Source organism: Ruminobacter amylophilus, assembly GCF_900115655.1.
Taxonomy (GTDB): domain Bacteria; phylum Pseudomonadota; class Gammaproteobacteria; order Enterobacterales; family Succinivibrionaceae; genus Ruminobacter; species Ruminobacter amylophilus.
Window position 1 is genome coordinate 1 of the sequence record NZ_FOXF01000005.1, and the last position, 57,671, is coordinate 57,671.

Annotated in this window: 64 protein-coding genes (1 of these 64 running past the window's edge); 7 read left to right on the forward strand and 57 right to left on the reverse strand. The window is 41.2% G+C overall.

Going from position 1 to position 57,671, the window contains the following annotated elements; all coding sequences use genetic code 11:
- Positions 1–53: 53 nt before the first annotated feature.
- Entirely contained in the window at positions 54–1,424 is a 1,371-nt protein-coding gene (rlmD, locus tag BMY80_RS02140; protein WP_093140554.1) for a 23S rRNA (uracil(1939)-C(5))-methyltransferase RlmD, read from the reverse strand.
- A gap of 405 nt (positions 1,425–1,829) precedes the next feature.
- Between rlmD and BMY80_RS02145 the strand changes: the two genes are divergently transcribed.
- Positions 1,830–5,033, forward strand: a complete 3,204-nt coding sequence (locus BMY80_RS02145) for an ATP-binding protein (protein ID WP_177178473.1) — start codon at positions 1,830–1,832, stop codon at positions 5,031–5,033.
- Between the two features lie 124 nt (positions 5,034–5,157).
- On the opposite strand, the gene recO is transcribed toward BMY80_RS02145, so the two are convergent.
- The 9 genes from recO to rpoE form a co-directional block, all read right to left on the reverse strand.
- A complete protein-coding gene (gene recO, locus BMY80_RS02150) occupies positions 5,158–5,919 on the reverse strand; it encodes a DNA repair protein RecO (RefSeq protein WP_177178474.1) in 762 nt (253 codons plus the stop codon).
- A 49-nt stretch (positions 5,920–5,968) separates the two neighbouring features.
- Entirely contained in the window at positions 5,969–6,904 is a 936-nt protein-coding gene (gene era / locus BMY80_RS02155) for a GTPase Era (RefSeq protein ID WP_245730021.1), read from the reverse strand.
- 4 nt (positions 6,905–6,908) lie between these two features.
- Entirely contained in the window at positions 6,909–7,625 is a 717-nt protein-coding gene (gene rnc / locus BMY80_RS02160) for a ribonuclease III (protein WP_051621930.1), read from the reverse strand.
- A gap of 1 nt (position 7,626) precedes the next feature.
- Entirely contained in the window at positions 7,627–8,508 is an 882-nt protein-coding gene (gene lepB / locus BMY80_RS02165) for a signal peptidase I (RefSeq protein ID WP_093140558.1), read from the reverse strand.
- A 12-nt stretch (positions 8,509–8,520) separates the two neighbouring features.
- Complete coding sequence (gene lepA / locus BMY80_RS02170) at positions 8,521–10,320, reverse strand: translation elongation factor 4 (RefSeq protein ID WP_093140560.1); 1,800 nt, start codon at positions 10,318–10,320, stop codon at positions 8,521–8,523.
- A 180-nt stretch (positions 10,321–10,500) separates the two neighbouring features.
- Positions 10,501–11,004 carry a SoxR reducing system RseC family protein gene (locus BMY80_RS02175; protein ID WP_093140562.1) on the reverse strand — a complete coding sequence of 168 codons (504 nt, stop codon included), beginning with the start codon at positions 11,002–11,004 and terminating at the stop codon, positions 10,501–10,503.
- Positions 11,004–12,032: a MucB/RseB C-terminal domain-containing protein gene (locus BMY80_RS02180; RefSeq protein WP_143066432.1), complete on the reverse strand. Its 1,029-nt coding sequence runs from the start codon at positions 12,030–12,032 to the stop codon at positions 11,004–11,006. Before BMY80_RS02180 ends, BMY80_RS02175 begins: the two co-directional genes overlap by 1 nt.
- Positions 12,033–12,035: 3 nt before the next feature.
- Positions 12,036–12,725 carry an RseA family anti-sigma factor gene (locus BMY80_RS02185; protein ID WP_093140566.1) on the reverse strand — a complete coding sequence of 230 codons (690 nt, stop codon included), beginning with the start codon at positions 12,723–12,725 and terminating at the stop codon, positions 12,036–12,038.
- Between the two features lie 9 nt (positions 12,726–12,734).
- Entirely contained in the window at positions 12,735–13,319 is a 585-nt protein-coding gene (gene rpoE, locus BMY80_RS02190; protein ID WP_093140568.1) for an RNA polymerase sigma factor RpoE, read from the reverse strand.
- Between the two features lie 418 nt (positions 13,320–13,737).
- Here rpoE and nadB point away from each other — a divergent pair, with 418 nt between their 5' ends.
- A complete protein-coding gene (nadB, locus tag BMY80_RS02195) occupies positions 13,738–15,363 on the forward strand; it encodes an L-aspartate oxidase (RefSeq protein ID WP_093140570.1) in 1,626 nt (541 codons plus the stop codon).
- A gap of 99 nt (positions 15,364–15,462) precedes the next feature.
- On the opposite strand, the gene BMY80_RS02200 is transcribed toward nadB, so the two are convergent.
- From BMY80_RS02200 to BMY80_RS02220, 5 genes are all read right to left on the reverse strand, one after another.
- The gene (locus BMY80_RS02200) at positions 15,463–16,221 is read right to left on the reverse strand and encodes an ABC transporter ATP-binding protein (protein ID WP_093140572.1); all 759 of its coding nucleotides are present in this window, start codon (positions 16,219–16,221) and stop codon (positions 15,463–15,465) included.
- A 5-nt stretch (positions 16,222–16,226) separates the two neighbouring features.
- Entirely contained in the window at positions 16,227–17,192 is a 966-nt protein-coding gene (locus tag BMY80_RS02205) for a FecCD family ABC transporter permease (RefSeq protein ID WP_093140575.1), read from the reverse strand.
- A gap of 112 nt (positions 17,193–17,304) precedes the next feature.
- Positions 17,305–17,487, reverse strand: a complete 183-nt coding sequence (locus BMY80_RS02210; protein ID WP_031579669.1) for a 4Fe-4S binding protein — start codon at positions 17,485–17,487, stop codon at positions 17,305–17,307.
- 182 nt (positions 17,488–17,669) lie between these two features.
- Positions 17,670–18,794, reverse strand: coding sequence for a PilT/PilU family type 4a pilus ATPase (locus BMY80_RS02215; RefSeq protein WP_093140577.1), 1,125 nt, complete (start codon positions 18,792–18,794; stop codon positions 17,670–17,672).
- A 14-nt stretch (positions 18,795–18,808) separates the two neighbouring features.
- On the reverse strand, positions 18,809–19,882 hold the full coding sequence (locus BMY80_RS02220; RefSeq protein WP_031579671.1) for a type IV pilus twitching motility protein PilT: 1,074 nt from the start codon (positions 19,880–19,882) through the stop codon (positions 18,809–18,811).
- A 105-nt stretch (positions 19,883–19,987) separates the two neighbouring features.
- Here BMY80_RS02220 and BMY80_RS02225 point away from each other — a divergent pair, with 105 nt between their 5' ends.
- Positions 19,988–20,704 (forward strand): YggS family pyridoxal phosphate-dependent enzyme, encoded by a 717-nt coding sequence (locus tag BMY80_RS02225; protein WP_093140578.1) that lies wholly within the window; start codon positions 19,988–19,990, stop codon positions 20,702–20,704.
- A 107-nt stretch (positions 20,705–20,811) separates the two neighbouring features.
- The gene (gene proC / locus BMY80_RS02230; protein WP_093140580.1) at positions 20,812–21,636 is read left to right on the forward strand and encodes a pyrroline-5-carboxylate reductase; all 825 of its coding nucleotides are present in this window, start codon (positions 20,812–20,814) and stop codon (positions 21,634–21,636) included.
- Positions 21,637–21,710: 74 nt separating this feature from the next.
- Here proC and BMY80_RS02235 read toward each other — a convergent pair whose 3' ends face one another.
- The 4 genes from BMY80_RS02235 to parC all read right to left on the reverse strand — a co-directional run bounded on the left by BMY80_RS02235 (position 21,711) and on the right by parC (position 25,782).
- A complete protein-coding gene (locus BMY80_RS02235) occupies positions 21,711–22,010 on the reverse strand; it encodes a DUF167 domain-containing protein (RefSeq protein ID WP_093140582.1) in 300 nt (99 codons plus the stop codon).
- Between the two features lie 10 nt (positions 22,011–22,020).
- Positions 22,021–22,596 (reverse strand): YggT family protein, encoded by a 576-nt coding sequence (locus BMY80_RS02240; protein ID WP_051621937.1) that lies wholly within the window; start codon positions 22,594–22,596, stop codon positions 22,021–22,023.
- 68 nt (positions 22,597–22,664) lie between these two features.
- Positions 22,665–23,453 (reverse strand): 1-acylglycerol-3-phosphate O-acyltransferase, encoded by a 789-nt coding sequence (locus BMY80_RS02245; RefSeq protein ID WP_093140584.1) that lies wholly within the window; start codon positions 23,451–23,453, stop codon positions 22,665–22,667.
- A gap of 22 nt (positions 23,454–23,475) precedes the next feature.
- Positions 23,476–25,782: a DNA topoisomerase IV subunit A gene (parC, locus tag BMY80_RS02250; protein WP_093140586.1), complete on the reverse strand. Its 2,307-nt coding sequence runs from the start codon at positions 25,780–25,782 to the stop codon at positions 23,476–23,478.
- 452 nt (positions 25,783–26,234) lie between these two features.
- On the opposite strand from parC, the gene BMY80_RS02255 reads away from it, so the two are divergent.
- Positions 26,235–26,879 carry a L,D-transpeptidase family protein gene (locus BMY80_RS02255; RefSeq protein ID WP_084155481.1) on the forward strand — a complete coding sequence of 215 codons (645 nt, stop codon included), beginning with the start codon at positions 26,235–26,237 and terminating at the stop codon, positions 26,877–26,879.
- 81 nt (positions 26,880–26,960) lie between these two features.
- On the opposite strand, the gene BMY80_RS02260 is transcribed toward BMY80_RS02255, so the two are convergent.
- The gene (locus BMY80_RS02260; protein ID WP_031579681.1) at positions 26,961–27,374 is read right to left on the reverse strand and encodes a DUF440 family protein; all 414 of its coding nucleotides are present in this window, start codon (positions 27,372–27,374) and stop codon (positions 26,961–26,963) included.
- A gap of 305 nt (positions 27,375–27,679) precedes the next feature.
- Here BMY80_RS02260 and BMY80_RS02265 point away from each other — a divergent pair, with 305 nt between their 5' ends.
- Positions 27,680–29,287 carry a hypothetical protein gene (locus tag BMY80_RS02265; RefSeq protein ID WP_031579682.1) on the forward strand — a complete coding sequence of 536 codons (1,608 nt, stop codon included), beginning with the start codon at positions 27,680–27,682 and terminating at the stop codon, positions 29,285–29,287.
- Between the two features lie 12 nt (positions 29,288–29,299).
- Positions 29,300–29,938, forward strand: coding sequence for a GTP cyclohydrolase II (gene ribA, locus BMY80_RS02270; RefSeq protein ID WP_093140588.1), 639 nt, complete (start codon positions 29,300–29,302; stop codon positions 29,936–29,938).
- Between the two features lie 104 nt (positions 29,939–30,042).
- Here ribA and BMY80_RS02275 read toward each other — a convergent pair whose 3' ends face one another.
- The 37 genes from BMY80_RS02275 to BMY80_RS02455 form a co-directional block, all read right to left on the reverse strand.
- On the reverse strand, positions 30,043–32,229 hold the full coding sequence (locus BMY80_RS02275) for an alpha-amylase (protein WP_093140590.1): 2,187 nt from the start codon (positions 32,227–32,229) through the stop codon (positions 30,043–30,045).
- Positions 32,230–32,390: 161 nt separating this feature from the next.
- Positions 32,391–33,455: a DNA-directed RNA polymerase subunit alpha gene (locus BMY80_RS02280; protein WP_093140592.1), complete on the reverse strand. Its 1,065-nt coding sequence runs from the start codon at positions 33,453–33,455 to the stop codon at positions 32,391–32,393.
- 164 nt (positions 33,456–33,619) lie between these two features.
- Positions 33,620–34,009 carry a 50S ribosomal protein L17 gene (rplQ, locus tag BMY80_RS02285; protein WP_031578276.1) on the reverse strand — a complete coding sequence of 130 codons (390 nt, stop codon included), beginning with the start codon at positions 34,007–34,009 and terminating at the stop codon, positions 33,620–33,622.
- A gap of 27 nt (positions 34,010–34,036) precedes the next feature.
- Entirely contained in the window at positions 34,037–35,044 is a 1,008-nt protein-coding gene (locus tag BMY80_RS02290) for a DNA-directed RNA polymerase subunit alpha (RefSeq protein ID WP_093140594.1), read from the reverse strand.
- A 23-nt stretch (positions 35,045–35,067) separates the two neighbouring features.
- Complete coding sequence (gene rpsD / locus BMY80_RS02295) at positions 35,068–35,691, reverse strand: 30S ribosomal protein S4 (RefSeq protein ID WP_031578274.1); 624 nt, start codon at positions 35,689–35,691, stop codon at positions 35,068–35,070.
- Between the two features lie 28 nt (positions 35,692–35,719).
- Positions 35,720–36,121, reverse strand: coding sequence for a 30S ribosomal protein S11 (gene rpsK / locus BMY80_RS02300; protein ID WP_031578273.1), 402 nt, complete (start codon positions 36,119–36,121; stop codon positions 35,720–35,722).
- A gap of 14 nt (positions 36,122–36,135) precedes the next feature.
- Positions 36,136–36,492 (reverse strand): 30S ribosomal protein S13, encoded by a 357-nt coding sequence (rpsM, locus tag BMY80_RS02305; protein ID WP_031578272.1) that lies wholly within the window; start codon positions 36,490–36,492, stop codon positions 36,136–36,138.
- A 153-nt stretch (positions 36,493–36,645) separates the two neighbouring features.
- On the reverse strand, positions 36,646–36,759 hold the full coding sequence (gene rpmJ / locus BMY80_RS02310) for a 50S ribosomal protein L36 (protein ID WP_010457377.1): 114 nt from the start codon (positions 36,757–36,759) through the stop codon (positions 36,646–36,648).
- A gap of 18 nt (positions 36,760–36,777) precedes the next feature.
- Positions 36,778–38,106, reverse strand: a complete 1,329-nt coding sequence (gene secY / locus BMY80_RS02315) for a preprotein translocase subunit SecY (protein WP_093140596.1) — start codon at positions 38,104–38,106, stop codon at positions 36,778–36,780.
- A 10-nt stretch (positions 38,107–38,116) separates the two neighbouring features.
- Positions 38,117–38,569 carry a 50S ribosomal protein L15 gene (rplO, locus tag BMY80_RS02320; protein WP_031578270.1) on the reverse strand — a complete coding sequence of 151 codons (453 nt, stop codon included), beginning with the start codon at positions 38,567–38,569 and terminating at the stop codon, positions 38,117–38,119.
- Between the two features lie 2 nt (positions 38,570–38,571).
- Positions 38,572–38,754, reverse strand: coding sequence for a 50S ribosomal protein L30 (rpmD, locus tag BMY80_RS02325; RefSeq protein WP_031578269.1), 183 nt, complete (start codon positions 38,752–38,754; stop codon positions 38,572–38,574).
- Positions 38,755–38,757: 3 nt separating this feature from the next.
- Positions 38,758–39,264 carry a 30S ribosomal protein S5 gene (rpsE, locus tag BMY80_RS02330; RefSeq protein WP_031578268.1) on the reverse strand — a complete coding sequence of 169 codons (507 nt, stop codon included), beginning with the start codon at positions 39,262–39,264 and terminating at the stop codon, positions 38,758–38,760.
- Positions 39,265–39,275: 11 nt separating this feature from the next.
- Entirely contained in the window at positions 39,276–39,626 is a 351-nt protein-coding gene (gene rplR / locus BMY80_RS02335; protein WP_031578267.1) for a 50S ribosomal protein L18, read from the reverse strand.
- A gap of 9 nt (positions 39,627–39,635) precedes the next feature.
- Positions 39,636–40,169 carry a 50S ribosomal protein L6 gene (gene rplF, locus BMY80_RS02340; RefSeq protein ID WP_031578266.1) on the reverse strand — a complete coding sequence of 178 codons (534 nt, stop codon included), beginning with the start codon at positions 40,167–40,169 and terminating at the stop codon, positions 39,636–39,638.
- Between the two features lie 11 nt (positions 40,170–40,180).
- Positions 40,181–40,573 carry a 30S ribosomal protein S8 gene (gene rpsH / locus BMY80_RS02345; protein WP_031578265.1) on the reverse strand — a complete coding sequence of 131 codons (393 nt, stop codon included), beginning with the start codon at positions 40,571–40,573 and terminating at the stop codon, positions 40,181–40,183.
- Positions 40,574–40,590: 17 nt separating this feature from the next.
- Complete coding sequence (gene rpsN, locus BMY80_RS02350; protein ID WP_031578264.1) at positions 40,591–40,896, reverse strand: 30S ribosomal protein S14; 306 nt, start codon at positions 40,894–40,896, stop codon at positions 40,591–40,593.
- Positions 40,897–40,907: 11 nt separating this feature from the next.
- Complete coding sequence (rplE, locus tag BMY80_RS02355; RefSeq protein WP_031578263.1) at positions 40,908–41,447, reverse strand: 50S ribosomal protein L5; 540 nt, start codon at positions 41,445–41,447, stop codon at positions 40,908–40,910.
- Positions 41,448–41,459: 12 nt separating this feature from the next.
- Entirely contained in the window at positions 41,460–41,777 is a 318-nt protein-coding gene (gene rplX, locus BMY80_RS02360; protein WP_093140598.1) for a 50S ribosomal protein L24, read from the reverse strand.
- Between the two features lie 14 nt (positions 41,778–41,791).
- Positions 41,792–42,160: a 50S ribosomal protein L14 gene (rplN, locus tag BMY80_RS02365; protein WP_031578261.1), complete on the reverse strand. Its 369-nt coding sequence runs from the start codon at positions 42,158–42,160 to the stop codon at positions 41,792–41,794.
- 263 nt (positions 42,161–42,423) lie between these two features.
- Positions 42,424–42,672, reverse strand: coding sequence for a 30S ribosomal protein S17 (gene rpsQ, locus BMY80_RS02370; RefSeq protein WP_031578259.1), 249 nt, complete (start codon positions 42,670–42,672; stop codon positions 42,424–42,426).
- Positions 42,672–42,875 carry a 50S ribosomal protein L29 gene (rpmC, locus tag BMY80_RS02375; protein ID WP_031578258.1) on the reverse strand — a complete coding sequence of 68 codons (204 nt, stop codon included), beginning with the start codon at positions 42,873–42,875 and terminating at the stop codon, positions 42,672–42,674. The genes rpsQ and rpmC overlap by 1 nt, the downstream gene beginning before the upstream one ends.
- Positions 42,875–43,288: a 50S ribosomal protein L16 gene (rplP, locus tag BMY80_RS02380; protein WP_031578257.1), complete on the reverse strand. Its 414-nt coding sequence runs from the start codon at positions 43,286–43,288 to the stop codon at positions 42,875–42,877. Before rplP ends, rpmC begins: the two co-directional genes overlap by 1 nt.
- Positions 43,289–43,299: 11 nt before the next feature.
- Positions 43,300–44,019, reverse strand: a complete 720-nt coding sequence (rpsC, locus tag BMY80_RS02385) for a 30S ribosomal protein S3 (RefSeq protein ID WP_031578256.1) — start codon at positions 44,017–44,019, stop codon at positions 43,300–43,302.
- Positions 44,020–44,029: 10 nt separating this feature from the next.
- Complete coding sequence (rplV, locus tag BMY80_RS02390; RefSeq protein ID WP_031578255.1) at positions 44,030–44,365, reverse strand: 50S ribosomal protein L22; 336 nt, start codon at positions 44,363–44,365, stop codon at positions 44,030–44,032.
- 11 nt (positions 44,366–44,376) lie between these two features.
- Positions 44,377–44,649: a 30S ribosomal protein S19 gene (gene rpsS, locus BMY80_RS02395; RefSeq protein WP_031578254.1), complete on the reverse strand. Its 273-nt coding sequence runs from the start codon at positions 44,647–44,649 to the stop codon at positions 44,377–44,379.
- 21 nt (positions 44,650–44,670) lie between these two features.
- Positions 44,671–45,492, reverse strand: coding sequence for a 50S ribosomal protein L2 (gene rplB / locus BMY80_RS02400; protein ID WP_093140601.1), 822 nt, complete (start codon positions 45,490–45,492; stop codon positions 44,671–44,673).
- Between the two features lie 11 nt (positions 45,493–45,503).
- The gene (rplW, locus tag BMY80_RS02405; protein ID WP_342741906.1) at positions 45,504–45,806 is read right to left on the reverse strand and encodes a 50S ribosomal protein L23; all 303 of its coding nucleotides are present in this window, start codon (positions 45,804–45,806) and stop codon (positions 45,504–45,506) included.
- Positions 45,806–46,414: a 50S ribosomal protein L4 gene (gene rplD, locus BMY80_RS02410; protein ID WP_031578251.1), complete on the reverse strand. Its 609-nt coding sequence runs from the start codon at positions 46,412–46,414 to the stop codon at positions 45,806–45,808. Before rplD ends, rplW begins: the two co-directional genes overlap by 1 nt.
- Positions 46,415–46,428: 14 nt before the next feature.
- Complete coding sequence (gene rplC, locus BMY80_RS02415; RefSeq protein ID WP_093140603.1) at positions 46,429–47,067, reverse strand: 50S ribosomal protein L3; 639 nt, start codon at positions 47,065–47,067, stop codon at positions 46,429–46,431.
- 14 nt (positions 47,068–47,081) lie between these two features.
- Positions 47,082–47,393 carry a 30S ribosomal protein S10 gene (rpsJ, locus tag BMY80_RS02420; protein WP_031578249.1) on the reverse strand — a complete coding sequence of 104 codons (312 nt, stop codon included), beginning with the start codon at positions 47,391–47,393 and terminating at the stop codon, positions 47,082–47,084.
- Between the two features lie 277 nt (positions 47,394–47,670).
- Entirely contained in the window at positions 47,671–49,050 is a 1,380-nt protein-coding gene (gene argH, locus BMY80_RS02425; RefSeq protein ID WP_093140606.1) for an argininosuccinate lyase, read from the reverse strand.
- Positions 49,051–49,243: 193 nt separating this feature from the next.
- On the reverse strand, positions 49,244–50,455 hold the full coding sequence (locus tag BMY80_RS02430; RefSeq protein ID WP_031578247.1) for an argininosuccinate synthase: 1,212 nt from the start codon (positions 50,453–50,455) through the stop codon (positions 49,244–49,246).
- A gap of 7 nt (positions 50,456–50,462) precedes the next feature.
- Positions 50,463–51,374 carry an ornithine carbamoyltransferase gene (locus BMY80_RS02435; protein WP_031578246.1) on the reverse strand — a complete coding sequence of 304 codons (912 nt, stop codon included), beginning with the start codon at positions 51,372–51,374 and terminating at the stop codon, positions 50,463–50,465.
- Positions 51,375–51,390: 16 nt separating this feature from the next.
- Positions 51,391–52,173, reverse strand: a complete 783-nt coding sequence (gene argB, locus BMY80_RS02440) for an acetylglutamate kinase (RefSeq protein WP_031578245.1) — start codon at positions 52,171–52,173, stop codon at positions 51,391–51,393.
- Positions 52,174–52,187: 14 nt separating this feature from the next.
- A complete protein-coding gene (gene argC, locus BMY80_RS02445; protein ID WP_031578244.1) occupies positions 52,188–53,192 on the reverse strand; it encodes an N-acetyl-gamma-glutamyl-phosphate reductase in 1,005 nt (334 codons plus the stop codon).
- 265 nt (positions 53,193–53,457) lie between these two features.
- The gene (argE, locus tag BMY80_RS02450) at positions 53,458–54,597 is read right to left on the reverse strand and encodes an acetylornithine deacetylase (protein WP_093140608.1); all 1,140 of its coding nucleotides are present in this window, start codon (positions 54,595–54,597) and stop codon (positions 53,458–53,460) included.
- 164 nt (positions 54,598–54,761) lie between these two features.
- Positions 54,762–57,671, reverse strand: partial view of a PKD domain-containing protein gene (locus tag BMY80_RS02455; RefSeq protein ID WP_093140611.1) — the final stretch only. 2,970 nt of this gene lie beyond the right edge of the window; the window shows 2,910 of its 5,880 coding nt (coding positions 2,971–5,880); its start codon lies off the right edge, out of view — the gene reads right to left on this strand; it ends in the stop codon at positions 54,762–54,764.

Here is a 57,671-nt window from a genome sequence, read left to right on the forward strand (position 1 = left end):
CACTGTGTAAATTTTAATCGATATCGCCGAAACCGCATGAATACTGGGTTTCTTTAGGCTTTATCACGTGACAGCAGTACAACCGTCTCGACGTGTTCTGTTTTTGGGAACATGTCAAAGACACTCCACTTAATGATTTTATAACCATTTGCCAAAGCCACACGAATATCTCGAGTCATTGTAAGAGGATTACAGGAAACATAAACCACCGTGTCAGGCTTCTTTTTCATTAAATAACCAACAACTTTCTCTGCACCTGAACGCCCCGGATCAAGAAGTACTTTGTTAAATACACTCTTTGCCCACAGTGTTTTTTCAAAGTCATCAGTAAGGTCATGAACAAAAAACTCTGCATTGTGAATATCATTATATTCGGCATTAAGCTGTGCTTCCTTAACCATATTCCACACACCTTCAATGCCATAAACATGTTCACATCTGGAAGCAACAGGCAGAGTAAAATTACCCAGTCCGCAGAAAAGGTCAAGCAGTCTGTCCTTATCATTCAAATCTAAATAATCCATTACTCTGGCAACCATCAGTTTATTTATTTCATCATTCACCTGAATAAAATCACCAGGCACAAAATAGATTTTTTTGCCATCAATGGTATAATACAGGCCTTTTTCACCATTCAGAACATCTTCATTAAGCAGATCAAGCTCTTCCCAATCTTCCAGATCTTCCTTTCCCTTTTCATGACGGGTCTGAATATAAACGGCAACCCCATGTTCATTACCGAAATTAAACAGAGTTTTAAGATCTGAAGCTTCCAGATTGTTAATGCATCTGAAAAGAACTGCTACGATATTGTCAGCCTTTACAAGTTCAACATGTCCAATAAGCTTGAAATTTGAAATCTGATTGATTATCTTACGAATCGAAGGAATCAGCTCGGATAATTCAGGATGCAGCACACAGCATGAATCTATCTCAACAAGATTCTTGCCTTTTTCTTCTCTAAACCCGATATGAATCTCTTTTCTGTCCCCTGTTACTGACAGTCTTGATGTACGTCTGTAGAAAAACTCCGCTCCGGAAACCACCTCACATGGTACCCCCGGATCAATTCCGAGATTCTTTTTCATCAGACGAAGTACACCATCAGCTTTAAACTTCTTTTCAAGTTCAACCGATATATGCTGAAGAGAACAGCCACCGCAACCTGAAAACTGACACTTTGGGGAAATTCTCTGTTCACTTCTTTTTTTTACACTGATAAGCTCAGCTTCACCAATGTTGTTCTTTTTCACAGAAACAGCTCTTACCACGACCTCTTCTCCCGGAAGAGCCCCAGGAACAAACCATGTCACTCCGTTACCGTCTCTTGCCACCCCACGTCCGGAGATATCCGCATCAATTATATTTAAGGCAAAATGCTTGGCTGAAACTTCTTTTTTCTGAGGTTTAAAAAACTTAACCATACCCAACTCTATCTATAATGTTTAACAATGAACGGCAACTGAAAATTTATTCACAATCTCAAACAGACACTTTGTAACACAAAATGCCTTGAGGTACTGTAATCTTTAAGCTTTATCTCTGGCACACAGCGGCTTCACTTCCGCTGCAATTAATATCTGCCCGGCTTAATCCCATGGAGAAGCAGTAGTTAAATTTCTAATCTGAGACATATTTGGGCTTAAAAGATCGCCCATATTATAGTTTAGAATCTTTAAAGTTGCTAAAATAAGAAACTGGTGAATATTATATACTTTTTCGATTCTTTTATCATTAACGAGTAAGAGGCTCAAATGAATCGGCATGGTCTGCGCACAAGAATTTTAATATACTCAATTCTGCCTTTACTGATTGTCGGCTTAGCCACGATGACATATTTTCTGTTCAGTAACTATACCAGGCTAAATAACAAGCTTATTGATCACGGACAGGAAATTCTCAGTCCCCTGGCAACCAGTCTAAGTTACGCCATGTCTCAGAGCGATGAAATTCTGGCTCAGGGACTGATTAATGAATTTCATCGTCAAAATTCTCGCGATATTCTGGCCATATCCGTTTTCGATCATGACAACAACATGCTTGTCACTTCAAGTTCCGCTCCGGAAATCAATCAGTTCCGCCTTGATCCTCTGAAAAATCAGTACATTTACGAATCTGCAAGCGTTGAATATACTGAAAGCGGCATCATTATGCGTATGCCGATATATACTTACAATGAAGCCGATATGCTCAAGCTGTTCATTGACAAAACCAAGTCTCCTTACGAAGGAGAGGAAGAGCAGCTCAGTTTCACGAACAGCAAGATTAACTACCCCCGTCCGATTGCAGGTTATGTATGCATCTACCTTATCACCCAGCAGACTGTTATCGACATGTACTCCAGCGCAACCGTAGCTCTTGTTGTTCTCGGCCTCGGAATAATTTTCAGTCTCTTATTCGGAATTAATCTGAACAGAATCATAGTCGACCCTATTAACAGACTGACTACGACCATTTATGAAATACGTGAAGGTAATGTTAATACCAAGGTTAACGGAATCATGTACGGCGAACTCGAACGACTCCGTACATACATCAATTCCATGGCTGACAGCATGTCTGAATACCATAACCAGATGCAGTACAGTGTTGACGAAGCCACCAATGACTTAAGACAGACTCTGGACCTGCTTGATGAACAGAACAAGGAACTTGACTCAGCTCTTAATCAGGCTAATGAAGCATCCAAAATCAAATCAGAATTCCTTGCCAACATGTCGCATGAGTTGCGTACCCCTCTTAACGGTATTATAGGGTTCGCGCAGCAGCTTTATAAGACGCCTCTCAGAAACAACCAGTCAGAATACCTGCAGACCATTGAAAGAAGTGCCAAGAACCTGCTGTCAATTGTTAACAATATTCTGGACTTTTCCAAACTGGAAGCCGGCAAACTCAGTTTTGAGGAAATACCTTTCTCCCTGCGTAAAGCCTGTAACGAAACTGTTAATCTGCTGACTCCGACAGTTTACCAGAAAGGTATCGAGCTTACCGTTAACATAGATCCTGATGTTCATGACTATGTTATCGGCGACCCTATCCGCGTAGGTCAGATTTTAACCAACCTTCTCGGTAACGCCATTAAGTTTACCAAAAATGGTAACGTAGCTTTGAAAATTTCCAAAATGGAAAGTTCCAGTGTTCCTATCACAAAAATCAATCTTGCAATATCCGTTCAGGATACAGGTATCGGTATTGATCCAGAAAAGCAGAGTACACTTTTCAAACCGTTTACACAGGCAGATTCTTCGATTTCCCGTCGCTACGGCGGTACCGGTCTGGGACTTATCATTACCAGTCACCTGATTGAACAGATGGGCGGTAAAATCTCTCTTACCTCCGAACCTGGACAGGGTACAACCTTCAATTTCAATATCATACTTAACAAGGGAATATCACCGGTTCTCAACATCAAGACACCTGAACAGAGAGCCCTAATTCACAACAGAGTAGTAGTAATTGAAAACAACACCTGGGTACGAGACTCTATCAAGAGCATTCTTCAGGAACTTGAAATGGATGTATTTGCCGTCTCAACAACCGGTGCAATTAATGCTCTGGCCTCAGCAGACAGTCCTGATTACATAGTTGTGGGCCAGCCAAGTAATTTCGAATTCAACAGAATGCTCACAACCTTCAACTCTCTCGATTTGTCCAAAGTCAAGAAGGTTATCGTTGCCGTAAACACTATGGATGAAAAGGTTCACAGAGAGCTTCTCGATATGTCACCAAAGGTTTCTGTTCTTGTTAAACCTGTTACAACAGAAAAGATTCTCCAGAATCTGATTATGTCAGAACAGGAAAATATTAACCGAACAGAACATCCTGACATGACAAAAGTACAGACCTCAACCGCAGAAAGTACTGACGTCTCACATAAGGGAAAAAATACTCAGACTGCCGAATCAGACACAACTGATGAAACCGTCAACACCAATCTGATTCCGGCTTCCGTACTCGCCGTAGATGATAATCCTATAAACCTTTCTCTTATCAAAGCTCTGTTAAAGGATCTGGTTACGGACGTATACACAGCTTCAGACGGACATGATGCCATCGAACAGTGTCTGCATACTGAATTTGATCTGATATTCATGGATATACAGATGCCTATAATGGATGGCGTTACTGCCATGAAGACAATCAAGAAAGGCGTAAACAACAAAAATACTCCTATAGTTGCCGTAACAGCTCTGGTAGTAAAGGAAGAGCAGGAACGATTCATTCGCGAAGGCATGGCAGACTACCTGTCAAAACCTCTTGATGAAGAACTGCTGAAAAAAATGGTTCATAAATTCTGTAAAGCCGCACCTGCAGTTGCCGGGCCAAAACCTAACTCTAAGGCATCAGAAGAAGAGCAGGCAGGAAATCAGCAGCATAAGAGCAAAAAGATTAAGCTGGTTAAGAACGAAACTAAGCAGAGCAGTTCCGAAGTAAAGGATAATCAGAATTCCAAAACTATTGAGTCTAAAACGGGGAAATCTGATATCACTGATACTAAAGTAAAATCTGCAACTGTTGCACCGCAGATAAAGCCTGTTCCACTAACCGGAAAGAAAAATACCGGGACCGCAACTGTAGGCATAAAGAATCCAAATGCCGCCAAGCTCCCTATTAAGAATCAGACTGGATCTGCACAGAATAAACAGGCAGACAAAACTGTTCAGCAGAATAATCAATCCATCCCCGTGATACAGAGTAACGCCCTTTGGACAGTCTCTGAAGCACTGACCAGAGCCGCGAACAAAAAAGAACTGGCTATAGAAATGCTTCAGGGATTCCTTGACAGTATTCCAAAGTTTGAAAAGGACTATCAGTCACTTAAAAACGGCGAGGGGTCTGTTCTGGCACCGGTAATTCATAAATTTGCCGGTGGAGCAGTATACTGCGGCATGCCAAAGGTGAAAGAACTGTGCAACACCATTGAGCTAGCCCTTAAGCGGGGGGATACGATTGATGATATCGAACCGGAACTTCTTGAACTTGAAGATTTTATTGACAATATAAAGAAAAACGGCCAAAAATGGCTACAGTAGCTCAAAGAAGCAAAAGTTCCGTCAAAGAAATAAATCACTGCGTATGATACAGCTAAAGCCCTCGATTATTTACCATAACCGAGGGCTTGCCGTATAACATTACAAATAAAGACAGAACCTTTATCTACTTTCCATAATGATGACTGTCAGTGGACTCAAGATAATCGATGTAAAGCTTACGACTCATAATCTCTCTGCCGTTAAGTAAATACTGAATATTCTTGCGACATATTCTTTTGGCAGCCTTTAGTGAAGACGAAGTAAAATGTCTTTCCAGTATTTCAAGCAGATCACTTCCCCTATATACATCCTCGATATTTATATTTGAGCTGATCATCTCCTGACTTACCGGAACAAAACCATGATGCATTCTGTAGAAATACCATGTATGAGGTCTGATTAATTGTTCACTGTCAGCCTCATGGTAGAAATCAACGCCTACACCAAGTTCTTCAAGCAGAGTAAGCTCAAAATTTCTGAGAGTCATCTCGACACGACGTTCATCCAGCATATTATCCAGAGCTTCAACATACGCCGAGAACACCCCCGTGCTGTCGTCTTCAATACGATACAGGAAATATACCAGTTCATTGACGTACAGAGCAGAAAACAGTGTCGGTGGCAGATATGTTATCTGCTTGCCTGCCGGACTGCAGTCAACCAGTGTCTTCAGACCGTTGTTCAAGCCTCTCAATGTTACTTTCAGAGGAGTAAACAGCTGAAGCATTGACTTTAAATTACTCTTAAGATTTCTGGCCCCTTTGGCCACAAACGAAATGCGCCCCATATCCATGCTTAACGCATCGATAATGAGAGAGCTCTCCTTATAGGGAACAGCTCTTATCACAAAGCATACAGTCTCACGACCACGATTACTTGTATACAATTTATCTATCCGTGCTTTCCGGCTTGAGAAACCTTAAATCGCTATGGATTTATTCCATGAAATCCATATATCCAAGAGATCTCAGAGCTCTTTCATCATCAGCCCAGCCGGATTTAACCTTGACCCACATCTGCAGGAATACCTTTGATTCCAGCATGTTTTCAAGATCCTTTCTGGCTTCAGTACCGATAGTCTTCAGTTTTTCACCACCTGCACCAATAATCATTTTCTTCTGGCCTTCTCGCTCAACAAGAATGAGTGCATTGATTTTAACAGTACCGTTTGGCTGAATCTTATAATCTTCAATTTCAACAGTCACGCTGTATGGAAGCTCATCACCGGTATAACGCATCAGCTTCTCACGGATGATTTCGGCAGCCATAAAACGACTTGATCTGTCAGTTATATAATCGTCAGGGAAACAGAATTCACAGGCAGGCAGTGATTCTCTTGCCAGTTCCTTTAAAGTTTCCACATTTGTTCCCTGTTTTGCTGAAACAGGAATCACATCCTTAAAATTAAGTCTTCCTGAAAGCTTTTCCATTACAGGAAGCAGTTCATTCTTATTCTGAACGGCATCAATCTTATTTATAACAAGCACTGTCGGAATGTTAACCTGCTTGATTTTTTCAAGAACCATTTCGTCATCCTGGTTCCAGCGGGCACAGTCAACTACAAAAAAGATCAGTTCCACGTCACCAATAGAGCTTTCAGCTGCTCTGTTCATTAAACGGTTGATCGCTCTCTTTTCTTCTTTGTGTAATCCCGGAGTATCAACATAAATGGTCTGATATAAACCTTCTGTGTCTATTCCGACAATACGATGTCTGGTTGTCTGAGGTTTTCTTGAAGTAATACTTACCTTCTGTCCCAGTATCTTGTTAAGCAGCGTAGACTTACCTACATTTGGTCTGCCTACAATAGCCACAAAACCGCAATGAGTGTCTGATGAAACAACTTCATCCAAATCAAAATCAGAATTCAAAGGATTACCTCTTAGTATTTTTTGAATAAATTACCTGTAAAGCTTTTGAGGCAGCATTCTGCTCGGCTTTACGACGGCTTGTACCATATCCGATATACGCTTCATTAGGATTGTTTTCAAAAGTCAGCCTTACCGTAAAGCTCTGGTCATGATCCTCACCGCTTATTTCAGTCACTGTATAAATAGGCAAAGGCTGATGTCTTGCCTGCAGGAATTCCTGCAGCTGTGTCTTTGGATCTTTCTGATCATTTCCCGGATGAATAACCTTCAGACGTCCTTCAAACCAGGTAAGGATTAACGCTCTTATTACTTCAATGTTGCGACCGCAGTCAAGATATATGGAAGCAATAATGGATTCTACAGCATCAGCCAGTACTGAATCACGACGATAACCGCCGCTTTTCAGCTCTCCTGGGCCCATAATCAGGTAATCACTTAACTTGAACTCACGGGCTATTTCCGCCAGAGTTGATTCCTTGACAAGAGTGGAGCGCATTCTGGTTAAATCACCTTCCTGCACATTCGGAAACTGTTCGAACAGTTTATCCGCAATCACGAAACCCAAAATTGAATCACCGAGAAACTCAACTCTTTCATTATGTATCAGACCGGCACTTCTATGTGTCAGAGCATTTTCCAAAAAACCAAGTTCCCTGTATTCATAACCCAGTGATTTTTCAAGTCTAAAATATCTTTCCTTAAGATCTTTTGTACTAGCCAATTTATTCCAGGCCTCCCAATCTATCGATTCTTATACCGGCATCCATGGTTCCGCTGAACCAGATGCCAACAGCCCTGCCAACAAGATTCTTATCAGGCACAAATCCCCAGAAGCGGCTGTCACGGGAATTTTCACGGTTGTCACCCATAGCGAAATAATGTCCTTCAGGTACAACCCATTCACCATATGGTCTGTTTCCCTGAACAAAAAACATTTCCGGAGGTCTGGATGTTTTATCGTGCATGATTTTATGCTCATAACCAAGAAGATTTTCGGTACCGGTCATACCATATTCACTCAGATGCTCAGGATTTCTTTTATTCCACACCTGAAGACTGTCAGGATCCTGAACATAAGTAATATGCTTATATTCAGACTCTCCGTTCGGCTTAATAAAAAGTTCACCGCCTTTAAACATGATTGCATCACCGGGAAGACCGATTATACGTTTAATATAATCAATCTCAGGCTTTTCGGGATATTTAAAAACAACAATGTCACCTCTTTTCGGAGATGAAGTATTAATCCAGACATTATTGGTTATCGGATTACGCAGACCGTATCTGAATTTTTCGACAATCACGAAATCACCGCGAAGAAGCGTAGGCATCATTGATGCGGAAGGAATTCTGAACGGTTCATAGGCAAAAGACCGAACAACCAGCACAACAAAAAGCACCGGGAAACAGCTTGCAATGGAACTAAGCAGGCCATCTGAATTCATAATAGCCTCTTTTTCCTTACGGGTTAACGGAATACTGTGAGAAATTTCCGCCTGTTTCAAAGCAACTTTACGCTTTGGTTTGAAAATAAGCAGGTCCAGGAACCAGAATACCGCCGTAAGACCTGTTGCTACATATAAAATAAGAGTAATAGTATTCACTCTTGAAACCCCTTATTCACTGCCGACCTGCAACACTGCGAGGAAGGCTTCCTGAGGAACCTGAACTTTACCCAAGGCTTTCATTCTCTTCTTACCTTCTTTCTGTTTTTCAAGAAGTTTGCGCTTTCTGGTAATATCACCGCCATAGCACTTTGCAAGCACGTCCTTACGTAAAGCCTTAACCGTACTTCTGGCCACAATCTGACTGCCGATTGCCGCCTGAATGGCTATATCAAACATTTGGCGCGGTATCAGTTCCTTCATTTTTTCCACCAAGAGTCTGCCCTTGCTTACGGCATTGTCCTTGTGAGTAATGATTGCCAGAGCATCTACCCTTTCCTGACTGATAAGAATATCAAGTCTAACCATCTTGGCTGGCTGGAATCTCTTGAAACTGTAATCCAGAGAAGCATAACCGCGGGAAGTTGACTTTAATCTGTCGAAGAAATCAAGCACTACTTCAGCCATTGGAATCTCATAGGTTAACGCAACCTGATTTCCATGATAAACCATGTTGGTCTGAATACCGCGTTTTTCCTGACAGAGCTGCATTACATTCCCTATGTACTCATTTGGAGTAAGAATGTTACATTCAGCTATAGGTTCTCTGATTTCAGCTATGTTACTTACAGGAGGAAGAGCGGCAGGAGAGTCTATTTTGATCACCTCTCCATTGGTAAGTTCTATTTCATATACTACTGTCGGAGCAGTGGTTATAAGATCCAGATTATATTCTCTTTCCAGTCTTTCCTGAATGATTTCCATGTGAAGCATTCCGAGAAACCCGCAACGGAAACCGAAACCGAGAGCTGTTGAGTTTTCAGGCTCAAAGAAAAGAGAAGCATCATTCAGGGAAAGTTTATCCAGAGCTTCTCTGAATGCATCATAATCATCTGTTGAAATAGGGAACATGCCAGCATAAACCTGAGGCTTTACCTTCTTAAACCCCGGTAACGGCTCAAGCGCACCGTCCTTGGCATTTGTCAGGGTATCACCTACAGGCGCACCATGAATGGTCTTAATACCGCATACTACCCAGCCGACCTCACCGCAGCAAAGTTCAGTACGATCTTCGAGCTTTGGAGTAAACACACCAAGTCTGTCAACCCCCCATGAAACTCCGGTACTCATGACCTTTATCTTATCACCCTTCTTCAGATGCCCGTTCTTGATACGGACAAGAGAAACAACACCGAGATAATCATCAAACCATGAGTCGATAATAAGTGCCTCAAGCTTTCCATCAGGATCTCCGTCAGGAGCCGGAATCTTCTCAACAATCTGTTCAAGAATTTCATCAACACCGACACCTGTCTTTGCAGAACATCTTACGGCATCGGAAGAATCAATACCGACGATGTCTTCAATTTCCGCTGCCACACGATCAGGATCCGCGGCTGGCAAATCAATTTTATTCAGTACAGGCAGTACTTCCAGATTAAGATCTATTGCCTGATAGCAGTTAGCCAGTGTCTGAGCTTCCACACCCTGTCCTGCATCAACAACCAGAAGAGCACCTTCACATGCTGCAAGAGAACGAGACACTTCATAGGAAAAGTCCACATGGCCGGGAGTATCAATAAAATTCAGCTCGTATACTTCTCCGTTTTTGGCCTTATAATTCAGTGTTACGGAACGTGCCTTGATGGTAATACCTCTTTCACGTTCAATATCCATGGAGTCCAGAACCTGTTCCTGCATTTCTCTTTCTGTCAATCCGCCGCAAAGCTGAATAAGGCGATCTGACAAGGTGGACTTACCATGATCAATATGAGCAATAATTGAAAAGTTTCTAATATTATTCTTTATCATTCTTCGTTAGGGAGCCTGTAATCTCTACCAAATTAATCCGCGTCTGTCAGCTCCTGTCTTTATTGAGAAAACCGAATAAATCACAGATAATAAATCCAACAACATGTCAGAAAATCGTTTATTACTTAACGCCGGAGCTGAAATTATTATTTTATAGTTAAATCAATACAGCATTATACTCTAATTTTTTACTTTTGTTGTGTTCTTGCATTCCGGTTTAACAGGCAGCACTCCGAGCATTCTCGGATTCCAGATTGTTCTCTTCAGAATTTTGGCAAGAATCATTGCCACAGAAAAACCAAAGCCCAGCCCCGCAACTGCCCCCAGCGCGGCAAATACGTCAGCCTGAGCATTTCCCGAGGTGAAACTGAAAGTCAGCCCCGCACAGGCAATCATGAAGAACAACGGCACGGCATAGGAAATAAACGAACTCAGCAGAAGAGATTTTGCAGGAACCCCAACTCTGACTACCTGTCTTATCTCTGCATTACAGGTATTTTTCAAAGTAAAAACCATTGTTTTCTGTTCTGAAGAAAAAATCTCTGGAGCACAGTCATCCGTTTTTTCTGAACAGCTTCCGCAAAGACCGTTAACTCCGTATTCGCAAACCACTGTGTTATTGGCCTCATTTTTGGAAACAACAACGGCAAGACGTTCAAGATATGCGTTTTTTGTATTTGTCATTATTTTTTGATTTCACTGTATGATTTGGCAATTTTATCTTCCGTATCCATCAGTATATCCCCCACGACCACAATCTCATATGGAGGAGCTTTGTATCTGAGAAGATTTGTCGTTCCCTGTTTAACCACAGGAAAATCACTGCCTTCAAGAGCCTGTATCCGGTATACGGAAAAATCGGTTATTCCGTCTGTAAACAAAAGATGTTCAACATCTGTTTCCGATCCCGGCATTGAGTATTTTTCACTCTGAACCATTTCAAATCCGCTCGGTATATAAGCAGGTTCCCAGTTCAAACTGTTCTTATGTTCAGAATCTTTATCCGTTACGGCAACACCATCTTCTATCGCGGTTCCTGACTGTTCAAAAGACTGAGCTGATTCCTTTAGATACGCTTCATTGATATTCTGAATAATTCTGTTCGGACTTTCAGTATATATGAAATGAGTTGCCAGGTATGATTCCATCAGAGAACCGTCAAGAGGATTAACAACATCTATCTGAAGCAGAATATTGGTTATTTCATCAACATACAGCACATAACCATACCGGTCATTCTTTTTAGGAGACAGACGAACCATAAAGACATCCCTTCCGGCAATTCTGTTTCTGCCGGTAACTACCGGAACATAATTCTTAAGAATTCTGTCTGTGGAAACAGTATTGAATCTGCCTAACAAAAAAGGGTGTTTACCGTTATTTATGATTTCCGGCTGACTTCCAGCTCTGAAATAAGCCATTATTCCCTCAGCCGAGAAATACCCCATTGGCATTCCGTTAAGATATAGCCAGTGACTGTACTGGCGACCGTCTATAACGCCATGGGAAAAAGAAACAGGCTCGGAAGCTGCCATGGTCTGTTTTACAAAATACAGTTCAAAATTAGAGCTTCTGAAAGCCTGCTGCATCTCGTTTAAACGACGTTCGGCATTCAGATTCTGGTTAAATCTGTCATCTGCCCATAAATCAGAAAAAGGCAATACCGCCAAAGACAGTACTGCCATGAATAATCTTGCTTTTTTAAATCTCACCTGTTATCTGTCCTGAACTATATTTCTTCTGGCAGAGTCGTGATCATTAAGGAGCGCTTCTATGGTGTTCATTTCTTCAAGCTTCTTAGTCTTGTATTTTTCCACCTGTTCGCTGTTCTTACTGTCAGCACTCACCAATACGTTGTTCGCTTCAACCCCGTTCATAGGCTGTTCATTAGTCCCTATATCCAATTTCAGATTCTGCTCACCGGAAACCACGGTATTGCTTACAGGTTCAATACTCATACCGGAATTGAACACGGAATCATCGTTAAAATCCGAATTGTGAACGAAAGGCATTCTCTGTACGCCGAAAACACATACACAGGCTACCGCTGCAGCTACTGCAATCCTGCCAAGAGAACTCCAGAAGTCATTGGTCATGCCGCTGCTATGCTGAGCTTCAGGCAATTCGTCATTAACCGCCTCGCCGACGACCTGCTTGTCATCATGAGGTCTGATGCTGATATACTGAGGTTCCGCATTGAGCTTTTCGGACATACGGGAACTGAATTCATCCATATTAATGCCATTAGGCAATTCATCTCTGACTGCAGCTCTCTGACGGGTATAATCCTCCCATTTGGACATACACTCTTCATCAGACATCAGCTCAAGGAGTTGTTCGTCAGATAAAGACTCTCCATCAAGATACGCAGAAAGTAATTCGAATTTGTTTTCCATAACGCTCATAAGAATACCTCAGCCGTTAACTTCAGCTTTTTCAGAAAGATATTTATCAATTATTTCTCTGGCTCTGAAAATTCGGGATCTCACTGTTCCCACAGGGCAATTCATGACAACCGCAATATCTTCATAGGACATTTCTTCTATTTCCCTCAGACATATAGCCTGCCTGAGATCATCAGAAAGAGAATCCAGCGCTTTCTTTATAAGACGCTTTGCGTCCTCACCTTCCATGATGTTTTCAGGATTTGCAATGTCATGCAGTCTTTCAGAACCATCATAAGATTCTATTTCAGGCATATCCACATCAACCGATTTCACTTTATTTGCGCTGCTTGTAACATAATTCATGGCTGTATTAACCGTTATTCTGTACAACCAGGTATAAAAGGCGCTTTCTCCCCTGAAATCAGCCAATGCCCTGTAGGTCTTTATGAAGGCCTCCTGGGCGATATCCTGTGCATCATCGGGATTAGATACATATCTCTGGGCTATACCAATCACCTTATACTGGTATTTTTTTACAAGCATATCGAATGCCTGCTTCTTTCCCTGCTGTACCAATCTTACAAGCTGCAGATCAGCTTCTTGTTCACTCATTTAAACAGTTATTCCTGTAACTACTCCCTATCATGCACATAATGTAAGACAGAGGTATTTCTCAAAAGTTCATATGCTGTTTACACCAATGGCAAACAACAGTATTAATTGCGTTCGGGATCCCATTTTAACATACAAATATCCGTTTTTTTAAATATTATCCTTACCTTAACTTCGAAAGATAAATCTATAATATTCGACCTTTCAGTCTTCGGGTTCCGTACTGCTTCCGAATATATTTAATCAAACTGCCGACACATGTCCAACTGGTGTAAATCCAAAATAAATATCCTTCCATTGTGTGATAAAATATGATTCGTCAGTTAACAATACGTAATGTACATACCTTGGATTCCTGACTTTTTATCCTTTCAGCGTAATAAAGTCAGATGAACCCGGGCTGAGAGAAGATACAAATATGAGTAATAACGTGGAACATAATTGTGACGTCCTGGTTATAGGCAGCGGCGCTGCAGGTCTTTCTTTGGCACTTTGTCTGGCATCCAAAGCCAAGGTCATAGTATTATCAAAATCCGGTTTAAGCGCCGGCTCAACTAACTACGCCCAGGGCGGTATTGCCGGTGTATTCAACACTGCTGATGACAACGATTCAGTTGAAGAACATATTGAAGACACCAAAATTGCGGGAGGTGGACTCTGTGATCCTGAAGCTGTGGAATTCACTCTTCGCAACGCGCACGACAGCATAGCCTGGCTGATTGAACAGGGGGTACCGTTCGATCAGAAGGAAGAAGCGGTTTCCGATGAACAATCCCCATATCACCTTCACCGTGAAGGCGGACATTCACACCGCAGAATTTTCCATGCAGCAGACCACACAGGTCATACCATTCAGGAAACTCTGAACAACAGAGTTCTGGAACACCCTAACATCACTCTGCTTGATCATCACAATGCAATTGACCTTATTACCACAAGAAAACTCGAACTCGCAGGTAACCGCGTTGTTGGTGCTTATGTTTTCAATACTGAAACCAGCAAGGTTGAAACCGTAAAGGCGAAGTTTGTAGCACTCTGCACAGGAGGAGCTTCAAAGGTATATCAGTATACATGCAACCCTGAAGTAAGCTCCGGTGACGGCATTGCAATCGCCTGGCGCGCCGGATGTCGCGTGGCAAACATGGAATTCAATCAGTTCCACCCTACCACACTCTATAACCAGAAGGACAGAAACTTCCTTCTGACAGAAGCTCTCAGGGGAGAAGGAGCCTTATTAAAAAGACCTAACGGCACCAGATTCATGCCTGATTACGATGAAAGAGCTGAACTGGCTCCACGTGATATAGTAGCCAGAGCGATCGACCATGAAATGAAAAAGCTTGGTGTTGAATGCATGTATCTTGACATCAGCCACAAGACACCTGATTTCATCCGTAAACATTTCCCTACCATCTATGAAAGATGCCTTAAGGCAGGAATTGACATGATCAAGGAACCAATACCTATCGTTCCTGCAGCTCATTTTACCTGCGGTGGCGTAATGGTTGACCGTCGCGGCAGAACTGATATTGAATGTCTTTATGCTGTTGGAGAGGTTTCTTATACAGGTCTTCATGGAGCAAACAGACTCGCCTCAAACTCCCTGCTTGAATGCGTAGTCTATGGTCAGGCAGCAGCCAAGGACATTTTGGGAAGACTGCCTCTTGCAATCGATCCTCCTGCAATACCTGCATGGGATGAAAGCCAGGTTACCGATGCGGATGAAGAAGTTATCATCCAGCATAACTGGCATGAACTCCGTCTGACAATGTGGGACTACGTTGGCATCGTAAGAACCGATAAACGTCTTGAACGAGCAATGCACAGAATTAAACTGCTCAAGGATGAAGTAAATGAATTCTATTCAAACTTCCGAGTTTCCAGCAATCTGCTAGAATTACGCAATCTTCTTCAAGTTGCCGAACTTATTGTCCGTTGCGCCATGAAGAGAAAAGATTCGGTAGGTCTGCACTATAACGTGGATCATCCTAACAAGCCTGAAGTTTATAAACCTACTATTCTGTCACCTTACACCAATGAGTAAGAATACAGAGAAAAAGTTTTTTCCAAACAGGTAACAAGTTAAAAATTACCGGATATTAATCCGGTAATTTTTTTGTTATTTTTAATTATGGAATGGCAATCAGATATTTTCCCCAAGAGTAAGCCCCTTGCCAGAGTCACTGCTGATAAACTTCAATGGCACTCCGTAAATCCCGCTCAGAAACTCCTCCGTCACATTCCTTACTTTCTCATGATGAAATCTTCCATCCTGGGAAACAGCCAGTACCTCATCATCTCCCCTTATGGAAAACAAAAAATCAGGTGAATGAGTAATTACTGCTACTCCCTTACCTTTCTCCACCGCCATTTTTTTTATAAAATTGTAATAATCCCTTTTCCTCTTTAAATCCAGACTGGCATCAACCTCATCAAGCATTATAAATTCAGAATTCTGCATTACTGCTCTAGCCAGATTAACCATTGCCAGTTCTCCGCCGCTCAGCTGGGTAATCATTCTATCAGCCAAATGACCTATACCGCATTCATCAAGTATGTTAAGAGCATCAGTATATTGGGATTTTACTGATACAAAAGGGTTCACTGAATTTACTGCCCCCATTGACACAACCTCCAGGACAGGAAGAGGCAGGGAAACATTAAAGAACTGAGGGACAAAAGCAAAAATTCTGCTAACCTCCCTTCGTGACAGTTTGAAAAAATCCCGGCCATCAGCCAAAACATGCCCATCACGCAATGGAAGAAGACCTATTACAGTTTTTAACAGGGTGGTTTTTCCGCATCCGTTACTCCCTAGAATCACGTATATTCGGCCGGAATGCATGGTAAAATCAGCCCTGACATTATTTAAAGTAAGAATGTTTTCAACAGCTATATTCATTAGAATCACGCCTCCCACTTTATATTTTTGGCCATAATCACCAAAAATAAAGGCGCACCGATAATTCCTATGAGAATACCGATGGGAATTTCCACTTCAGTAATTGTTCTTGATAAAAGATCAGCCAGCAGTACAAAGTCAGCCCCCATAAGAGCACTGAAAGGTAACAGTGTACGATGATCTCCACCAACCCACATTCTTGCCAGATTGGGAATAATCAGAGATACCCACCCTATTATTCCGGCTATTGCCACGGTTGTGCATGCAGCCATAGACGCAAGCAGGAGTACGAAAACAAAAAGAATTCTGGTATTAATTCCCTGAATCTCAAGAATATCTACCGGAAGAACAAGCAGATTGAGTCTGGATGCAAAAACAAACAGCATAACAATGGCAGGTATTCCAAAAATTCCCTGAAGCATCAGATCATGATACCCTAAACCATTGAGCGATCCCATGAGAAAACTGGTTACTCCCAGAAGAGTCCCCTCATCCGGCATAAAATAATGCAGGATATTAATAAATGATACAATCATGGATGACAGCAGAATACCAGTTAAAATCAATACAAGCTGATTGAATTTTCCTCTTCTGTTTATCAGCCAGGCAAGCATTACACAGATTACGGTAACGACTCCTCCTGAGAATAATGCTCCCACAGGAAGCCAGATACCGGTAACACCGCATATAAGTAAAAGAAGAGTTCCCATTGCAGCTCCGCTGGATGCCCCCAGTAAATCAGGAGATACCAGAGGGTTCTGAAATACAGCCTGAAAAGCAACTCCCGAGACGGAAAGCATGCATCCAATCAGAACGGCATTGAGAACTCTTGGAAGTCTGATATCCCAGAACACTTCCTGTAATTCACTGTTGTTCCACACATCAACAATGGTCAAATCACTGCCACCGAAATTCAGAGACAGAATAAATACAACGATGAAAACAATAATTAGAGAGAAATACTTGTACATTTGGTAACCGGTAAATAAACATCATACCTCTATCATATTACATATTCAGAAACAAAAAAAATGTCGCACAGTGAATATGCGACATTTTTATAAGGGAAGATGAACTTACTGATTATTCGTCTACTTCTTCAATTGCTTCAAACGGGCACTCAGCCTGACAGGCCCCGCATTCAGCACAGAGCTCAAAATCAATAACACAGGTTTCACTGTTTTCATCTTCGTGAATCGCACCGCATGGACATACCTCCACACAGCTCTGACAATCTGTACACTTTTCAGCGTCAATCTTAAACATTGTTCTTCTCCTACCAAATCAATTTATTATTATTTATTATCCAGTTTCTAGCATGTCCAAATATATTTATTTACTGTGAAAAAATCAAGTAAATATACATTTTTAGTTACAGATACAACGGAGGCACCCATTATAAACGGATGCCTCTCTTATTTCACTGTATGTATCAGTAAATCCGACTACTATTCAAATACAATATTTGACATTTCGTCAGAGCCCTTAACACCTTCAGCCAATTTAATCATCAGACGAACTTCGTTTTCTGAATCGGCGAAGTGGAGAGCATTATGATAACTGATAACACCCTGCTGATAGAGTTCAAACAGACTCTTATCGAAGGTAGTCATACCTTCATCAGGAGACTTGAGCATGATTTCCTTCAGCTTGTAAAGTTCATTCTTCTGCAGACAGTCGGAAACTGTAGGAGTATTAACCAGAATATCGAATGCAGCACGACGACCCCCGGTGGTAGTTTCAATAAGCTGCTGGGCGATAATAGCCTTCAGGTTTACTGAAAGGTCGAACAGCATCTGACGCTGATTGTTTTCAGGAACAAGGTGCATAATACGGTCAATAGCCTGGTTTGCGTTGTTAGCGTGGAGTGTTGCCAATACCAAATGACCGGTTTCTGCAAAGCTCAATGCGAATTCCATGGTTTCCCTTGAACGAATTTCACCGATCAGAATTACGTCAGGTGCCTGACGCAGTGCTGATTTAAGTGCAGCATCAAAGCTTATGGTATCTGTACCTACTTCACGCTGAGTAATCAGAGAACGCTGATGGTGGTGAACATATTCGATAGGGTCTTCGATAGTAAGAATGTGACCGTCAGAATTCATGTTACGGTGACCAATCATTGCAGCCTGGGTTGTTGACTTACCTGCACCGGTAGCACCCACGAACAGTAACAGACCACGGTCTTCCATTACCCACTTGGTGAATGATGGAGGAAGATGAAGTTCTTCGGTTGTCGGAATTCTTTCAACGATTCGACGGAATACCACACCTGGATTATTAAGCTGCCAGAAACAGCTTACACGGTAACGACCGAGTTCAGGACGATATATAGCGAAGTTTGCTTCCCTTTCGTTAACATACTGTTCCTGTAAGTCAGGACGTTCAATCAGAGTTTCCTGCACAAATTCAAGTACCTGATCATAAGTCAGCTTGCCAGGTTCAATAGGTGTAAGGTGACCGTCAAGCTTAACTGCAGGTTCAAGGTCAACTGTTAAGAAAAGGTCAGAAGCCTTGTTTTCATTCATGAACTGTAGATATCTGTCTATTTTTAAAGGTTGATTATGTGCCATTATTCTTACCTCAATTAACCAACAATGGAATTTGGATCCTTAGCCTTTGATCTTGCTTCCGCAACGCTGATGATACCTCTGGAAACAAGAGACTTAAGGTCGGCATCCAAAGTCTTCATACCATGCTGAGCACCGGTCTGAATCATGGAGTACATCTGAGCAATCTTATCTTCACGAATCAGGTTTCTGATTGAAGGAATACCAATCATAATTTCATGAGCAGCTACTCGGCCGCCACCGTTCTTCTTCATCAGAGTCTGTGAAATTACGGCTCTGAGAGATTCTGACAGCATTGAACGCACCATATCCTTTTCTGCACCAGGGAACACGTCGATGATACGGTCGATGGTCTTTGCTGCGGAGTTTGTGTGCAGGGTACCGAATACAAGGTGACCGGTTTCTGCGGCAGTCAGTGCCAAACGAATGGTTTCAAGGTCTCGCAATTCACCTACCAGAATGATATCAGGGTCTTCACGGAGTGCTGAACGCAACGCATTACTGAATGACTGGGTATCACGGTGAACTTCACGCTGGTTTACCAGACAGTTCTTGTTCTGATGAACGAATTCGATAGGATCTTCGATAGTAAGAATATGGCTGTGCTGAGTTTCGTTTACATAGTCCACCATCGCAGCCAGAGTTGTTGACTTACCAGAACCTGTAGGACCGGTTACGAGAACCAGACCTCTCGGATAACTGGCGATCTTCTTAAATACGTCAGGGCAATGAAGTTCTTCAAGAGTAAGAACCTTTGAAGGAATGGTACGGAATACTACAGCCATACCGCGGTTCTGATTGAATACATTCACACGGAAACGTGCCAATCCTTTTACTTCAAAAGAGAAGTCACATTCCAAAGTCTCTTCGAACTCCTTACGCTGAAAGTCATTCATAATATCGTATACAAGGTTATGAATGGTTGACACATCTAATGGAGGCATATCTGTAACTTCAAGTGTTGCGTTATCAGTAACCTTAAGCTTACGCATGTCGCCATCAACACGAATCATTGGCGGCACACCGGCAGACAGATGTAAATCTGATGCATTATTCTTTACACCATAATGCAATAAATCTAAAATATCCATGTGAAATCTCTCTTCTGAAGACTTTGTGCTATGCAAATGCAATATAATTTAATATTAATAATCTAATTTATTAATACAATGTTAACATCTGAGTATAAAACTATTATGAGTACAATACAAGAAAACCTTATCAATGTACAAGATTTAATTCTCAAATTTGCGAACCTGACTCACCGAAAAGCAAAAGATATTCAACTACTTGCAGTAAGCAAAACAAAACCGGTAGATCAAATAATTGAAGCCTACAATGCAGGACAGAGAGCATTCGGGGAATCGTATGCCAAGGAAGCAGAGTTGAAAATCAACGAAATCAGGTCATTGGGCTACTCAGACATTGTTTGGCATTTCATTGGTCCGATACAGTCAAACAAGACCAAAATTATAGCAGAGAATTTTGATGTTGTCGAAAGTTTAGACCGCCTGAAAATTGCAAAAAGATTGAGCGAACAGAGACCGAAAGAACTTTCTCCGTTAAAAGTTCTCATTCAGGTCAACATCAGCTGCGAACCTCAGAAATCAGGATGTGACTTTGAAGAAATAGATGAAATTGCGGAATACGTCAGATCCACTGACAACCTGAAACTTATCGGACTCATGGGAGTTGCCGAAAACACCACCGAGACTGACGAAATCACCGCACAGTTTAAAAAACTGCAGAAGAAATTCAACGAAATGAAAGCTCTGGATCAGAACATTGACGTTCTGTCTATGGGAATGACAGGAGATATGGAAGAAGCCATAGCATGCGGAAGTACTGAAATCCGCATTGGAACGGCAATTTTTGGAGCCAGGGAATATCATAATTCACCTGCGGGTGCCTAACCCCAGAAACTCCGAAAGGATGGTAATCATTTCATCATATTTATGTATAAAGAATTATGTTATTCAACTATTTACCGATAGAACAATCTATCTAAGGAATATACAAAATGCAGCACCAGAACATCACATTTATTGGTGGCGGTAATATGGGTAAAAGTCTGATTAAGGGAATCCTTAATGCAGGTTATCCGAAGGAAAAAGTAACTGTTTCTACTCCTTTTGCAGAAGAAATTAATACCCTGAAGCAGACTTTCGGCATAAACGGTTTAACCGACAATGTGGAAGCGGTTAAAAATGCCGAAATAGTTGTTATGGCTGTTAAACCTCAGATGATGCATGATGTACTCACACAGTTTGCTTCATCAGGCATTGACTTCAGCAAAAAGCTGCTGATATCAATTATGGCCGGCGTAACCACCGGACGTATTGCTGAACTTGTTCCGGGCTTAACCCGTATTGTTCGCGTTATGCCGAACACTCCTGCCCTCATTGGCCTTGGCATGGCCGGTCTTTTCCCTGCAGCCGGCGCATCTGAAGCAGATAAAAAATTTGCAGAAGATCTTTTGGGATGCTGTGGCAAAACAGTATGGGTTGACTCAGAAGAAGGTATCGACAATATTACATCCCTTTCAGGAAGCGCTCCTGCATACTTCTTCCTTTTCCTTGAATGCATGGCGAACAAGGCAGCAGAATACGGTTTTTCAGAAAAAGACGCAAGATCCATGCTGGAACAGGTTATTCTTGGTTCTGCACAGATGGTTATCAACAATCAGGACAAATCCATTGCCCAATTAAGAGAGGCCGTAACATCAAAGGGCGGTACTACTTACGAAGCCTTGAAGGTATTCAATGAAAGCAATCTGAATGACATTGTTTCCAGAGCTCTTGATGCCTGCAAAAAGAGAGCTGAAGAGATGTCAAAGCAGTTCTAATCCTAAATAGTATAAAAAAAGCATTCGGCTTCTTTTATCTTCCGAATGCTTTTCCATATTCCTTCTGTCAGAAACTACTCTGATTTATCCACATAAACCTTTAATAAAGCAGGGACATTTCTGAAATCCTTGATTTCAATTGTTTTATGTTTACTCGTTTCACCTTTCAGGATAGATACATTGCTTTTTGCGGTTTTAAACTCACCTGCAAGGAATTTGCAGACATAGGCGTTGGCTTTTCCATCAACGGGAGGCGCAGTCACCGCTACCTTTACAGTATCCCCCAGAATTCCAACAATTGAATCTCTGCTGGATTTGGGCACAACGGTAACGTTAATTATTATTCTTCCGTCTTTTACAACAAGAGGCTCCACTTACCAGCTCCTATTTTGCCAAACCTATAACGAAAAACAAAAATCTCGGCATTATCGTACTATCAATGAACTGCAGAAGTAAAAACACAACCAGAAAAGACAGTGAAATATACCCTATACTTGGAATGTATTTATCAAAAAATCCCGTAACAGGCTTTAACAGAGTCAGAAGGTAAATATTGATTCCTCTTGCTGAAGGAATCCAGCTGAGAACAGCCGTAACAATCAGCAGAATAAGCAATATTTCTATAACTGTCCATACAACAAATACAATGTTTATTGCAAACAGTACAGCAAAATCCTTTAATGAAACGGAGGAAAATCCGTCCTGAACTCCCTGCAAAGAAAATAAAGTGAAAATTATAAAGGGAATCAAAACCATGTTCAGCAGGGCAGCAACATTGATATTATCGAAACAGAGATTCCGGAACACCTTTAAAAATGGAGCTGTAACCTTATAGACAAACTGGCTTACCGGATGATAAAAATCACACCTTGCATACTGCATAAGAAAACGTAGAAAAAAAATCATTCCTGGAATATACATCAGAAATTGAACAGGAAAGTTGAACAGTAGAGTAAGCATAATTTTCCTTATAAATTTCACCTGTCATGTATGATATCATGACAGGTCTTGCGTACATTCACGAAAGCTTATTTATTTTCTGAAGACTCGGCTTCATTTTCTTTTTCAGCTGCTATACTTTCCGGCTCATCGGAAACATCACGCTTAAAGCCATTTTCCCTGTCCATTTCAGCAATACTCGCACTGATGGATTCACGAAGCTGACGGGTAGCCATTTTAAGGCCTTTTCTATCAAGATTATCAACAGATACCGGAGGTAAGGCACTTACTATTACAGTACCGTTATCCCATCTGTTTAAATCTATCTTATAAGAAGAAATCGCGAAAGGAAGAATCTTTATTCCTGCCTGATTAGCAATATTCACAGCCCCATTTTTAAACGGCTGAACGCCCTTCCCCTTTGATCTGTGACCTTCAGGGAAAATCCAGATCGATTTTTTCTTTCTTTTAATGATATCAACAATCTTCAGAATTTCATTACCTGCCTTTGAGGACTTGTCTCTTTCAATAAAGATATTACCTGTAAGGAAAAACAGCAGTCCGAAAATAGGAGCCCACATCAAGCTCTTCTTACCTATACAGGCTGTTCCTGGCTGAGGAATATCAGCCATTACAATAATATCCCAGTTATACTGATGATTGCCTACCAGAACAGCAGGCATGTTTTCTCTTATAGCCTTAGGATCTATTCTGCTATCTACCTTGATACCAATTGCCCATCTTCCGCATCTTAACATCTGAGTCAGGCAGTAGATATTTCCCTTATGAAACGGTCTGAATATACATACCGTCAGACCGAAAATCAGCCATAAAAGTGCAAGTATAATTAGCAAAATAACACGAAATACTAATATCATCTTTTTTTCCTGTATTTAAAAATTAAAATTCCTTTTCGGTATCCTGTGTTTTCTCAGGCTCACTCTCGACCTCTGTTTTAGACTGCACCTTCTCAATGTAACTTACTTTCTGCAGTCCTCTTGGAAGAGTAATACCTCTGCGACCTCGAGTATTCTGATACGTATCTATTTCAGATGGAGTAACCGTCAAATGACGTTTGCCAGCATATATAACAGCAGAGTCATTTGGCGTCAGTACTGTATAGTCGACTACGTACTCTTCCCTGTTCTGAGCTCTGTCTGTAGGAATGTTTATCATTCTGTTACCCTTACCTTTAGACAGTCGAGGAAGTTCACTAACCTTAAACACGAGCATTTTGCCGATATTTGACACGATGAGACATAATGAATTTTCAAGGTTGTCTATGCGCACCGGCTTGAGTACTTTTGCATTTTCGGTAAGATTGATAAAACTCTTGCCATTCATGGTATAGCTGAGCATATCAGCAAATGTGCAGACAAAACCATACCCCGCATCAGTTCCTATCAGATAATAATCGTCTTCAGCTGAACTTATTACAGTTTCCACAATTTCCCCAGCCTCAAGGCCCAATTTACTTGTCAGCGGTTCCCCCTGACCTCTGGCTGAAGGCATTGAACTGACATCAAGAGTGTAGGCCTTTCCCTTACTAGACAGAAAAACAGCCGGCATATTGGATTTGCAGAATACGGAATCCAAATATTCATCCCCCTGTTTGTATGACAGAGTTTCCGGATTTTCCAAATACCCTTTTGCTGCCCTTACCCATCCCATCTTAGACAGAACAACTGTTACAGGTTCTGCCGGAGTCAGGTCTCTCTCAGATATAACCTGAGCGACTTCTCTCTCCACTATTGGACTTCTGCGCTCGTCACCATATTCAGCTGCCGTGGCTTTCAATTCCTTCTTAACCAGATTTTTGAATTTGGTTGGTGAATCCAGCAGTGCGTTAAGTTCACTCTTCTGCTTTTCAAGATCATTCTTTTCAGAAGTTAATGCCATTTCTGAAATACGGGCAAGCTGACGGAGTTTGGTTTCAAGAATATATTCAGCCTGCTGATCTGAGAGTTTGAATTTTTCCATCAGTACCTGCTTAGGCTTTTCTTCTTCTCTGACGATACGAATTACTTCGTCAAGATTTAAGAAAGCTATAAACAACCCGTCAATCAGATGAAGTCTTGCATTTATCTTATCCAACTTTGTTGTTATACGGCGCTTTACGGTATCGCAACGGAATTTAAGCCATTCAGTTAAAATCTGAGGAAGAGATTTCACCACCGGATTACCATCAAGTCCAAGAATATTTATGTTAATGGCATAGGTTTTTTCCAAATCCAGTTTCGGCAAGGCAAAAAGATGAGACATCATCTTATCCACATCCACCCTGTTGGACTTTGGAACCAGAACAATTCTGCAGGTATCTGATGTTTCATCACGTATATTGCTGAGCATAGGAAGCTTTTTGGCATTCATCAGTTCAGCAATTTTCAAAACAATCTCAGCCCCTCTCGTCTGATAAGGGAGTGCAGTAATGATTATTTCCCCTTTTTCAACCTTGTAAACGGCACGCATTCTGATCGTGCCTTTACCTGTTTCGTATAGCTTTTTGATTTCTGCGGGAGTGGAGATTATTTCTGCTTCAGTAGGATAGTCAGGTCCCTTTATAAACTGCATAAGATCGTCCACTGTTGCCTTAGGATTTTCCAGCATGTGGACGCATGCGTTAGCCACCTCTACTGCATTATGAGGAGGTATATTGGTGGCCATACCGACAGCTATGCCGGACGTACCATTAAGCAGAATATGAGGAAGTCTGGCAGGCAGATATTTAGGCTCCTGAATTGAGCCATCAAAATTAGGTACATATTCCGTGCAGCCGGAACCTAATTCGGACAGCAGAACTTCGGAAAATTTTGAAAGTCTTGATTCAGTATAACGCATGGCGGCAAAGGAATTCGGAGTATCCGGATGTCCCCAGTTTCCCTGTCCGTCAACCAGTGGATATCTGTATGAAAAGTCCTGAGCCATAAGAACCATCGCGCCATAACATGAAGAATCTCCGTGCGGATGGTATTTACCCATAACATCACCCACTGTTCTGGCAGATTTCATAAATTTTGATGTGGCACTGAGTCCTAAACGATTCATAGCATAAATGATACGTCTCTGAACCGGCTTTAAGCCGTCGGTTATATGAGGCAATGCACGATCCCTGATGACAGCCATGGCATAATTCAGATATGCTGATTCAGTAAAATTTTCCAGCGGGAGCAGTTCTACTCCCTCGTAACTCATTTTTTTCTCATCCATATCATATAATCCCTTTTGAACCACACTTCATTACAGGCTTTACAACAAGTCGTGTTTCCAGCCATAAAACCATTTAAACAGTCATCAGTTACTTCAGTAATTAAGGCAAAACCTCATCACACATCCTGTATGTCGCAAAGACAAAAACAATCAGACACCTTTCTATTACAATCATGGTAACGACTGTAATCTTCCATTAACCGGAATTACTTTACTGACTGAACATATACTATGAAACGGCCCATCCAATATCTTAACGGCAGTTTTCTGCATAATTATCGGTAAACTTGCATATTATACTCTAAGAAGAGCGATTATTCTCTATTAACAGATACACCTTATTACAGAACCAATCCCTTATAAATTCATAAAATTTCATTAAAAACAGAGAAAAAAAGACTATAATTAGGCACCGGATTCAATGCTAAACAGTCAGCCAGATAATGATAAAAATGAAAGCCTTAAAATTTTACTGTAGCACTATAGCTTTTTTGATTATTTTTTTCTCAAATCATAACGCTCAGGCAGAAAATGTGGAAACTGCAGGAACAAACCTTCCATTCTCTGTTTTTATTGAAGCCATTCTTGAAGCACCGGAATATGACGAACGAACCGACTACACCAAGCTTAAAACCACAAAAATACCTTATTCACAATTTATATTCCATGGGGATTCAGTGGATAAGGTTGTAGTGAAAAAGTCAAAATATCGCCTTTTTTTGTATCGTAAAGGCAAAATCATAAAAACCTATTTTATTGCTTTAGGAGAAAATCCTAAAGGACACAAACACTTTGAAGGAGACAAGAAAACTCCCGAGGGTACGTATATTCTTGACTACGTGAATCAAAACTCAAGATTTCATAAATCATTCCATATTTCATATCCCAATAAAAATGATATCCAGTATGCAAAATCATTCGGTAAAAAACCTGGCGGAATGATAATGGTTCACGGTCAGCCATACATTAAAGACAATCCTACTCCTGGGCTCCAGGCATCAAACTGGACAAACGGATGTATCGCATTGCTCAATGATGACATGGATGAATTTCTTGAACTGGTCTCCCCTGGAACAGTCATCGAAATACAGCCATAGAATAACTGTTAGCATGTCATAAGCATAACTGCCATAAATTCAACCACGGCTTCGTGAAAAACAAAGCCGTTTTAAATTTTTCTATACCAGCATTTCAGCATAACCTTCAGGATTCCACTTTAGACAGGCAAATTTCTGCTCATCATCGGTATTGTTGATTTTCAGAAGAACTACGGCAAAAACATGCTCAATTTCGTTTTCATTCTCCGCAGGTCTGGCAATGTATACCTCAGCGTAATTATACGCTTCTAGTTCATCATTCAAAATATCCTCAAGAGTATCATCCATATCGCTCCAACTGTACATTGGAGGTCTGATAATTCCCTGATATATTGAGTCATTCTCAACTGCCTGATTAAATTCATTGATATCCTTTTCAGTAATATTGCCATTTTCCAGATCAATCTGAATGGACTCCTGAATAATATTAAAAGCCTCAGACACAAGTCTATCAACCGTAACGTCATCTAATTCATATACTTCATTGTTTTCCATACAAAACCTTAATTTAAAAGGGCTATCCTTTTCATTGACAACTAAAAAAAGAGGGGGCGGTATAACTCTGATGTCCAGCAGGTATACCGATCATCCAAACTCATTCAATATCGAGCATTAGTCGAAATAATGACTATATTGTGATAAAATTGTACGTTATCCACGGACAAATAAATTATTAACTATATAAATTTGAAAAACAACTGCAGATTGAGGTCTGTTACATGATAACAAGCCAAAATGCATAGTCTTTTGGCTGTGTATAATAAAAATTTAACTCAAAAGGCTTACACGGATAAAATAAAATGCAAAAGAAAGTAATCAATTTCCTGTTAATCGTTATACTATCTTCATATTTTCTTTTTTTCTCACATATCCTTGTTCTCGACGGACCGACATCAGCTATCAGTTTTGGCAATTCAAACAACCTCATCACTCTAGCATTTGTTTCCGGAATCATTGCTTTAGGATTTTGGAGTGTCTCTGCCAGGAAGGAAATTACCATCAATTCATCATATAAAACACTGTCATTAATCAGTATTTTATTTATAATTCCTGCTGTCTATCATTTTATAACAAATAGCAATGACACGTTCGCCCCTGTCATTGGAGCCTTATTTTTCTCTCTTACATTCTTCGCTTTTTATCAGCTATATAAAATTGTCGAACTGAAAAAATTACTTCTTATACTGATACCTGTAGGTGCCATCATTGAAATGCTGCTTACGCATTTTAATGCAGATATATGCGATTCAGTCTCCATAGTTGCAAATCATCAGACAAGCATAATTTGGGGAATCACCGCACTTCTGTTCATTACAGCCTCTGACTACGAAACTCCAAAATTAAAGAACCTTAGCACCATTCTTTCAGTTTTTCTGGCCGCACTTGTTATTCTTGAACTCGCAATCTGCAAATCATTAGTTATTATATGCACCACTGTTATTGTTACTCTAATATCAGGAATCTGTGCGTTAAAAAGCAAAAATAATACATTTGCGGGTTTTATCCTTCTGCTTACCACCCTATTGTCAGGCTTCATAGCATTTTCAACATATGATCTCTATGGATCATACAACCTTTCCTCATACTCCACGGATATTTACGCAAAAGTTATCCGTCCAAACCTTCTTATCGGAACCGGTTATGAAACTGCCAATAGTACTATTCTGCACTACATTGTGAATAATGACGTCGACGTACCATTTGAAAACGATATAAGCTCAATGACAAGAATTGTCATCGAAGCCGGCATCATAGGAGTCTTGGGCATTATCTCAGCATTTCTTTTTCTGTATCACGTTTATTTCAAATACTCAAAGAAAAATGCTTATACAATCAGTAATTTCTGTACCATAGTTCCAATAATAGTACTTAATACTCAAACGAACATATTTGATAATTCTTTTATCATTCTGTTTCTTCTGGCTTCCTACTGTTGGGCATTTGATTCTAATTACGAAGAAAGAACAATGTTCTATCAGACAAAATCAAATTTCCTCGTTGGTCAGCTGGCAATAATTATCCCCTCACTCAGCATAACATTTGTCACAACAGGTATAATCTCACTTCCATATATTAATAAAGATATCAACAATTCTGAGATCACTAATGAGCACAGAACTCTGCTTTTGTTCAATCATATGGTTAGACAGACAGAATATACAGAATTCAACATGGTTAAAACGGCTGAAAACGTTTATGACCTGAGAATTCCTGCCTTATTTCAGGAAAGTATTGAGAACCTCAGAGATAGAGAACGTTACAGTATCACCCCTGAACTTTATGGTATATTATCAAAATTGGAGAAAATTTATTCAACAAATCCTAATTTAACAGATGAAAACAGATCTGAATTGTTGGAACAAAGTAAACTCCACAGTAAAATTCAAACATTTTTAGAACACAAATAAAAAGAAGTACTCATGACTGAAGACAACAAATCCATTAAGGAACAGACCGGATATCATATTACCGATGTAACTGAAAGTGCCAAATTGCCTACACCTTTTGGTATTTTCAACATAATTGCATTTAAAGATGAACAGAACAAGGAACACGCAGCTGTATATATGGGAGATATAACAACTGACGCCCCTGTATTGGCACGTATTCACTCAGAATGCCTTACCGGTGACACCATGTTCAGTTTAAAATGCGACTGTGGTTTTCAGCTGGAAGCCGCAATGAAACAGATCGCAAAAGAAAAAAGAGGTGTTCTGTTATACGTTAGACAGGAAGGACGAGGTATCGGACTGTTCAATAAAATAAAAGCCTATCATTTACAGGATAATGGGATGGATACTGTAGATGCCAATCTTCATTTAGGCTTCCCCGCTGATGCAAGGCACTACGAAATTTGTGCAGAAATGTTTAACTATCTGAAAGTTAAGTCAATTAAACTAATGACTAATAATCCACTTAAAGTTGCCGAAATGAAGAAATACAACATTAACGTTGTTGAACGCGTGGCAATAGAAGTAGGACGCAATAAATATAATGAAAACTATTTGGATACTAAAGAAGAGCGTATGGGGCACTGGCTGACTCACGGCAATCATTAAATATAAAACCAGCTCATAGATCTCATAGTATAAAATACCCAATAAAAAATCTCCTGTTCATTACCTGAACAGGAGATTTTAATTATCTGAACAAATACCTGACGTTAGTCTTTTCTACCAGCAGATACTATTACAACCTTATCACTTCCAGTATTTCTCATGAAAGTATATGGAGACTTGGAAAGTGTAGTATGCTTACCGCTGGCAACAGCAGGATGCTTCAAACGGAAATTACCAAGAATTGACCAGTGATTTACCAGATCCTTGTACTCAGGCTTATCAAGGTCACCCCAGTTCATATCAGAACGCAAAGCCTGATCGATATAACCGCCATCCTTCATCAGATCTCTACCGGATTCGTCGCCATAATAGAGCTGAACCTGGCCAGGAAGCATCATGAAGCTGTTTGCAGCACGCTTCTGTAATGCAAAATCCTTATAATCGCCAAAGAAAAGCTTGGTATCATGAGATGAAATATAAGACATAGCATTGAAGCTAGGATCACTGCTAATCATTCTTGCATATTTTGAATAAACGTCATCAGCTGTCTTCATACACTGTGAATAAGACATTGATTCTCTCTGATAGTCAAAGTTGATAATACTTGAGAAGCCGTTGTCATACCAGAGGTCCTTTGCAACACCGTGATCCCACACTTCGCCAACCATGAAGAATGGTAAATCATCAAGCTTCTTTGATGGATTTTCAGCTTTCCATTCCTTTAAAGCCTTTACGGCAGATTCATTTAACTTCTTCCATGCAATCGGATCAACATGTTTTACAGTATCACATCTAAAACCGTCAATACCGAACTTTCTTACGTAATAAGTATGCCAACTTACCAGATAATCTACTATGGTTGCATTTGGCAAATCAACTGCCTTGGTATCTTTTTTATGCTTTAAGAAATAAGGCAGAGAAACAGCTTTGTTGCTTTCCGTCAGGAAATCAGGAAGACCGCCTACAGCCATATCAGCGTCACCGACACCTGGTTCAGGATATCCAGGCAAACCTGCACGAACCCAATCAGGCCCCCACCACTTCTTCCAATCCTTGGTCTTGGTGTTTATAAATGCGTTGATACTGCTCCAGGTACCATACATGCCAACAGGTTTGAAATCTGAATAATCTTTTGGCAACTCATCTTTTTTGTTCACAAGTTCTGGCAAATCAAGGTCCTGAAGATCCTTTAAGGTTGCATGACCACCATGATTCATAACCACGTCAACAAGAACTCTGATGCCTCTCTTATGAGCTTCATCAATAAACTCCTGGAAATCAGCCTCAGAACCAAGATTCTTATCTATATTCGTAAAGTCCATAGCCCAATAACCATGGTATGCATAGAATGGGAATGACTGTTCGACACCACCGCCCACAAAGCCATGTGACTGTTCAACAATCGGTGTCACCCAGATGGCATTAATACCCAGCTTCTTGAGATAATCAAGTTTTGCGGTAATACCCTTAAAGTCACCGCCGTGCCATGTACCGATTTCATCTTCACCATCAAACTTTCTTCCATATGAATGGTCGTTTGACTTATCTCCATTGTTGAAACGGTCAGTCAGCATGAAATAAACATTGGCATTATCCCATGAGAAAGCAGGAATTGCCTTATCTTTGGCTTCTTCAAGGAGAAGAATACCTTCACTGGCAGGGGAAGGAGTCATGGTTACCTTACCGTTTTTAACTGTAGCAGTCTGACCGGTATAAGCATCTCTAACTACAGTTCCATTCTTCCATGCCTTGGATACATTCGCTGTAATAGCCTGACCATTCCACTTATCACAGTCTACTGCAGGAGGCTGACGTTTAACTTCAACTTTCTTAGTTCCTCTCAAAATACTGAGAGTTGGAACATCCTTGGTATAATTAAGGGTAAAGTCATAGGTACTTGGGAGGAGAACCTTAAGCTCAAATTCTCCCTTAGCACAGTTTGACATCTGAGTTGCTGTACCGAATGAAATACGGGCATCAGCATCTGGTCCAAAAGTAGTACCACAGGTCAGACCTGAATCACCAAGTTTAATCTTATAGGTACCTTTTTCGAGAGCTACAGAAGCCTTATAGACATTATTCTTTTCATGAAGTTTAAACTGACTGGCAGATCCTGCATTGACGCCATTGAGATAAATATAAACAGGCTTGTTATCAAGCTTGCCTGATAAAACGGTATGCTCTTTTGCTTGTTTTGTTACCGTGCCTTTGCCTACTGAGTTATCACTGTTACAGCCAAAAGTTGCAACTGATACAGCTACAGCTAGAGCTGATAATAAAAATTTGTTCATAAATATCCCTCAAAATTTCATGATCGAAAATAAATTTATAAAACTAAATAAGATTGATTGTAAATTATTATTTCTAAATAGTCTGTTATATTCAATATAAAGAGTGATTAATAACAAAAAACCACCATAAAGGTGGTTTTAATATTCTAATAGGACTTAAATTAGAGTCTGTATTTAACTTCAGGTTCGTCCTCTGCTTCAGGCCAGTTCTCAATGCGCATTCCCAAAGAGAGACCTTCGCGTGAAAGAACATCCTTAATCTCAGAAAGAGATTTCTTACCGAGATTTGGAGTTCTTAACAACTCAACTTCAGTACGCTGAACAAGATCACCTATAAGCTTAATACCTTCAGCCTTCAGACAGTTAGCAGAACGAACAGTAAGTTCAAGCTCTTCAACTGGTTTAAGAAGCTGTGGATTGATCTTAGGTTCATTATCTTCCTCAACAACAGGTTCACTAAATGAACTGATATTGATAAACGCGTCAAGCTGTTCATGGAAAATAGTTGCAGCATGCTTCAGGGCATCTTCAGGAGTAATGGTACCATCTGTTTCAAGACTAATCACCAGACTTTCAAGAGCTCTGCCTTCGTTATTTTCGTAAGGTTCGATTCTATATGCAACATTCTTCACAGGGCTATAAGTAGCATCAACAAGCAGTCGACCTTCGCCATGATCTCTATGATCTTCAGCATGATTAGAAGAACGTAAATCGGCTCTGTCAAAGCCTCTGCCTCTGTCAACATAAACTTCCATAATGAACGGAACTGAACGATGAGTAATGTGGCAGATAACTAATTCCGGATTTAAAATCTTCACACCTGTTGGACAATAGATATCGCCGGCAGTAATAGGACCAACATAATCTGACTTATAATTATGGTTATCCTCTGAAGACGTTTCAGGGTCATTAACATGTAAAGAAAGCACTGCTTCATTCATGGTTGTATTTTCAATTTCAACTGCAATCTTCTTAAGATTTAACAGTAAAACCAGAATATCTTCCTGCAAGCCTTCCTTAGTAGTATATTCATGATCTACGCCTTTGATCTTTACTGCATTGATTGCACAACCAGGCATAGATGATAAAAGAATTCTTCTTAAGGCGTTACCTAAAGTGAGACCGAAATTTTGTTCAAATGGTTCAAGTCTAATTATTGATTGAGTCTGAGAGATTTTTTCAATATTAGCCTGCTGCGGTCTAAAAGTATCAGTTGAGAAGTTCAAGTTTGATTCCTCATTTGACAGAATATACAATCTGTATAAAAATTAACAATTGCTAAAAAGCAAAAAATGATCGTTTAATTATATACGGTGTACTGTAAAAGTCAAGCTAAAAAAAGATAAAAAGACCCCGCATACACGAGGTCTTTTTTATTACTTAAAATAAATTAAGCTTCAGCAGTTTCAGCAACTTCAGCAGGCTTCTGATCAACTAAGCTGATGTAAGCCATCTGAGTCATGTCACCTGGACGTAAACCGCACTTTAAAATACGGGTGTAACCACCATTACGTTCAAGACAACGCTTGCCAATGTCGTTGAAAAGCTTGGTAACGATATCTCTATCGCGGGTGCGTGCAAATACTAAACGACGATTAGCAACACTGTCAACCTTAGCAATAGTGATAAGACGTTCAGCAACACGACGTAATTCCTTAGCCTTAGGTAAAGTAGTCTTAATAGTTTCTTCTCTGAATAAGGCTACAGCTAAAGCACGGAATAATGCAGCACGGCTGCTGCTATTGCGGTTCAACTGACGACCGCTCATACGATGACGCATGATATCTTCCTTATAAAATAAATGTTGTTATGACTTAGAACCTTGACCTGACAACTCGGCAGGAGGCCAGTTATCAAGACGCATACCGAGGGATAAACCACGCTGAGCTAAAACATCCTTGATCTCAGTTAGAGACTTTCTACCAAGATTTGGAGTCTTTAACAACTCAACTTCAGTACGCTGAACTAAATCACCGATGTACTGTATACTTTCAGCCTTCAAGCAGTTAGCAGAACGAACTGTTAACTCAAGATCATCAACGGACTTAAGGAGTACCGGATCCGGAGCAGGAACATGAGTCTGCTCTACAGGGCTTACAGTCTTAACAGCATCTAAATCCACAAAAGAATATAGTTGTTCACGAAGGATACTTGCACCTAAATGAATAGCCTGTTCTGGATCTAACACACCGTTAGTTACAATATCGAGCACCAATTTATCTAATTCAGTTCTCTGCTCAACACGGGCAGAATCTACTTCATAAGATAAATATTTTACGGGACTGAAACTTGCGTCTAACATAATGTTGTTGTCTTCATCAAAGCCAGGCTTTCTTCCCTGCTGACTTGCAGGTAAAAAACCAACGTTGCGCACAACCTTCATTTTAATCTGAATGTTAGATTTAGCATACTTAAGATGACAAAGTACATGGTCTTTATTAACAATGTTAACCTTATCACTTACGATGTCACCAGCGCAAACGGGACCGGCTCCAGACTTGGACAATTCTATATCGACTTCATTTTCTGCATCATCTAATATGCTTACTGCTATTCCTTTAATATTCAATAACAGTTCAAGAACATCTTCCTGAATATCTGACTTTGCACTATATTCATGTGCAACACCTTCGATAACCACATCGGTAATTGCACAACCAGGAACAGACATTAATAGACAACGACGCAAAGCCTGACCTAAAGTATTGCCAAAACCACGTTCCAAAGGTTCGAGAACGACATTTGCATGGTTCTGAGCAACAGGTTCTATTGCCACCTGTCTTGGTTTTAAAAAGTCTTTTACAGAGCCCAAAATTATTCCCTCGTTTAGAGACTAAATTACTTAGAGTAAAGTTCGATGATAAGCTGTTCCTGAATATCAGCAGGTAAATCTGAACGTTCTGGAACACGAACATACTTACCCTTCATGCTATCAGCATCAACTTCAACCCAGCTAATAGGTTCGCTAGTCTTAGCTAAATCAAGAGCAACCTTGATACGTTCCTGATTCTTAGCCTTTTCACGAACAACAATTTCAGCACCAGCTGAAACCTGGAATGAAGGAATATTAACAACCTTACCGTCAACCATGATAGCCTTATGGCTAACAAGCTGTCTTGCTTCTGCTCTGGTAGAACCAAAACCCATTCTGTAAACTACGTTATCAAGACGGGATTCAAGAAGCTTAAGAAGGTTTTCACCAGTGTTACCGTTCAAACGAGAAGCCTTCTTATAGTAGTTTCTGAACTGACGTTCTAAAACACCGTAAATACGACGAACTTTCTGCTTTTCACGTAACTGAAGACCGTATTCAGAAGTACGAGGTCTGTTTTCCCAATGCTGACCAGGAAGCTTTCTTGATCTTTCGCCACGAGCAGCAAAAGCCTTAACACCTGACTTGAGGAAAAGGTCTGTACCTTCTCTACGGCTTAATTTAATAGATGGTCCAATATATCTTGCCATTTTAATACTCCATTATGCAAAGAAGGTACTACACACGACGCTTCTTCGGTGGACGACAGCCGTTGTGTGGAATTGGGGTTACGTCAGTGATATTAGTAATCTTATAACCAATAGCATTGAGTGCACGAATTGAAGATTCACGACCAGGACCAGGGCCCTTTACGTTAACTTCAAGATTCTTAACACCGTATTCCTTAGCTGCTTCACCTGCACGTTCAGCTGCTACCTGAGCAGCATATGGAGTGGACTTACGGGAACCACGGAAACCAGAACCACCAGAGGTAGCCCATGAAAGAGCATTACCCTGACGGTCAGTAATAGTAATAATTGTATTATTAAAAGAAGCGTGAATATGAGCTACGCCATCTGCTACCTGCTTCTTTACGCGCTTACGAGCACGAGCATTAGTGCTGTGAGATGCTTTAACCATTATATTAACCTCGCTTACTTCTTAATTGCCTTGCGCGGACCCTTACGAGTACGAGCATTAGTCTTAGTACGCTGACCATTTACTGGTAAGCCTTTACGATGACGAAGACCACGGTAACAACCAAGATCCATAAGACGCTTAATGTTTAAAGTAATTTCACGACGAAGGTCACCTTCTACAGTGTACTTAGCAACCTGTTCACGAACTTTATCTAATACAGATTCATCTAAATCTTTAATTTTAACGTCTTCTCTGATCTGAGCATCAGCACAAATCTTCTTTGCGGTGGTAGCACCGATACCGTAGATGTACTGAAGTGCAATAACTGCATGCTTCTGATCAGGAACGTTAATACCAGCTATACGGGCCACTATAAACTCCTAATATGTAAGTTATAAAAAATAGCCTCCGCAAAGCCCGTTAGGATACGCGGGGGCCGACTAGTGCACAATAAAAAACTGCAGTCACAGATTATACATGACATGCAGTTTTTTTGCAAACAAAATTAATTGAGTAAATTTATATTAACCCTGACGCTGCTTATGCTTAGGATCAGTACAAATTACTCTTACAACACCACCACGCTTAATGATTTTGCAGTGACGGCAAATCTTTTTAACTGAAGCACCAACTTTCATGACATACTCCTGTTTGGACTAGCGTCCATAATTTAACAAATTTGCTTTCTTCAGCACATCACCATAAAGTAATTTTGCCTTATGGCTTTGGTATTGTGCGATTAAATCCATTGTTACCACAACAATAATCAGCAACGAAGTACCACCAAAATAGAACTGAACGTTAAACCAGCTCATGAGCATTTGAGGAACAAGACACACAAAGCACATGTAAAGGCCACCAGCAAGAGATAATCTTGTCATAACCTTATCAATATGTTTAGCAGTCTGTTCACCAGGTCTAATACCAGAAATAAGTGCACCGCCCTTTCTTAAGTTGTCAGCTATCTCACGAGGATTAAATACCATCGCGGTATAGAAGAAACAGAAGAACATGATGGCAACCGCATATAAAATTTCATATAACGGCTGGCCTGGGGACAGTAGCATTGATATTTCCTGCAATGTACTTACAAAAATACCCTGATCAGCATTGCCACTACCCAACCATGCAGCAATTGTCGCAGGGAACATAATAATGCTAGATGCGAAAATTGCAGGTATAACACCTGACATGTTCAGTTTAAGAGGCAAATGACTTGCAGGCGGTTCGTAAATACGATTGCCACTCTGTCTTTTGGCGTAATTAATTGGTATTCTACGCTGACCAAGTTCGACAAACACAACAAAGGCAGTAACTGCTATAACGACTACAGCAATTATGATGAGACTTAATGCATTCAAATCACCCTGACGCGACTGCTCTAATGTAACACCGATTGCACGAGGAAGACCAGCAACAATACCAGCAAAAATTAGAAGTGAGATACCATTACCAATACCACGTTCAGTGATCTGTTCGCCTAACCACATCAGGAACAAAGTACCAGTGGTAAGACTTAATGTCGCAACAACATAGAATTGAAAGCTTGGGTTATCTACAAGACCAGGCATCATTCTTGGTAAACCATAAGCGATACCTGATGCTTGAACTAAACCCAATAGCAAAGTTCCCCAGCGGGTATACTTTGTTAATGTTCGTCTACCGGCTTCGCCTTCTTTCTTTAATTCAGCTAACTGAGGAATCATAACCGACATTAGCTGAATAATAATAGAAGCGGAAATGTAAGGCATAATGCCTAAGGCTAAAATGGACGCACGTTCCAATGCACCACCAGAGAACATGTTGAACATCCCCATTACGTTTCCGCTTTGGGAATTAAACACTTCACGGAGCACATCGGCATTCACACCAGGAACAGGGATGTAGGAACCAAAGCGGAAGATGATAAGCCCAAAAATTACATACCAAATTCTCTGCTTGAGTTCACTAGTTTCCTTTTTATCTTGGCCTGGTCTTGCTACCATTTTTATATCCTTATTCTTCTACCTTACCGCCAGCAGCTTCGATTGCAGCCTTAGCGCCCTGAGTTACCTTGAGGCCCTTAACTACTACAGCCTTGCTTAACTTAGCTTCCTTAGAAAGAATAATCTTAACATTTTCGAACTTGTGACCGATAATGTCAGCTTTCTTTAAGGACAGCAGATCAACTACTTCACCTTCAACCTTGTTTAATTCGTTGAGAGGAACTTCAGTAGTAACCTGAGCGATTCTTGAGAAGAAACCGAACTTAGGTAAACGAATCTTGATTGGCATCTGACCGCCTTCAAATCCTGGTCTAGTACCGCCACTCTTACGAGCGCCAGCACCCTTAATACCACGACGACAGGTCTTACCAACACCAGAACCCATACCACGGCCTACTCTCAGCTTAGGCTTCTTGGAACCTTCAGCAGGCTTTAAAGAATCTAATGTTAATTTCTTTTCCATAATTATTCTTCCACCTTCACCATGTAATACACAGTAGCAACCATACCACGAATCTGTGGATTATCAGGAAGAGTTACAGTGTGACCAATATGACGAAGCTTAAGAGCACGTAAAGTAGCTACGTGATTAGGCTTGCGACCAATAGCACTCTTAGTTTGGGTAACTTTAATAGTCTTCTCAGCCATTTTTTACTCCAAAATATCGTCAAGAGTTAAACCACGCTTAGCACATACAGCAGCTGGAGACTTCATAGAGTTTAAAGCTGCTACAGTTGCTCTTACGATGTTACCAGGGTTGGTTGAACCATATGCCTTTGCAAGCACGTTCTTAACACCGGCAACTTCGAGCACAGCACGCATAGCACCACCAGCGATAATACCAGTACCTTCTGAAGCAGGCTTCATAAATACGGTAGAACCAGCATGAGTACCTCTTACTTCGTGGTATAAAGTACCATTGTTAAGTTCAACCTTGTTTTCAGCGATGTTAGCCTTAGCCTGATCCATAGCCTTAGCAATAGCAGCTGGAACTTCAGATGCCTTACCATAGCCATAACCAACACGGCCATTACCGTCGCCAACAACAGTTAAAGCAGTGAATGAGAAAATTCGACCACCCTTAACAACCTTTGCTACACGATTAACTGCAACCAACTTTTCCTGCAGTTCGTTAGACTGAGATTCATTTCTAGCCATTCTCATTCACCTTAGAACTTAAGACCAGCTTCACGGGCAGCGTCAGCAAGTGCTGCAACACGGCCATGATACTGGAAACCTGAACGATCGAAAGAAACAGTGGTAACATCTTTTGCAACTGCGCGTTCAGCAACAACCTTGCCGATTAACTTCGCAGCTTCAATATTACCAGTGTACTTAACCTGTGCAGCAAGATCTTTTTCAAGAGTTGAAGCACATACAACTACGTTACCGTCGTTGTTAATTACCTGAGCGTAAATATGACGCGGAGTACGATAAACAACTAGGCGTGTAGCACCCAATTCATGCATCTTAGCACGAGCTTTCTTAGCTCTGCGAAGACGAGATAAATTCTTATCCATTGCTTATTCCTACTTCTTCTTAACTTCTTTAATATGTACAACTTCGTCAGCATAACGAACGCCCTTACCTTTATAAGGTTCTGGCTTACGATAAGCACGAAGATTTGCAGCAACCTGACCAACAAGTGCCTTGTCAACGCCTTTAACAACGATTTCAGTCTGAGAAGGAGTTTCAATAGTGATTCCTTCTGGTACATCATAGTTGATTGGGTGTGAGTAACCTAATTCAAGGTTTAACACTTTGCCCTTAGCCTGAGCACGATAACCTACACCGATTAAGGTAAGCTTACGTTCAAAGCCCTTTTCGATACCACGTACCATGTTAGCAACATTTGCGCGTGCAGTACCAGACTGAGCATTTGCTTCGAGTGAATCATCAACTGGAGCAAAAGTAACAGCGCCGTCTTTAACAGCTACAGTTACTAAAGAATTGATCTTAGCACTTAATGAAGCTGACTTACCTTTAACGGTGATGTTGTTACCGTCAAGAGCAACTTCAACACCTGCAGGGATAACTACAGGAGACTTAGCAACACGAGACATTGTTTTACTCCTTAAGCTACGTAGCAAACAACTTCACCACCGATGCCCAGTTTACGAGCAGCGCGGTCAGTCATAAGCCCTTTAGAGGTAGAAATTACAGCAATACCTAAACCATTCTGAATCTTAGGAAGATCTGAACAGCTCTTGTAGATACGAAGACCAGGACGTGAAACACGCTTGATCATTTCAACTACAGGCTTGCCTTGGAAATACTTAAGGCTGATTTCAAGAACTTTCTTTTCATCGCCAGAAACAGAAAAATCTGCAATATAGCCTTCTTTCTTAAGCAGATCAACAATTGCAACTTTCTGCTTTGAAGAAGGTAAACTAATCGTAACCTTACCGGAAGCCTGGCCGTTACGAATACGAGTCAATAAATCCGAAATTGGATCCTGCATACTCATAAGTCAATCTCCTAGAATTACCAGCTGGCCTTTTTAAGACCAGGAATTTCGCCTTTCATCATGTGTTCACGAACCATGATACGAGACATACCAAACTTACGTAAATAACCATGTGGACGACCAGTGATGCTGCAACGGTTACGCTGACGGATAACACTGGAATCACGTGGAAGTGACTGAAGCTTTAAAACAGCAGCCCACTTTTCTTCATCGCTTGCGGTAACGCTAGAGATAATGTCCTTGAGTTCCTGACGCTTTTGAAAATACTTCTTAGCAAGGAGTTCGCGCTTCTTTTCGCGCATTAACATTGATGTTTTAGCCATAACTAATATCCTTACTTACGGAATGGGAAATTAAAAGCAGTTAAGAGTGCTCTTGCTTCGTCATCAGTCTTAGCAGAAGTAGTGATGGTGATATCCATACCACGAATTGCGTCAACCTTATCGAAATCAATTTCAGGGAAAATGATCTGTTCACGAACACCCATTGAGTAATTACCACGACCGTCGAAAGACTTGGCATTAACACCACGGAAGTCACGGATACGAGGCATAGCGATAGAAATTAATCTTTCGAGGAATTCCCACATACGTTCGCCACGTAAGGTAACCTTACAACCGATCGGATAGCCTTCACGAATCTTAAAGCCCGCTACAGATTTACGAACCTTGGTGATTAAAGGTTTCTGACCAGAAATAGCGGTTAAATCCTTAACAGCATTTTCTAAAACCTTCTTATCGTCCACAGCTTCACCGACACCCATGTTGAGGGTTATCTTTTCAATCCTAGGGACTTGCATGACAGTCTTGTAACCAAACTGTTCAGTTAAAGTCTTGATCACTTCTTGTCTATAAATATCATGCAGTTTCGCCATTGTAAACTCCAATTATTTAACAAGTTCATTATTAGACTTAAAGAATCTAACCTTCTTAGAATCCTCAAATCTGAAACCAACGCGATCTGCCTTCTGAGTAGAAGGATTATAAATCGCAACATTAGATACATCGATAGGTGCTTCTTTAGTAACAATACCACCTTCGATACCATAAGCTGGGTTAGGCTTGATGTGTCTCTTAACGAGATTAACACCCTGAACAACAACCTTATGTTCAGCAGTTAAAACTTTAACTACCTTACCGGTCTTCTTCTTGTCCTTACCAGCGATAACAATTACTTCGTCATTCAGACGGATTTTGCTTGCCATATTTCGACCCTCTATTAAAGAACTTCAGGAGCCAGTGAAACGATCTTCATGAAACGTTCAGTACGTAATTCACGAGTTACTGGTCCAAAAATACGAGTTCCAATCGGCTGATACTGACCGTTAAGGAGAACAGCCGCATTGCGGTCAAAACGAATGACAGAACCATCCTGACGGCGAACGCCTTTCTTAGTGCGAACTACAACTGCGTTAACTACGTCACCCTTCTTTACCTTTCCGCGAGGAATTGCTTCCTTTACAGAAACCTTGATAACGTCACCAACACTGGCGTAACGACGATGTGAACCACCAAGAACCTTAATACACATTACACTACGAGCGCCTGAATTATCAGCGACATCTAGCATACTCTGCATCTGGATCATGATTATGCTCCGTTATAATAATAAAAATAAAAACAAAATTACATCTCAATACAATGAAATGGTGCGTTATAGTAACATAAAATTTCAAAAAGATTAAGGATTTTTTTGATCTAAATTCAATTATTTACAAAACTGAATTCATATGGAGGAATTTTGACATATTCCTCTACACTGGAATAAAGAGTTATCAGTTTGACTATATCGTTTATATAATAAAAAAAGGGAAGCGAGCTTCCCTTTTAACAATTAACTAAATGTTAATATTAGTTGTTTTCTACAACACGAACTAAAGTCCAAGAAATGGTCTTTGAAATAGGACGGCATTCCTTGATTTCAACGATATCGCCTTCTTTAGCTACGTTGTTCTCATCCTGAACATGAAGCTTGGTAGTACGCTTAACGATCTTACCATAAATAGGGTGCTTAACTTTACGTTCAATAGCAACTACAATGGCTTTATCCATCTTGTCGCTAACTACACGACCCTGCTTTAAACGAGAAATTTCGCTCATTACTCACCATCCTTCTTTGAAGATAACTGTGCTAACACTAACTTAACACGAGCGATGTCACGACGAGTCTTCTTTAAAACTGAAACGTCCTTAAGAGAACCGGTCTTTAACATAAGCTTCTGGTTAAACTGCTGACGCAATAAGTTGGCTAACTCAGTATTGAGTTCTTCAACACTCTTATTATTAAGTTCACTTACAAACATTATAATACCGCCTTAGTTACAAAAGTGGTCTGAACAGAGAGCTTAGCAGCAGCAAGTTCGAATGCATGACGGGCTAAATCTTCAGGAATTCCACCGAGTTCGAATAAGATCTTACCTGGCTGAATTGGACAAACCCAGTATTCTACACTACCCTTACCTTTACCCATACGAACACCAAGAGCCTTTTCAGTAATTGGCTTATCTGGGAATACACGGATAAAGATCTGACCCTTACGCTGAATAGCACGAGTGAACGCTCTACGAGCAGCTTCGATTTCACGTGCAGTAATCTGACCACGGGTTACGGCCTTCAGACCAAAATCGCCGAAAGCAACGGTACCGCCTGCATAGGCAAGACCGCGGTTACGACTCTTCTGAGTCTTACGGTATTTAGTACGCTTTGGTTGTAACATAATCGATCTCCTTACTTAGCAGCCTGATTTCTAGCGTTTGGACGCTTGTTGAAATTCTTAGAAGGCTTCTTTTCTGGCTGAGCTTCAGTTTCAAGTGGTAAACCACCTAAAATTTCACCCTTGAAAATCCATACCTTAACACCGATTACACCGTAAGTGGTGTTAGCTTCAGATACAGAGTAATCAATATCAGCACGAAGAGTGTGTAATGGCACACGACCTTCACGTAACCATTCAGAACGTGCAATTTCAGCACCGCCTAAACGACCACTAGTTTCGATCTTGATACCCTTAGCACCAGCCTTCATTGCAAGCTGAATAGCCTTCTTCATAGCCTTACGGAACATAACACGATGTTCGAGCTGTGAAGCGATATTGTCAGCAACAAGCTTAGCATCTAATTCAGGAGTTCTAACTTCCATTACCTTAACAGAAGCAGCAACACCTGCAATCTTAGCAACCTGAGTGCGGATCTTTTCAAGATTAACACCCTTTTCACCATAAACAGCCTTTGGCTTGCTGGTGTAGATGGTTACAGTGATGGTCTTTGCCGGTCTGTCGATAACAATACGTGATACAGAAGCGTTCTTTAATTCCTTAGAAATGTAATCACGAACCTGATAATCGCAGAAAAGATTGTCTGCGAAATCAGCAGTGTTTGCATACCAGGTAGAATTGAACTGCTTAGTAATACCTAAACGAATACCATTTGGATTAACTTTCTGGCCCATTCCTTACTCCTTACGCCTTAGCTGCCACAACAACGGTGATGTGGGAGGTACGCTTGGTGATACGGTCAGCACGACCTTTAGCACGAGCGCGGATACGCTTGAGTGAAGGACCTTCGTCAACCATAATCTGTGAAACATACAATGAATCAACATCTAAACCAACGTTGTGTTCAGCGTTGGCAATTGCTGATTTCAAAACCTTTAAAATGATAGCTGCGGACTTTCTTGGGCTAAACTGTAAAGTGTAAACAGCCTGAGCCGCAGGTAAACCGCGTACTTGGTTAGCTACTAAACGTGCTTTCTGAGCTGAAGTACGGGCATTCTTATGTATAGCGATAGCTTCCATTTAATAACTCCTTACTTACCTGCTTTATCAGCAGCGTGACCTTTGAAAGTACGAGTTGGGGCAAATTCACCCAACTTGTGACCAACCATTTCGTCAGAAATGTATACAGGTACATGCTGACGACCATTATGGACAGCGATGGTCATCCCAATCATAGTAGGGATAATTATTGAGCGACGAGACCAAGTCTTAATTGGCTTCTTATCATTGCTTTCCACCGCTTTCTCTACCTTCTGCAGCAAGTGTTGGTCAATAAAAGGACCTTTCTTGAGCGAACGTGGCATGGTAATACCTCTTATCTAAAATTACTTATCACGACGACGAACGATGTACTTATCAGTACGCTTATTCTTGCGGGTCTTGTAGCCCTTACATAAGGTACCCCAAGGAGATCTTGGCTGAATACCCTTGTTACGGCCTTCACCACCACCATGTGGATGGTCGATTGGGTTCATAGACATACCGCGAACAGTAGGACGAATGCCTAACCAACGCTTAGCACCAGCCTTACCTAACTGACGAAGCATGTGTTCTGAATTACCTACTTCACCAATGGTAGCACGACCGTCTGCTAAAACGCGACGCATTTCGCCAGAACGCATACGTAAGGTTACGTAGTCACCTTCACGAGCGAGGATCTGACAGAAAGCACCGGCTGAACGTGCAAACTGAGCACCCTTACCTGGGTAAAGTTCAACAGAGTGAACATTAGTACCAACAGGGATGTTGCGTAATGGCAGAGCATTACCAACCTTAATAGATGCATGAGCACCTGATTCAACAACATCACCAGCCTTTAAGCCCTTAGGAGCTAAAATATAGCTGCGAACACCGTCTGCATAGCAGATCAGTGCAATGTGTGAACTACGGTTTGGATCATATTCAATACGTTCAACCTTAGCAGGGATACCGTCCTTAACACGCTTGAAATCGATAACACGATAACGCTGCTTGTGACCACCACCGATATGACGGGTAGTGATACGACCGTAGTTGTTACGACCACCAGTCTTACGCTTTTCTTCAACTAAACCAGCAAATGGAGCGCCCTTGTAAAGATCAGGAGTCACAATCTTAACAACGTGACGACGACCTGGAGATGTTGGTTTGCAATTAACAATTGCCATTTTTATTACTCCTATTCAGCCTGACTACCTACGAAATCGACAGTCTGACCAGGCATTAAGGTAACATAAGCCTTCTTCCAGTCCTGACGACGACCTAAACGCTGACCAGTGCGCTTTACTTTACCCTGGTAGTTAATAGTGTTTACAGCCTTAACCTTTACACCAAGAATCTTTTCAAAAGCCTGCTTGATTTCTGGCTTGGTGGCATCACTAGCAACTGCAACAGTAACAACGTTGTTAGCCTGTGCAATAGTATTGGTCTTTTCAGTTACCAATGGGCTCTTAATGATATTATAAAGACGAGAACTAACCATTATGCTAATAACTCCTCAATCTTCTTAACTGCAGCAGAAGTTACTAATACCTTGTCATGAGAGATAAGGCTTACTGGGTTGAAACCAGCACCCTGAACGCTGCATACGTCTACCTTGTAGAGGTTACGAGCTGACAGAGCTAATTTTTCTTCAAAGTCTGGAGTTACGATTAATACATCTTTGAGTGATAATTCGTTAAGCTTGTTTACGAGAGCCTTGGTCTTGATTTCTTCAACACCGAAGTTTTCAACTACAACTAAACGATCCTGACGAACTAATTCACTGAGGATGCTACGAATAGCAACACGGTACATCTTACGATTTACCTTCTGTTCCCAGTTCTGTGGCTGAGCAGCGAAAACCTTAGCACCGCCTCTCCATAATGGAGAACGGATAGAACCAGCACGTGCTCTACCGGTACCCTTCTGACGGAATGGTTTCTTACCGCCGCCAGATACTTCTGAACGGGTTAACTGAGCCTTTGAACCCTGACGGGCAAAGTTCATGTAAGCTACTACAACCTGATGAACAAGCGCTTCGTTGTATTCACGACCGAAGGTTGTTTCAGAAACCTGAAGTGGGCTTGAGCCTACCATCTTTAATTCCATGATTATCCCCTCGCTTACGCTTTAACACTTGGCTTAACAACAACAGTACCGTTGATTGCACCTGGAACAGCACCCTTAACTAAGAGAGCATTACGTTCAGCATCAACACGTACAACCTCAAGAGCCTGTACAGTAACCTTAACATTACCTAAGTGACCGCACATACGCTTACCCTTGAATACACGACCAGGAGTCTGATTCTGACCGGTTGAACCAGGAACACGGTGAGAACGTGAATTACCGTGAGTCATATCCTGAGTACGGAAATTCCAACGCTTTACTGAGCCTGCGAAACCCTTACCCTTAGAGGTACCGGTTACGTCAACCTTCTTAACATCGTTGAATAATTCAACTTTAACTTCTGAACCTACTGAATAGTTAGCAATATCAGCGTCGTCGATACGGAATTCCCATAAACCACGACCGGCTTCAACACCAGCCTTAGCAAAATGGCCGGCTTCAGGCTTAGTTAAACGGCTAGCCTTCTTTGAACCGGTAGTTACCTGGATAGCAGTGTAGCCATCGGTATCTTTAGTTTTGATCTGAGTTACGCGATTTGCTTCAACTTCAATAACAGTCACAGGAATTGACTTACCATCTTGTTCGAAGATGCGAGTCATACCAACCTTGCGACCAATTACGCCAATTGACATTATTTATCCCCTCATTAACCCAAGCTAATCTGAACATCAACACCTGCAGCAAGGTCAAGGCGCATTAAAGCATCAACAGTCTTGTCAGTGTGTTCAACGATATCCACAAGACGCTTGTGGGTGCGAATTTCGTACTGATCACGCGCATCTTTGTTTACGTGTGGAGAAATCAGTACAGTAAAACGTTCCTTACGAGTAGGAAGTGGAATTGGACCACGCACCTGTGCACCAGAACGCTTAGCAGTTTCAACAATTTCCGCAGTAGACTTGTCGATTAATCTATGATCGAAAGCCTTTAAGCGAATACGAATTCTTTGGTTTGGCATATTACCAGAGCTCCAAATGGAAAAAGAACAAAAAAGACAAACCCGCCGTCTCGCCATATCTTTTTAATTTTTAGGCAAGAGGAGATTAGTCCAAACTAATTAAATCCCTAAATATCTTAGGGGGTAAATGCTATAAGAGCATCGCTCGTTAAAGAGCTAAGTAATTATAGTTAATTTTTCTATAATTGCAAGAAAAATGTGATCTTTTTTACCTTTTTAATTAAAAACGGCCAGATAAATTTATCTGACCGTTTTAGCTGAGGATTTACTCAAATGATTATCTAGCTGACAACTCATTCTTCATGAAATCAACCGCTGATCTAATCTGTTCCAGAGATACACCACCCTTTGCGCAGCGCTTCTTGAGTATGGATTCAATAGTAAGAATCGGATATACGTCGTCTGAAATTCTGTCATTGAACTGACGGAATTCTTCTACTGTCAAATCTTCCAACGGTTTACCCTGCTTAATGGCATACACCACCGCCTCACCAACAATGTGGTGAGCTTCTCTGAAAGGAATACCCTTGGATACAAGATAATCAGCAAGTTCAGTAGCATTAGAATAACCGCCCTTTGCTGCAGCCAGGGTTCTTTCCTTATTTACCTTGATGTCTTCGAATACCAGGCAGGCCATATCTAAACAGTCATGCCATGTATCAAGAGCATCAAACAGACCTTCTTTATCTTCCTGCATATCCTTATTGTATGCAAGAGGAAGCCCCTTGAGAGTAGTAAGCATCCCCATAAGAGAACCTATTACACGTCCGCTTTTACCTCTGATAAGCTCACATGCATCAGGATTCTTCTTCTGTGGCATTAATGATGAACCACTGGTCACACGATCAGAAAGTTCGATAAATCCTGATTCACCGCTGTTGTAGAAAATAATATCTTCAGCCATTCTGGCAAGATGTACCATGGAAATGGATGAACAGCTTAAAAGTTCGAGCACATGATCTCTGTCTGAAACACTATCAAGACTGTTTCTTGTTGCTCTGCTGAATCCGAGATCCTTTGCCAGTGCTTCACGATCAATAGGATAGGCAGTACCTGCAAGTGCGGCACTTCCTAATGGACAGGTGTTTAACAGTTCCAGACAGTTACTGAGTCTTCTGTAATCCCTATCAAACATTTCAACATATGCCATCGCCCAATGACCGAATGTAACAGGCTGAGCTCTCTGCAAATGAGTGTAACCAGGAATTACGGTGTCAAAATTTATGTCAGCGAAATCGACAAGCGTCTTTTCCAGACCGGTAATGGACTTAAGAAGAATTGCAACCTGTGCTCTGCACCAGAGCTTAAGATCCGTGGCAACCTGATCGTTTCTGCTTCGTCCTGTATGTAACTTCTTGCCTAAATCACCAACCTTTTCAATAAGTCTGGCCTCAACATATGAATGAATGTCTTCATAGCCTGCATGAGCAATTGAATGAGGATCTTTTTCAACTTCGGCCAGTAATTCGTTAAGAGCCTTCAAGAGTTTTTCCAACTCTTCTGCTGAAATAATATTTACTGAGGCAATTGCTTTTGCCCAGCCAATTGAACCTTCGATATCCTCTTTTGCCATACGATAGTCAAAGACTAATGAATCGTTAAAAGATTTAAATCTTGCATCCGCTTCCTGTGTAAAGCGACCACCCCATAAAGCCATATTTATCTACCTCGCAATATTTTTGTGTCATTATATATTATTTAAGCCTAATTTCATAAAACAAAATAGAAACGCGACACACGCTTACAGACTTACTCCAGCCCCTAAAAATAAAGGCGTACTCAAATGAATACGCCTTCTGCATGAATCAGCCAATCTTAATCATAGACTAAGACTGCATCCTGACAGTAAATTACTTCTTGTTTGAAGCGTTGATGGCACGGATACGGGCTGGTAAAGAATAAAGCTTGATAAAGCCTTCAGCATCAGCCTGATTGTAAACTTCATCTTCACCAAAGGTACAGAAATCTACATTAAAGAGGCTGTGGTCTGACTTCTTCTGAATAGCAGTTACAGAGCCCTTGTAGAGCTTAAGAACTACTTCACCACTGCAAACTTCTGCAATGTTATTTGCTGATGCTAAAATAGCATCACAAAGTGGAGTAAACCAGCGGCCATCGTAAACCAGCTGAGCAAAATCTTCACTGATCTTTGCCTTGAAAGATCTTAAGGTCTTATCAAGTACGAGTTCATCGATAGCGCGTAAAGCAGCAAGCATTACGGTTCCGCCTGGGGTTTCATAGCAACCGCGAGACTTCATACCAACAAGTCTGTTTTCAGTAATATCAACACGACCAACACCATGACGGGCAGCAATGTCATTCAAGGTTGCGAGACAGTTATATGCAGACATTTCCTTACCGTTGACAGCAACGATTTCACCCTTTTCGATCTTTACTGATACTTCTTCAGGAGTATTAGGTGCATCTTCAGGCTTGGTAGTCCAAGTCCATACAGCATCAGTAGCCTTGTTCCAGGTATCTTCCAGTTCACCACCTTCAGTTGAAATGTGCCATGCATTAGCATCGCGGCTGTAGATCTTCTTTAAAGTAGCCTTACATGGAATATTGCGTTCGCTTAAGTAATTTAAAAGTTCTTCACGTGAACGCATCTTCCAGATACGCCATGGAGCAATAACCTTAAGCTGAGGAGCAAGTGCAGCTACAGCACTTTCAAAGCGAACCTGGTCGTTACCCTTACCGGTACAACCGTGAGCAATAGCATCAGCACCTTCAGCAATGGCAACTTCTACAAGAGCCTTGGCAATTACTGGACGAGCCATGGAAGTACCTAAAAGATAAGTACCTTCGTATACCGCACCGGTCTTTAAAGTTGGGTAAACGTAATCTTTTACGAATTCTTCCTTTAAATCCTTAACGATGCACTTTGAAGCGCCTGAAGCCTTTGCCTTATCTTCAACACCTTCAAGATCGTCAGCGCCCTGACCTACGTCAGCAACGAAACAAATAACTTCACAATTATCGTAGTTTTCCTTTAACCAAGGTACGATAGCAGAGGTGTCAAGACCACCTGAATAGGCTAATACTACTTTTTTAACAGCCATTTTATTTCTACTCCTGATTTAATAAAGTACTTAAAACTGCCATATGAGCGTGCATACGATTTTCACCCTCATCATAAATTAATGAGCTTGGGCCATCCATAACTTCAGATGTAATTTCATATTCTCTATGAGCAGGCTGGCAATGCAGTACATGACGAATGCCAGTCTTGTCAAGCAGCTGCTGATTAATCTGATAAGGCATGAATCTGGCCTTAACTTTATCCAATGGAGTATCATCCCCCATTGAAACCCAAGTATCGGTATATGCTACATCAAAACCGTTGATATCTTCAACACTGTCGGTAACCTTAAGCTTCGCACCTGTATGTTTTGCAACTTCGCATGCTGCTTCATACACCTGAACATCAGGACCGCTTCCCTTAGGACATACGCAGGTAACATCAGTACCAAGTTTGGCGCCGGCAATCAGCAGTGAATTTGTAACATTATTGCCGTCACCGAGATAAGCAAGCTTTACCTTTGAGAGATCACTGTAATGTTCTCTGATGGTCTGAAAATCCGCAAACGCCTGACATGGGTGATACAAATCGCACAGTGCATTAACAACCGGAACGGTGCCATATTTCACAAGTTCCTGAAGAGTGCTGTGAAGGAATACGCGGGCAACAATACCATTTACCCAGCGTGACATATTGCAGGCATAATCCTTTACGGATTCTCTGTGCCCGAATTCACCATTTTTCTGGTCAAGATAAATGCTGTGACCGCCCAGTCTGTACATACCTGCTTCAAAAGTCACTCTTGTACGTAATGACGGCTTTTCAAAAAGAGTCACAACTGTCTTACCGGCCAGATTAGTTGAATACTTCGCTGGATTTTCCTTCATATCCTTAGCCAGCTCAAGAACCTGAAGATATTCATCTGAGCTGAACTCAAAACCAGTTAATAAATGACGCATATTATCTCCTAAAATATTATTCTGGGAGCACTCTTGTACCGATGGCTTCACCACTTAACAAAGCGTTAATCTTATCAGGATAACGCCAGCTGGCCACGCTTAACGGTTTATTTAAAGCCTTGGCAGCCTTAAGAGCTGCCTTAACCTTAACTTCCATGCCTCCGGTTATGGTACCGTCCGCAATTAAATCTGCGGCATGCTTTTCAGTCATGGTGGTAATCAGGTTACCATTCTTGTCCAAAATGCCATCAACATCTGACAAAAGTGCCAAATCAGCTTTTAATGAGATTGCCAAAGCCACTGCAGCCTGATCAGCGTTAACATTCATAAGCTTTCCATCGTCAGTTATACCAATAGAACTGATGGTTGGCATATAACCGGCTTCCAATAATACTTCAAGAAGCTTTGGAGAACCAATTGTCGCACTGCCTACAGCACCGAGTTCCTCATTAAGCTGAGTTACTTTGGTGATTGATCCGTCGGTTAAACATAAACCTACGGCATCAACACCCATTGACTTAGCCTTGGCAAGCATCAGCTTGTTAGCAGTACCAGCCAAAGCACCTGTGATATAAGGGATCTGATCAAAAGGAGTCACACGAAGGCCATTTTTCTTTTCTGACTTCATGCCAAGTCCCTTAAGTAAATCATCAACAAGACAGCCGCCGCCGTGAACAAGGACAATCGGTCTCTTGTGATCTTTCAAATATGAAGTTAATCCTTCATATAATGCAGTTAACGCCTCATCGTTTTCAATCAAAGCGCCACCGAGTTTAATGATTAATACATTATCCAACATAGCCAACCACCGTATTATAATAAACCTGCAGTAGGTTCAAAACCAAAACGAATATTAATACACTGCATTGTATGAGCTGCGGCACCTTTCTGTAAATTGTCTATCGCAGAGCATACAACCAGAGTATTTCCTTCTCTCTGATAATGAATGTCGCAGAACGGGGTAAATTCAACATCCTTTACTGCAGGCCAGTGATCAACGATACGAACAATATTCTGTCCTGCATACTTTTCCTTATATGCCTTTTCTATCATTTCATCGGTAACACCATCTCTGAGCTGAACATAGATGGTTGCCAGAATACCTCTCTTGAAATTGCCGAGATGAGGCTGGAACAAAACCTTCTGTCCGAGATGATGACTGATTTCAGGACGATGTCTGTGTTTGAACACGCCGTATGCGTTAAGACTTACTTCGCAGAAACTGTTGGTTAATGAAGCCTTTCTGCCTGATCCGGTAACTCCTGAAACAGCATTAATGATTGGCATGCTACCTTCGGCGATCAGATTGTTAACTGCAAGAGGCTTTAATGCAGAAAGAGAAGCAGTTGGATAGCAGCCTGCTACTGCAATCAGGTTGGTCTTCTTAATTTCCTCAGCATTCCATTCAGCAAGACCATATACAGCCTGTTCAAGATACTTAAGATTTTCGTGTTCAAAACCATAATATTCAGGATAAAAAGCCGGATCATTCACGCGATACGCACCTGACAGGTCAAACACCTTACAGCCGGCATCAACAAGCTCAGGAGCAAGTCTCATACTTACTACGTGGGCTGTAGCCAGACATACTATGTCACACTTCTTTACATCGTTTAAAGCTTCTGCGGTCAAAGGCTGAAGCGGTAAATCAACATATGAGTGGAGGCGAGGATACAAACTGCTTAAGAGCTTACCGGCGTCAGCACTGCCTTCAGATACATATAAACCGCCAATCTGAAGATTTGGATGTTTAGCAACAATTAAAGATAAGTCAGCACCGGCATAACCGCTGGCACCAATGATAGCTACATTAAGCATTCTGTTATATTCCTTAATTCTGTATAAAAAATTTTTACCTTATATGGTAACAAAATAATTTATTGTAAAAGAGAGGCACCATACAAAGACCGCCTGCTCGAATTATGTACTGTCGCAATTTTAAGCAGAAACAATACAGCTTGCATATTATTACATATTTATGCAGTTTTTGTGCATAAATATTTAAAAAATCTTAAAATTTTTACCAAGTCTACACTTTTTAAAATAAACTTTTAAAAAATAATATAGAAAAATCGAAACTGTTTTACATACAGTAACGTTTAACTATGCTGAGAAGTATATCCTGAGCAGGAGCTATCTCATCCATATCGAGATATTCGTTCGGCTGATGAGCCATGTCTATACTGCCGGGCCCCAGAACCACTGTTTCGCTGATATTCTGGTAGTAAGTTGCTTCAGTAGCATAGTTTACAGCCACAGCATTCTTTCCGGTAACCTCTTCCAGATATTTAACCGTCTCATCAGATATTTTTCCTCCAAAAGGTTCAGTAGGTTCATATGGAACAAAAAGTTCAATATTCTGGGGGTATTTGTTCAGGACAGGCTGAAGTACCTCACGGGTAAGTTTCATCATTTCCTCAACTCCATGTCCCGGAATAGGTCTGATGTCAAACAGTAATTCACAGTTCTCACAAATTCTGTTTGGGGCATCGCCACCTGAAATTTTTCCTATATTACTTGTCGGATAAGGAATCTGAAACAGCTCTTCGTGGTATCTCTCTTTAAGTTCTTTTTCAAGATTCAGAAGACCGCCAACTACTTCATGCATTATCTTTATGGCATTGGTGCCGGCATCAGGATTTGAACTGTGTCCTCCTTTTCCCTTTACTCTAACCCCCTGCACCACATGACCTTTATGCATAATAACTGGTACCATGGAAGTAGGTTCACCTATGATCATTAGATCAGGTTTATCAGAGAACTGTTCCTGAAGAGAAATAGCGCCCCCCATATTTGTTTCCTCATCACCGGTCGCAATAACGTAAAGAGGTTTTTTAAGAGCTGATAATTCAATGTTTTCTATTACATTGTAAACAAATGCAAAAAAGCCCTTCATATCAATAACTCCCAACCCATAGAGCCTGTTATCTCTCTCTGTCAGCTCAAAAGGATTACTGAGCCATTTTCCCTCATCACATGGAACAGTGTCTGTATGACCGCACAGAGCAAGTCCACCGGCTCCGCTCCCGATTTTCGCTATCAGGTTATATTTGTTTCTGGAATTCTTTACAGGAAGTTTTTTGGTCACAAACCCCTTATCAGTAAGATAATCATTCAGAAAATCTATCACCTCTTCATTGGAAATATCCTGCTCCGGTATCTCGGAGCTGATGGAATTAATGGAAATCAGTTTTCTGTAAAAGTCAATGAAATCAGCAGCCATAATTATTCCCGTACCTGGTTGAGTCTGAATATGAGAAGGATTTTAAATTATCCGATGTCAGATTATGACACGTTCAAATATATGTTTTTTTTTCAAATAATACAACAAAAAAAGGACCCACTTTCGTGAGTCCTTTAAAAAGGTATTAGCTAATTATTATTGAATTAGCGCTTAACTTCAAGAAGAATTAAGCTACCGGTTCCAGAGAGAGATACAGAACCGCCACTGACAGTACCTGTAGCTCCACTGTAGCCATCCATAACTTCAGTTCCATCTTCGAAGCAGTCACCAACGTTAACAGATGACGCTGAACCAACATGAATTACAACAGCATTGCTGATGTTTTCAGATGAGTTGTCATACTTACGACAGAGTGAACCATCGCCAGTTTCAGTCTGCTTACCGGCACCTACAGCTGGGTTACGGAATCTGAACTGACCAACCTTCTGCCAGTGAGCAAGAGTTTCATTTGATGAGAAACTGGTGCTGATTGAATCAACGTTGGCAGCCCATTCAGCCTGGTTACTGATGTCTGAAGGGAAGTTCATATCAGAACGGGTACCATGTTCTTCATCGTTGCCTGAACCGCCGTTATCATTTGGACGGGCAGTTTCGTCACCGTAGTAAACCTGAACACCGCCTGGTAAGAGTACAAGACCTGTACCAAGAGCCTTCATGTCACCCGGACGGCAAAGCTGGGTATCATGTGATGATACGTATGACAGAGCGTTCAGAGCTGGAGCACTGGTTCCGTTATTAAACTTGCCGGCATATGATGACCAGGTACTTGCATCTGGTGTTGAACATCCTAAGCTGAAGTTAATCATGGAGTTAAATCCGCCTGTACTGCCATAACCTGAGCCGTCAGAAGGATCAGTACCGAAGTTCCAGTGTTCACCGGTCATCCAGAAATCGTCAGTCCATGATGCGGCTGGATCATCACCGTTTGCGTGATTTGCTCTCCACTTGGCCAAAGCTTCATTAGAGTACTTCTTGAGTTTACCCCATGTTGCCTTTTCAACGTGCTTTGCAGTATCACAACGGAAACCGTCAATACCGAATTCTTCAACCCATGATGCTAACCAGTGAGCTTCAAAATCAGCTACAGACATATTGCCTGCACGATAAGCCTTAGCAGCAGGAATGTCGTGGGCAGCATCTGCAGTTTGCCACTTGTTAACCAGGAAAGTTGGCAGATTTACGGAAGAACCGTTTGGTTCGTTCTTGAAATCTGGCAGGTATGATGTACAGGTGGTTAAATCATCTGAACCGCAACCGCCGTATGCACCGAATCTTAACCAGTTTGCACCCCACCAGCTGTCCCACCTGCTGTCAGCAGCTTCACTGATTGGCTTATTATGGTAAGACTCACCACTACCTGGAGTCCATTCTTCACAGGCGTTCTTGCCATCTGAACGAACACCAAAGCCGAAGTCACACATATCCTTCAGTGTGGCGTAACCGGAGTGATTCATTACCACGTCCATAACTACACGGATACCACGCTTATGAGCTTCTGTTACAAATTCTCTGAATTCATCAACAGTACCCATGTTAGCATCCAAGGAGGTAAAGTCTAAGGCATAGTAACCGTGATATGCATAGTGCTGGAAATTACCATTCTTGCCACCGCCGGTCCAGCCGTGAGACTGTTCATATGCAGCAGTAAGCCAAATAGCATTCATACCCAGAGACTTGATGTAATCAAGATTTTTAGTCAGCCCCTTGATATCACCGCCATGGAATGTTGCTGTAGGATGACCTGAAGCATCTGGATTTTTTCTTCCATATGAGTTATCGTTTGAAGTGTTACCGTTCGCAAAACGGTCAGTAACAACGAAGTAAATCAGAGCATTATTCCATGTAAAATCAACACCTGTTACTGGAGGTGGGGTTACCCACTTACTCTTTTGAATGGTGTAGGTTGAAGAAGCATCACCGTAAGTTACAGTCAGAGTAGCCTTCTTTGGATCTTCACCAGCTTCAGTATCAGGAGCAGTTACGTTGGCTCCCACACGGATTATTTCACCATTGGTAAATTCCTGTTCAGAACCGTCAATAGTGTAAGTACCCTTGGTTTCCTTACCGACTCCCTTACCATAAATCATTAAGGCAACATCTTTGTATGCTGATGAAGCTTCACCGTCTTTTTCAACGATCTTAATGATTGAACCGTCTGCCTGTTTCTTATTATCAACAGTTACGTAAGTTTCTGTCTTAACCTCAGCCGGGGTCATACCGCATTCATCAGCAGTCTTAAACTTCTTGGCTGAGAAATCAAAGCAAGGAGTTGCTGAAGAATACTCAACGCCTGGCTGATTCGTACCTGGATACTGATTAAGTCCATCTATAGTATCAGAGAAAATGGCTAAAGCTGAATCAACTGTAGTTGAAGGAGTATATGTGTAGAATGATTCAGTGCATCCTTCAATCTTGGTCATTGCAGCACCAGGCCACTTTCCACCAGAGTAGTTGGTTTCTGAATCCTTGTACAGCCAGACGTAAGGAGATGTAAAGCCGTCATACTTAAGGATGATGGAATTAGCCGGAGCCTTGCAGTTTGATTCAGTGTATACACTAACATCTGCAAATTCACCTGTTGAAGTACTCCATTCTGACGGATTAGGGCATTCATCCCCCTGACATGCAGGAATGGTCACAGTATAAGTTTCTGAACCTGTACGATATCCCTTGGCACTGTCAGCAGTAACCTTAAGTGTAAAGGTCTGTTCCTTGGAACTCTTGTTTACGGTAAATGACTTGGTAGTATCGTTGTATTCAGAGGTAACCTTTGAACCTACAGATGGTTCCCAGGTATACTTGACACCTTTATAGCCGGTTGCAACAGTTGCAGTTACGGTTACAGACTTGCCGTTATCCTTGGTTGAACCGTTGAGACTAACTTCAATGGCAGAGGTATCAATCTGACACTGCGGATCAGGTTCACAAACCTCCTTTTCAACATCAGTACATGTTTCTTGACCGGTACCGGTTGACTGAAGTTTACCTACGGATGCCAGAGGAACGGTTATAATATCCAGATCTTCCTTTTCATGAGAAGTGGAATCTTCAAC

What these genes read in the sequence shown, in the direction of transcription:
- rplC (WP_093140603.1), bottom strand. Translation starts at nt 47,067, where the DNA reads ATGTCAATTGGCGTAATTGGTCGCAAGGTTGGTATGACTCGCATCTTC.
- rpmJ (WP_010457377.1), bottom strand. Translation starts at nt 36,759, where the DNA reads ATGAAAGTTGGTGCTTCAGTTAAAAAGATTTGCCGTCACTGCAAAATC.
- argE (WP_093140608.1), bottom strand. Translation starts at nt 54,597, where the DNA reads ATGGCTGCTGATTTCATTGACTTTTACAGAAAACTGATTTCCATTAAT.
- rpmD (WP_031578269.1), bottom strand. Translation starts at nt 38,754, where the DNA reads ATGGCTGAGAAGACTATTAAAGTTACCCAAACTAAGAGTGCTATTGGT.
- rplD (WP_031578251.1), bottom strand. Translation starts at nt 46,414, where the DNA reads ATGGAATTAAAGATGGTAGGCTCAAGCCCACTTCAGGTTTCTGAAACA.
- rpsQ (WP_031578259.1), bottom strand. Translation starts at nt 42,672, where the DNA reads ATGAGCGAAATTTCTCGTTTAAAGCAGGGTCGTGTAGTTAGCGACAAG.
- rpsK (WP_031578273.1), bottom strand. Translation starts at nt 36,121, where the DNA reads ATGGTTAAAGCATCTCACAGCACTAATGCTCGTGCTCGTAAGCGCGTA.
- BMY80_RS02275 (WP_093140590.1), bottom strand. Translation starts at nt 32,229, where the DNA reads ATGAACAAATTTTTATTATCAGCTCTAGCTGTAGCTGTATCAGTTGCA.
- rplO (WP_031578270.1), bottom strand. Translation starts at nt 38,569, where the DNA reads ATGGAAAAGAAATTAACATTAGATTCTTTAAAGCCTGCTGAAGGTTCC.
- lepA (WP_093140560.1), bottom strand. Translation starts at nt 10,320, where the DNA reads ATGATAAAGAATAATATTAGAAACTTTTCAATTATTGCTCATATTGAT.
- proC (WP_093140580.1), top strand. Translation starts at nt 20,812, where the DNA reads ATGCAGCACCAGAACATCACATTTATTGGTGGCGGTAATATGGGTAAA.
- rpsE (WP_031578268.1), bottom strand. Translation starts at nt 39,264, where the DNA reads ATGGCTAGAAATGAATCTCAGTCTAACGAACTGCAGGAAAAGTTGGTT.
- rplF (WP_031578266.1), bottom strand. Translation starts at nt 40,169, where the DNA reads ATGTCTCGTGTTGCTAAGTCTCCTGTAGTTATCCCTGCAGGTGTTGAA.
- rpsC (WP_031578256.1), bottom strand. Translation starts at nt 44,019, where the DNA reads ATGGGCCAGAAAGTTAATCCAAATGGTATTCGTTTAGGTATTACTAAG.
- rplE (WP_031578263.1), bottom strand. Translation starts at nt 41,447, where the DNA reads ATGGCGAAACTGCATGATATTTATAGACAAGAAGTGATCAAGACTTTA.
- argB (WP_031578245.1), bottom strand. Translation starts at nt 52,173, where the DNA reads ATGTTGGATAATGTATTAATCATTAAACTCGGTGGCGCTTTGATTGAA.
- BMY80_RS02175 (WP_093140562.1), bottom strand. Translation starts at nt 11,004, where the DNA reads ATGACAAATACAAAAAACGCATATCTTGAACGTCTTGCCGTTGTTGTT.
- BMY80_RS02265 (WP_031579682.1), top strand. Translation starts at nt 27,680, where the DNA reads ATGCAAAAGAAAGTAATCAATTTCCTGTTAATCGTTATACTATCTTCA.
- BMY80_RS02430 (WP_031578247.1), bottom strand. Translation starts at nt 50,455, where the DNA reads ATGGCTGTTAAAAAAGTAGTATTAGCCTATTCAGGTGGTCTTGACACC.
- BMY80_RS02435 (WP_031578246.1), bottom strand. Translation starts at nt 51,374, where the DNA reads ATGCGTCATTTATTAACTGGTTTTGAGTTCAGCTCAGATGAATATCTT.
- secY (WP_093140596.1), bottom strand. Translation starts at nt 38,106, where the DNA reads ATGGTAGCAAGACCAGGCCAAGATAAAAAGGAAACTAGTGAACTCAAG.
- rpsN (WP_031578264.1), bottom strand. Translation starts at nt 40,896, where the DNA reads ATGGCTAAAACATCAATGTTAATGCGCGAAAAGAAGCGCGAACTCCTT.
- BMY80_RS02255 (WP_084155481.1), top strand. Translation starts at nt 26,235, where the DNA reads ATGAAAGCCTTAAAATTTTACTGTAGCACTATAGCTTTTTTGATTATT.
- rplX (WP_093140598.1), bottom strand. Translation starts at nt 41,777, where the DNA reads ATGGCAAGCAAAATCCGTCTGAATGACGAAGTAATTGTTATCGCTGGT.
- rpsJ (WP_031578249.1), bottom strand. Translation starts at nt 47,393, where the DNA reads ATGCCAAACCAAAGAATTCGTATTCGCTTAAAGGCTTTCGATCATAGA.
- ribA (WP_093140588.1), top strand. Translation starts at nt 29,300, where the DNA reads ATGACTGAAGACAACAAATCCATTAAGGAACAGACCGGATATCATATT.
- nadB (WP_093140570.1), top strand. Translation starts at nt 13,738, where the DNA reads ATGAGTAATAACGTGGAACATAATTGTGACGTCCTGGTTATAGGCAGC.
- BMY80_RS02245 (WP_093140584.1), bottom strand. Translation starts at nt 23,453, where the DNA reads ATGATATTAGTATTTCGTGTTATTTTGCTAATTATACTTGCACTTTTA.
- BMY80_RS02210 (WP_031579669.1), bottom strand. Translation starts at nt 17,487, where the DNA reads ATGTTTAAGATTGACGCTGAAAAGTGTACAGATTGTCAGAGCTGTGTG.
- BMY80_RS02240 (WP_051621937.1), bottom strand. Translation starts at nt 22,596, where the DNA reads ATGCTTACTCTACTGTTCAACTTTCCTGTTCAATTTCTGATGTATATT.
- rplW (WP_342741906.1), bottom strand. Translation starts at nt 45,806, where the DNA reads ATGGTTAGTTCTCGTCTTTATAATATCATTAAGAGCCCATTGGTAACT.
- rplV (WP_031578255.1), bottom strand. Translation starts at nt 44,365, where the DNA reads ATGGAAGCTATCGCTATACATAAGAATGCCCGTACTTCAGCTCAGAAA.
- BMY80_RS02205 (WP_093140575.1), bottom strand. Translation starts at nt 17,192, where the DNA reads ATGTACAAGTATTTCTCTCTAATTATTGTTTTCATCGTTGTATTTATT.
- rplP (WP_031578257.1), bottom strand. Translation starts at nt 43,288, where the DNA reads ATGTTACAACCAAAGCGTACTAAATACCGTAAGACTCAGAAGAGTCGT.
- rplR (WP_031578267.1), bottom strand. Translation starts at nt 39,626, where the DNA reads ATGGATAAGAATTTATCTCGTCTTCGCAGAGCTAAGAAAGCTCGTGCT.
- rplQ (WP_031578276.1), bottom strand. Translation starts at nt 34,009, where the DNA reads ATGCGTCATCGTATGAGCGGTCGTCAGTTGAACCGCAATAGCAGCAGC.
- rpoE (WP_093140568.1), bottom strand. Translation starts at nt 13,319, where the DNA reads ATGAGTGAACAAGAAGCTGATCTGCAGCTTGTAAGATTGGTACAGCAG.
- parC (WP_093140586.1), bottom strand. Translation starts at nt 25,782, where the DNA reads ATGGATGAGAAAAAAATGAGTTACGAGGGAGTAGAACTGCTCCCGCTG.
- BMY80_RS02200 (WP_093140572.1), bottom strand. Translation starts at nt 16,221, where the DNA reads ATGAATATAGCTGTTGAAAACATTCTTACTTTAAATAATGTCAGGGCT.
- argC (WP_031578244.1), bottom strand. Translation starts at nt 53,192, where the DNA reads ATGCTTAATGTAGCTATCATTGGTGCCAGCGGTTATGCCGGTGCTGAC.
- rplN (WP_031578261.1), bottom strand. Translation starts at nt 42,160, where the DNA reads ATGATCCAGATGCAGAGTATGCTAGATGTCGCTGATAATTCAGGCGCT.
- BMY80_RS02225 (WP_093140578.1), top strand. Translation starts at nt 19,988, where the DNA reads ATGAGTACAATACAAGAAAACCTTATCAATGTACAAGATTTAATTCTC.
- rpmC (WP_031578258.1), bottom strand. Translation starts at nt 42,875, where the DNA reads ATGTTTGTAAGTGAACTTAATAATAAGAGTGTTGAAGAACTCAATACT.
- rplB (WP_093140601.1), bottom strand. Translation starts at nt 45,492, where the DNA reads ATGGCAATTGTTAATTGCAAACCAACATCTCCAGGTCGTCGTCACGTT.
- BMY80_RS02145 (WP_177178473.1), top strand. Translation starts at nt 1,830, where the DNA reads ATGACATATTTTCTGTTCAGTAACTATACCAGGCTAAATAACAAGCTT.
- BMY80_RS02260 (WP_031579681.1), bottom strand. Translation starts at nt 27,374, where the DNA reads ATGGAAAACAATGAAGTATATGAATTAGATGACGTTACGGTTGATAGA.
- rlmD (WP_093140554.1), bottom strand. Translation starts at nt 1,424, where the DNA reads ATGGTTAAGTTTTTTAAACCTCAGAAAAAAGAAGTTTCAGCCAAGCAT.
- BMY80_RS02185 (WP_093140566.1), bottom strand. Translation starts at nt 12,725, where the DNA reads ATGAGCGTTATGGAAAACAAATTCGAATTACTTTCTGCGTATCTTGAT.
- rpsS (WP_031578254.1), bottom strand. Translation starts at nt 44,649, where the DNA reads ATGCCACGTTCGCTCAAGAAAGGTCCTTTTATTGACCAACACTTGCTG.
- rpsH (WP_031578265.1), bottom strand. Translation starts at nt 40,573, where the DNA reads ATGAGTATGCAGGATCCAATTTCGGATTTATTGACTCGTATTCGTAAC.
- BMY80_RS02215 (WP_093140577.1), bottom strand. Translation starts at nt 18,794, where the DNA reads ATGGCACATAATCAACCTTTAAAAATAGACAGATATCTACAGTTCATG.
- BMY80_RS02220 (WP_031579671.1), bottom strand. Translation starts at nt 19,882, where the DNA reads ATGGATATTTTAGATTTATTGCATTATGGTGTAAAGAATAATGCATCA.
- rpsD (WP_031578274.1), bottom strand. Translation starts at nt 35,691, where the DNA reads ATGGCAAGATATATTGGACCATCTATTAAATTAAGCCGTAGAGAAGGT.
- argH (WP_093140606.1), bottom strand. Translation starts at nt 49,050, where the DNA reads ATGGCTTTATGGGGTGGTCGCTTTACACAGGAAGCGGATGCAAGATTT.